At 67.9% G+C, this 54,113-nt stretch carries 59 protein-coding genes and 1 tRNA gene (1 of these 60 running past the window's edge); 29 read left to right on the plus strand and 31 right to left on the minus strand.

Going from position 1 to position 54,113, the window contains the following annotated elements; genetic code table 11:
* Positions 1 to 80 precede the first annotated feature (80 nt).
* From ACZL02_RS19630 to ACZL02_RS19650, 5 genes are all read right to left on the minus strand, one after another.
* Entirely contained in the window at positions 81 to 404 is a 324-nt protein-coding gene (locus ACZL02_RS19630; RefSeq protein WP_472940585.1) for a hypothetical protein, read from the minus strand.
* A gap of 226 nt (positions 405 to 630) precedes the next feature.
* Positions 631 to 816, minus strand: coding sequence for a Trm112 family protein (locus ACZL02_RS19635; RefSeq protein WP_472940586.1), 186 nt, complete (start codon positions 814 to 816; stop codon positions 631 to 633).
* Positions 817 to 1,000: 184 nt separating this feature from the next.
* On the minus strand, positions 1,001 to 1,681 hold the full coding sequence (locus tag ACZL02_RS19640) for an LON peptidase substrate-binding domain-containing protein (RefSeq protein ID WP_472940587.1): 681 nt from the start codon (positions 1,679 to 1,681) through the stop codon (positions 1,001 to 1,003).
* 165 nt (positions 1,682 to 1,846) lie between these two features.
* A complete protein-coding gene (locus ACZL02_RS19645) occupies positions 1,847 to 2,839 on the minus strand; it encodes a tetratricopeptide repeat protein (protein ID WP_472940588.1) in 993 nt (330 codons plus the stop codon).
* 31 nt (positions 2,840 to 2,870) lie between these two features.
* Entirely contained in the window at positions 2,871 to 3,377 is a 507-nt protein-coding gene (locus ACZL02_RS19650) for a prolyl-tRNA synthetase associated domain-containing protein (protein WP_472940589.1), read from the minus strand.
* Between the two features lie 226 nt (positions 3,378 to 3,603).
* Between ACZL02_RS19650 and ACZL02_RS19655 the strand changes: the two genes are divergently transcribed.
* From ACZL02_RS19655 to ACZL02_RS19675, 5 genes are all read left to right on the plus strand, one after another.
* Positions 3,604 to 3,678: transfer RNA gene (locus tag ACZL02_RS19655), tRNA-Gly, on the plus strand.
* 420 nt (positions 3,679 to 4,098) lie between these two features.
* On the plus strand, positions 4,099 to 4,242 hold the full coding sequence (locus ACZL02_RS19660; RefSeq protein ID WP_472940590.1) for a hypothetical protein: 144 nt from the start codon (positions 4,099 to 4,101) through the stop codon (positions 4,240 to 4,242).
* Positions 4,243 to 4,950: 708 nt separating this feature from the next.
* Entirely contained in the window at positions 4,951 to 5,094 is a 144-nt protein-coding gene (locus tag ACZL02_RS19665) for a hypothetical protein (protein WP_472940591.1), read from the plus strand.
* Positions 5,095 to 5,433: 339 nt separating this feature from the next.
* Positions 5,434 to 5,994 carry a hypothetical protein gene (locus ACZL02_RS19670; RefSeq protein ID WP_472940592.1) on the plus strand — a complete coding sequence of 187 codons (561 nt, stop codon included), beginning with the start codon at positions 5,434 to 5,436 and terminating at the stop codon, positions 5,992 to 5,994.
* 198 nt (positions 5,995 to 6,192) lie between these two features.
* A complete protein-coding gene (locus ACZL02_RS19675) occupies positions 6,193 to 6,405 on the plus strand; it encodes a hypothetical protein (protein ID WP_472940593.1) in 213 nt (70 codons plus the stop codon).
* 175 nt (positions 6,406 to 6,580) lie between these two features.
* Here the strand turns inward: ACZL02_RS19675 and ACZL02_RS19680 are convergent, their stop codons facing one another.
* The 3 genes from ACZL02_RS19680 to ACZL02_RS19690 form a co-directional block, all read right to left on the minus strand.
* Positions 6,581 to 7,897, minus strand: coding sequence for a dicarboxylate/amino acid:cation symporter (locus tag ACZL02_RS19680; RefSeq protein WP_472940594.1), 1,317 nt, complete (start codon positions 7,895 to 7,897; stop codon positions 6,581 to 6,583).
* 157 nt (positions 7,898 to 8,054) lie between these two features.
* Complete coding sequence (locus ACZL02_RS19685; RefSeq protein ID WP_472940595.1) at positions 8,055 to 8,840, minus strand: polyphosphate kinase 2 family protein; 786 nt, start codon at positions 8,838 to 8,840, stop codon at positions 8,055 to 8,057.
* 12 nt (positions 8,841 to 8,852) lie between these two features.
* Positions 8,853 to 9,080 (minus strand): hypothetical protein, encoded by a 228-nt coding sequence (locus tag ACZL02_RS19690; RefSeq protein ID WP_472940596.1) that lies wholly within the window; start codon positions 9,078 to 9,080, stop codon positions 8,853 to 8,855.
* 10 nt (positions 9,081 to 9,090) lie between these two features.
* On the opposite strand from ACZL02_RS19690, the gene ACZL02_RS19695 reads away from it, so the two are divergent.
* From ACZL02_RS19695 to ACZL02_RS19715, 5 genes are all read left to right on the plus strand, one after another.
* Positions 9,091 to 9,891, plus strand: a complete 801-nt coding sequence (locus ACZL02_RS19695) for an SH3 domain-containing protein (RefSeq protein ID WP_472940597.1) — start codon at positions 9,091 to 9,093, stop codon at positions 9,889 to 9,891.
* 219 nt (positions 9,892 to 10,110) lie between these two features.
* On the plus strand, positions 10,111 to 11,043 hold the full coding sequence (locus ACZL02_RS19700) for a ring-cleaving dioxygenase (protein ID WP_472940598.1): 933 nt from the start codon (positions 10,111 to 10,113) through the stop codon (positions 11,041 to 11,043).
* Positions 11,044 to 11,140: 97 nt separating this feature from the next.
* Positions 11,141 to 11,779: an alpha/beta hydrolase gene (locus ACZL02_RS19705; protein ID WP_472940599.1), complete on the plus strand. Its 639-nt coding sequence runs from the start codon at positions 11,141 to 11,143 to the stop codon at positions 11,777 to 11,779.
* Entirely contained in the window at positions 11,776 to 12,060 is a 285-nt protein-coding gene (locus ACZL02_RS19710) for a GNAT family N-acetyltransferase (protein ID WP_472940600.1), read from the plus strand. The genes ACZL02_RS19705 and ACZL02_RS19710 overlap by 4 nt, the downstream gene beginning before the upstream one ends.
* A 109-nt stretch (positions 12,061 to 12,169) precedes the next feature.
* Entirely contained in the window at positions 12,170 to 13,123 is a 954-nt protein-coding gene (locus ACZL02_RS19715) for a pirin family protein (RefSeq protein WP_472940601.1), read from the plus strand.
* Positions 13,124 to 13,128: 5 nt separating this feature from the next.
* On the opposite strand, the gene ACZL02_RS19720 is transcribed toward ACZL02_RS19715, so the two are convergent.
* The 3 genes from ACZL02_RS19720 to ACZL02_RS19730 all read right to left on the minus strand — a co-directional run bounded on the left by ACZL02_RS19720 (position 13,129) and on the right by ACZL02_RS19730 (position 19,278).
* Positions 13,129 to 16,650, minus strand: coding sequence for an error-prone DNA polymerase (locus ACZL02_RS19720; RefSeq protein WP_472940602.1), 3,522 nt, complete (start codon positions 16,648 to 16,650; stop codon positions 13,129 to 13,131).
* On the minus strand, positions 16,650 to 18,206 hold the full coding sequence (locus tag ACZL02_RS19725) for a Y-family DNA polymerase (RefSeq protein ID WP_472940799.1): 1,557 nt from the start codon (positions 18,204 to 18,206) through the stop codon (positions 16,650 to 16,652). Before ACZL02_RS19725 ends, ACZL02_RS19720 begins: the two co-directional genes overlap by 1 nt.
* Before the next feature lie 88 nt (positions 18,207 to 18,294).
* Complete coding sequence (locus ACZL02_RS19730; RefSeq protein ID WP_472940603.1) at positions 18,295 to 19,278, minus strand: ImuA family protein; 984 nt, start codon at positions 19,276 to 19,278, stop codon at positions 18,295 to 18,297.
* A 376-nt stretch (positions 19,279 to 19,654) separates the two neighbouring features.
* On the opposite strand from ACZL02_RS19730, the gene ACZL02_RS19735 reads away from it, so the two are divergent.
* A complete protein-coding gene (locus ACZL02_RS19735) occupies positions 19,655 to 20,077 on the plus strand; it encodes a metallopeptidase family protein (RefSeq protein ID WP_472935402.1) in 423 nt (140 codons plus the stop codon).
* A gap of 9 nt (positions 20,078 to 20,086) precedes the next feature.
* Here the strand turns inward: ACZL02_RS19735 and ACZL02_RS19740 are convergent, their stop codons facing one another.
* Genes ACZL02_RS19740 through ACZL02_RS19760 form a run of 5 tightly spaced genes read right to left on the minus strand, consistent with a single transcriptional unit; the run spans position 20,087 to position 22,556 of the window.
* A complete protein-coding gene (locus ACZL02_RS19740) occupies positions 20,087 to 20,386 on the minus strand; it encodes an addiction module antidote protein (protein WP_472940604.1) in 300 nt (99 codons plus the stop codon).
* Position 20,387: 1 nt separating this feature from the next.
* The gene (locus tag ACZL02_RS19745) at positions 20,388 to 20,675 is read right to left on the minus strand and encodes a type II toxin-antitoxin system RelE/ParE family toxin (RefSeq protein ID WP_472940605.1); all 288 of its coding nucleotides are present in this window, start codon (positions 20,673 to 20,675) and stop codon (positions 20,388 to 20,390) included.
* Between the two features lie 45 nt (positions 20,676 to 20,720).
* The gene (locus ACZL02_RS19750) at positions 20,721 to 21,470 is read right to left on the minus strand and encodes a TIGR02117 family protein (protein WP_472940606.1); all 750 of its coding nucleotides are present in this window, start codon (positions 21,468 to 21,470) and stop codon (positions 20,721 to 20,723) included.
* Entirely contained in the window at positions 21,457 to 21,663 is a 207-nt protein-coding gene (locus ACZL02_RS19755) for a DUF1737 domain-containing protein (protein ID WP_472935405.1), read from the minus strand. Before ACZL02_RS19755 ends, ACZL02_RS19750 begins: the two co-directional genes overlap by 14 nt.
* Positions 21,660 to 22,556 carry an HpcH/HpaI aldolase/citrate lyase family protein gene (locus tag ACZL02_RS19760; RefSeq protein ID WP_472940607.1) on the minus strand — a complete coding sequence of 299 codons (897 nt, stop codon included), beginning with the start codon at positions 22,554 to 22,556 and terminating at the stop codon, positions 21,660 to 21,662. Before ACZL02_RS19760 ends, ACZL02_RS19755 begins: the two co-directional genes overlap by 4 nt.
* Before the next feature lie 69 nt (positions 22,557 to 22,625).
* Between ACZL02_RS19760 and leuD the strand changes: the two genes are divergently transcribed.
* A complete protein-coding gene (gene leuD / locus ACZL02_RS19765; protein WP_472940608.1) occupies positions 22,626 to 23,231 on the plus strand; it encodes a 3-isopropylmalate dehydratase small subunit in 606 nt (201 codons plus the stop codon).
* Between the two features lie 91 nt (positions 23,232 to 23,322).
* Here leuD and ACZL02_RS19770 read toward each other — a convergent pair whose 3' ends face one another.
* Positions 23,323 to 23,685, minus strand: a complete 363-nt coding sequence (locus ACZL02_RS19770; RefSeq protein ID WP_472940609.1) for a winged helix-turn-helix transcriptional regulator — start codon at positions 23,683 to 23,685, stop codon at positions 23,323 to 23,325.
* Between the two features lie 97 nt (positions 23,686 to 23,782).
* Here ACZL02_RS19770 and ACZL02_RS19775 point away from each other — a divergent pair, with 97 nt between their 5' ends.
* From ACZL02_RS19775 to ACZL02_RS19795, 5 genes are all read left to right on the plus strand, one after another.
* On the plus strand, positions 23,783 to 24,808 hold the full coding sequence (locus ACZL02_RS19775; protein ID WP_472940610.1) for a zinc-binding alcohol dehydrogenase family protein: 1,026 nt from the start codon (positions 23,783 to 23,785) through the stop codon (positions 24,806 to 24,808).
* Positions 24,809 to 24,961: 153 nt separating this feature from the next.
* Positions 24,962 to 25,282, plus strand: coding sequence for a ribbon-helix-helix domain-containing protein (locus ACZL02_RS19780; protein WP_472940612.1), 321 nt, complete (start codon positions 24,962 to 24,964; stop codon positions 25,280 to 25,282).
* Between the two features lie 287 nt (positions 25,283 to 25,569).
* Positions 25,570 to 25,965: a VOC family protein gene (locus ACZL02_RS19785; RefSeq protein ID WP_472940613.1), complete on the plus strand. Its 396-nt coding sequence runs from the start codon at positions 25,570 to 25,572 to the stop codon at positions 25,963 to 25,965.
* An 84-nt stretch (positions 25,966 to 26,049) separates the two neighbouring features.
* Complete coding sequence (locus ACZL02_RS19790) at positions 26,050 to 26,577, plus strand: gluconate 2-dehydrogenase subunit 3 family protein (protein ID WP_472940614.1); 528 nt, start codon at positions 26,050 to 26,052, stop codon at positions 26,575 to 26,577.
* Between the two features lie 107 nt (positions 26,578 to 26,684).
* Positions 26,685 to 28,256: a GMC family oxidoreductase gene (locus ACZL02_RS19795; RefSeq protein WP_472940615.1), complete on the plus strand. Its 1,572-nt coding sequence runs from the start codon at positions 26,685 to 26,687 to the stop codon at positions 28,254 to 28,256.
* A 53-nt stretch (positions 28,257 to 28,309) separates the two neighbouring features.
* Here the strand turns inward: ACZL02_RS19795 and ACZL02_RS19800 are convergent, their stop codons facing one another.
* From ACZL02_RS19800 to ACZL02_RS19810, 3 genes are all read right to left on the minus strand, one after another.
* Positions 28,310 to 28,957: a DsbA family oxidoreductase gene (locus ACZL02_RS19800; RefSeq protein ID WP_472940616.1), complete on the minus strand. Its 648-nt coding sequence runs from the start codon at positions 28,955 to 28,957 to the stop codon at positions 28,310 to 28,312.
* Positions 28,958 to 29,160: 203 nt separating this feature from the next.
* Positions 29,161 to 29,316, minus strand: a complete 156-nt coding sequence (locus ACZL02_RS19805) for a hypothetical protein (RefSeq protein ID WP_472940617.1) — start codon at positions 29,314 to 29,316, stop codon at positions 29,161 to 29,163.
* Positions 29,317 to 29,381: 65 nt separating this feature from the next.
* Positions 29,382 to 30,281 carry a mechanosensitive ion channel family protein gene (locus ACZL02_RS19810; RefSeq protein WP_472940618.1) on the minus strand — a complete coding sequence of 300 codons (900 nt, stop codon included), beginning with the start codon at positions 30,279 to 30,281 and terminating at the stop codon, positions 29,382 to 29,384.
* Positions 30,282 to 30,573: 292 nt separating this feature from the next.
* On the opposite strand from ACZL02_RS19810, the gene leuB reads away from it, so the two are divergent.
* Complete coding sequence (leuB, locus tag ACZL02_RS19815; RefSeq protein WP_472940619.1) at positions 30,574 to 31,689, plus strand: 3-isopropylmalate dehydrogenase; 1,116 nt, start codon at positions 30,574 to 30,576, stop codon at positions 31,687 to 31,689.
* Positions 31,690 to 31,749: 60 nt separating this feature from the next.
* Complete coding sequence (locus tag ACZL02_RS19820) at positions 31,750 to 32,136, plus strand: hypothetical protein (protein WP_472940620.1); 387 nt, start codon at positions 31,750 to 31,752, stop codon at positions 32,134 to 32,136.
* A 96-nt stretch (positions 32,137 to 32,232) separates the two neighbouring features.
* On the opposite strand, the gene ACZL02_RS19825 is transcribed toward ACZL02_RS19820, so the two are convergent.
* On the minus strand, positions 32,233 to 33,900 hold the full coding sequence (locus tag ACZL02_RS19825; RefSeq protein WP_472940621.1) for an MFS transporter: 1,668 nt from the start codon (positions 33,898 to 33,900) through the stop codon (positions 32,233 to 32,235).
* A gap of 721 nt (positions 33,901 to 34,621) precedes the next feature.
* On the opposite strand from ACZL02_RS19825, the gene ACZL02_RS19830 reads away from it, so the two are divergent.
* Complete coding sequence (locus ACZL02_RS19830; RefSeq protein ID WP_472940622.1) at positions 34,622 to 35,653, plus strand: aspartate-semialdehyde dehydrogenase; 1,032 nt, start codon at positions 34,622 to 34,624, stop codon at positions 35,651 to 35,653.
* A 77-nt stretch (positions 35,654 to 35,730) separates the two neighbouring features.
* On the opposite strand, the gene ACZL02_RS19835 is transcribed toward ACZL02_RS19830, so the two are convergent.
* On the minus strand, positions 35,731 to 36,477 hold the full coding sequence (locus tag ACZL02_RS19835) for a LysR substrate-binding domain-containing protein (protein WP_472940623.1): 747 nt from the start codon (positions 36,475 to 36,477) through the stop codon (positions 35,731 to 35,733).
* A gap of 189 nt (positions 36,478 to 36,666) precedes the next feature.
* Here ACZL02_RS19835 and ACZL02_RS19840 point away from each other — a divergent pair, with 189 nt between their 5' ends.
* From ACZL02_RS19840 to ACZL02_RS19855, 4 genes are all read left to right on the plus strand, one after another.
* A complete protein-coding gene (locus tag ACZL02_RS19840) occupies positions 36,667 to 37,071 on the plus strand; it encodes a tautomerase family protein (RefSeq protein WP_472940624.1) in 405 nt (134 codons plus the stop codon).
* A 203-nt stretch (positions 37,072 to 37,274) separates the two neighbouring features.
* Positions 37,275 to 37,937, plus strand: a complete 663-nt coding sequence (locus ACZL02_RS19845; RefSeq protein ID WP_472940625.1) for a YiaD family glycine zipper/OmpA-like lipoprotein — start codon at positions 37,275 to 37,277, stop codon at positions 37,935 to 37,937.
* Positions 37,938 to 38,012: 75 nt separating this feature from the next.
* Positions 38,013 to 38,267: an AbrB/MazE/SpoVT family DNA-binding domain-containing protein gene (locus tag ACZL02_RS19850; protein ID WP_472940626.1), complete on the plus strand. Its 255-nt coding sequence runs from the start codon at positions 38,013 to 38,015 to the stop codon at positions 38,265 to 38,267.
* A complete protein-coding gene (locus tag ACZL02_RS19855; protein WP_472940627.1) occupies positions 38,261 to 38,581 on the plus strand; it encodes a type II toxin-antitoxin system PemK/MazF family toxin in 321 nt (106 codons plus the stop codon). Before ACZL02_RS19850 ends, ACZL02_RS19855 begins: the two co-directional genes overlap by 7 nt.
* 15 nt (positions 38,582 to 38,596) lie before the next feature.
* Here the strand turns inward: ACZL02_RS19855 and ACZL02_RS19860 are convergent, their stop codons facing one another.
* The 8 genes from ACZL02_RS19860 to ACZL02_RS19895 form a co-directional block, all read right to left on the minus strand.
* A complete protein-coding gene (locus ACZL02_RS19860; protein ID WP_472940628.1) occupies positions 38,597 to 38,734 on the minus strand; it encodes a hypothetical protein in 138 nt (45 codons plus the stop codon).
* Positions 38,731 to 40,374 carry a sulfate adenylyltransferase subunit CysN gene (cysN, locus tag ACZL02_RS19865; protein WP_472940629.1) on the minus strand — a complete coding sequence of 548 codons (1,644 nt, stop codon included), beginning with the start codon at positions 40,372 to 40,374 and terminating at the stop codon, positions 38,731 to 38,733. The genes ACZL02_RS19860 and cysN overlap by 4 nt, the downstream gene beginning before the upstream one ends.
* Position 40,375: 1 nt before the next feature.
* Positions 40,376 to 41,269 (minus strand): sulfate adenylyltransferase subunit CysD, encoded by an 894-nt coding sequence (cysD, locus tag ACZL02_RS19870; protein WP_472940800.1) that lies wholly within the window; start codon positions 41,267 to 41,269, stop codon positions 40,376 to 40,378.
* Between the two features lie 14 nt (positions 41,270 to 41,283).
* Positions 41,284 to 42,111, minus strand: coding sequence for a phosphoadenylyl-sulfate reductase (locus ACZL02_RS19875; protein ID WP_472940630.1), 828 nt, complete (start codon positions 42,109 to 42,111; stop codon positions 41,284 to 41,286).
* A 191-nt stretch (positions 42,112 to 42,302) separates the two neighbouring features.
* Positions 42,303 to 42,818 (minus strand): DUF934 domain-containing protein, encoded by a 516-nt coding sequence (locus ACZL02_RS19880; RefSeq protein WP_472940631.1) that lies wholly within the window; start codon positions 42,816 to 42,818, stop codon positions 42,303 to 42,305.
* Positions 42,815 to 44,509: a nitrite/sulfite reductase gene (locus tag ACZL02_RS19885; RefSeq protein WP_472940632.1), complete on the minus strand. Its 1,695-nt coding sequence runs from the start codon at positions 44,507 to 44,509 to the stop codon at positions 42,815 to 42,817. Before ACZL02_RS19885 ends, ACZL02_RS19880 begins: the two co-directional genes overlap by 4 nt.
* Before the next feature lie 113 nt (positions 44,510 to 44,622).
* Positions 44,623 to 44,991, minus strand: coding sequence for a DUF2849 domain-containing protein (locus ACZL02_RS19890; RefSeq protein WP_472935428.1), 369 nt, complete (start codon positions 44,989 to 44,991; stop codon positions 44,623 to 44,625).
* A gap of 175 nt (positions 44,992 to 45,166) precedes the next feature.
* On the minus strand, positions 45,167 to 46,447 hold the full coding sequence (locus tag ACZL02_RS19895; RefSeq protein ID WP_472940633.1) for a ubiquinone biosynthesis hydroxylase: 1,281 nt from the start codon (positions 46,445 to 46,447) through the stop codon (positions 45,167 to 45,169).
* A 136-nt stretch (positions 46,448 to 46,583) separates the two neighbouring features.
* On the opposite strand from ACZL02_RS19895, the gene tesB reads away from it, so the two are divergent.
* The 5 genes from tesB to ACZL02_RS19920 all read left to right on the plus strand — a co-directional run bounded on the left by tesB (position 46,584) and on the right by ACZL02_RS19920 (position 53,505).
* Positions 46,584 to 47,462 carry an acyl-CoA thioesterase II gene (gene tesB, locus ACZL02_RS19900; protein ID WP_472940634.1) on the plus strand — a complete coding sequence of 293 codons (879 nt, stop codon included), beginning with the start codon at positions 46,584 to 46,586 and terminating at the stop codon, positions 47,460 to 47,462.
* Between the two features lie 243 nt (positions 47,463 to 47,705).
* Positions 47,706 to 48,044, plus strand: a complete 339-nt coding sequence (locus ACZL02_RS19905; RefSeq protein WP_472935431.1) for a P-II family nitrogen regulator — start codon at positions 47,706 to 47,708, stop codon at positions 48,042 to 48,044.
* 17 nt (positions 48,045 to 48,061) lie between these two features.
* Positions 48,062 to 49,426, plus strand: a complete 1,365-nt coding sequence (locus ACZL02_RS19910) for an ammonium transporter (protein WP_472940635.1) — start codon at positions 48,062 to 48,064, stop codon at positions 49,424 to 49,426.
* Between the two features lie 233 nt (positions 49,427 to 49,659).
* Positions 49,660 to 52,689 (plus strand): DNA translocase FtsK, encoded by a 3,030-nt coding sequence (locus tag ACZL02_RS19915; protein ID WP_472940636.1) that lies wholly within the window; start codon positions 49,660 to 49,662, stop codon positions 52,687 to 52,689.
* 162 nt (positions 52,690 to 52,851) lie between these two features.
* On the plus strand, positions 52,852 to 53,505 hold the full coding sequence (locus tag ACZL02_RS19920) for an outer-membrane lipoprotein carrier protein LolA (RefSeq protein WP_472935434.1): 654 nt from the start codon (positions 52,852 to 52,854) through the stop codon (positions 53,503 to 53,505).
* A 166-nt stretch (positions 53,506 to 53,671) separates the two neighbouring features.
* On the opposite strand, the gene ACZL02_RS19925 is transcribed toward ACZL02_RS19920, so the two are convergent.
* On the minus strand, positions 53,672 to 54,113 hold the 3' portion of the coding sequence (locus ACZL02_RS19925) for an alpha/beta fold hydrolase (protein WP_472940637.1). It continues 440 nt past the right edge of the window; only the last 442 of its 882 coding nucleotides appear in the window; its start codon lies off the right edge, out of view — the gene reads right to left on this strand; the stop codon is at positions 53,672 to 53,674.

Genomic DNA, 54,113 nt, shown 5'->3' on the forward strand with positions numbered 1-54,113 from the left:
CAGGCCGAGACAAGGCCGAAGGAACGCCAGCGCAGGGAGTTGTCCGCCCGCCGTCTCGACCGGCTCTGCCCTCGGCGCCGTCACCGGCCCCGCAGCGCACCCCGAACCAAGGACGCGATCCCAGCGTCAATCTCAGCTGACTTCAGCCGACGCTTCGTCTCCGCATCAGGACGAGGGGGAGGGGACTTCGAGGCCTTCGGCGTGGCAGGTGCCACAGGCCGCGGGATCGCCGGCTGGCCCGCCTCGTGCCAGGCCCGGAACACGGCCACGTCGAACAGCCACGGCGCCTTGCCGCTCGGACGCGACGCACCGGGAATCAAACCCGCCTCGGCCTTCTTGGTCCACTCGCGGGATGTGCCGCCGAAGTCGACAGCGATGTTGCGGGCGGTCAGCTGCTTGGCCATGTCTCTCTCTCTCTCAGGCTAATCTGGCCGAAGCCCGGTCCGTCAACTCGCCTCGGTCCAGCCGGAAGTCGATTCCGAGAAGGCATCGGGCTTCCGCTCATTCGTGGTAACGGCGCGAGATACCCTACTGGCTTAGCGCAGCACCATACGGTTCGCCATGCTCCCGGCTTTACGTCACTGCCGCCACAGCAGGCTGTGCCCCGTAAGCGGTCGGCACGACGCCATCTCAATCGAGCGCGCGCGCTTCGGAGGCGAGCATGATCGGGATGCCGTCACGGATGGGATAGGCGAGGCGTGCGGCGCGGGAGACGAGCTCGTTGCGCTCGGCGTCATAGGTCAGCTGCGCCTTCGTCAGGGGGCAGACGAGCAGTTCCAGAAGCTTTGGGTCGGGACGGCGGGCAAGATCACTCATGCCCCTGTCTAGCCCAGCTTGGCGTGCCACAAAAGCGGTTCCGCTTCTGCCTCGCATGAATGAGGAAGACATAGGGAAGCCTATCGTCGCCCACGGCACAACGCTATGGAGCCAAGCGAGGCATTACGATCCAAGGCTCGTCGGCAAAACCTGAGCGCTGCAAGGCGCCCAGGTGATCGCGAGGCTATTGAAGCGTCTGACCGCTGCCGTCTTCGGAGTTCTCGCGGGCGATGGCGATCTCGGTCAGCGCGATCAGCGTCTCGGCGCGGGTCTTCAGATCGGGCGCCTCGAGCAGCGCCTGCTTTTCGGCGGCACCATACGGCGACATCATGCAGAGCGCATTCACGAGCGTTTCGTTGGACGCCTTGGTGACGCTTTCCCAGTCGGCCTCGAGCTGGTTGGCGTCGAGGTAGAGCCGGAACGCTTTCAGCAGCCCGTCGCGGTCGACGTCGCCCGCACCATGGCCGAGGTCGAGGTCACCGATGAACGCGGCCAGCCGGCAGACGCGGTAGGGGACACCCGTCTCCAGTTCCTCGAGCACGCGGAACCGGGCGATGCCGTGCAGGTTGATGATGTAGCGTCCGTCGCCGCTCTCGGTGAGCGAGGTAATGCGGCCGAGACAGCCGACCTTGGCCAGCTCCGGTTCGCCATTGTCCCGGCGCGCGCCGTCGAGGCGCGGCTGGATCATGCCGATGACGCGTTGGTCCTTCAACGCCTCGTCGACCATCGCCAGGTAACGCGGCTCGAAGATGTTGAGCGGCATCTGTCCGCCGGGCAGCAGCAGCGACCCGGTGAGCGGGAAGACCGGCACCACCTCGGGCAGGTCGGATTCGCGGGTGTAGTTGGTATTGCCTGCGTGAACCAAGGGGGCCTCCGTCTCCAACCATCGATCTGGCGCAGGCGGTGGCAAACTCAAGGGACAGGCCGATCACAGATGCTGTAGCGCGTGGCCGTCTTGCGCGGCGTGGGCACGCGCCCGATGCTGCGGCGGCCCGCATGAAGGGGCGCACCGACGCGCGCCCCCGACATCTCAGGCGAACAGCAAGGTCGACAGGCGCTTGCGCGCGTCGCGGGTGGCGGGATCGGCGCCGCCCCAGGCCTCGAAGAATTCGAGCAGCTTCTTGCGTGCGCCATCGTCGGTCCAGGTGCGGTCGCGGCGGACGATTTCGAGCAGCTGGCGCGCCGCCTCCGCGCGCTCGCCCTTCGCCTGCGCGATCAGCGCAAGGTCGAAGCGGGCCTGATGGTCATCTGGATCGGCGGTGAGGGCCGCATCGAGCGCCGCGCTGTCGCCGAGTGCCGAGATTTCCTCCTGCAGCTTCAGCCGGGTGCGCACGGGGGCGAGGATCGCATCGGCGGCCTTGTCGGCCGGGACCTGGTCGAGGACCAGCCGGGCGTGGACGGCATCGCCGGCGGCAAGATAGCATTCCGCAAGGCCAGCAGCCGCCTCGAGGTTGTCGGGCGCGTGCTGCAGGATGGCGGCGAAGATCTGGGCGGCATTGCCGGCGTCGCCAGCCGCCAGCAGCGCCTGGGCTTCGACGAGCGCTGCGGCGAGTGGATCCTCGGCCGGTCCCGCGGGGCCCGCCACGCGGTCGATGAAGGCCGTCACCTCGCTTTCCGGCAACGCCCCCATGAAGCCGTCCACCGGCTGTCCGTCGACGAAGGCGAAGACCGCCGGGATCGACTGCACGCCGAGCTGGCCGGCGATCGAGGGGTGTTCGTCGATGTTCATCTTGACCAGCTTGACGCGGCCGCCCGCGGCGGTGACCGCGCGCTCGAGGATCGGCGTCAGCTGCTTGCAGGGACCGCACCAGGGCGCCCAGAAGTCGACCAGCACCGGCTGCTGGCGAGAGGCGGCGACGACGTCGGCGCCAAAGCCGGCCGTCGTCGTGTCCTTGATCAGCGGTCCGCCGTCGCCGGCGCCGGTCGGGCCGGGCGCGGTCGCGGCAGGCGTCGCCCGCGGGGCTGCCCCGCTGAGGCCGGCGGTCTGCGTGCCATAGCTCGAACCGTAAGGATTTTGGCTCATCTCAGTTTCCTTCGCTTGCCGGTTCGGCCGGTCAGATCGGGGTCTCGTCGAGGGAGACGACCAGCGGCGTATGGCCGGTGGCCGCCAGGAAGGCGAGGAGGTCGTCGCGGGCGATCGTCGTCGTCGCGGTGTTGACCAGCGGATGGCAGTTCAGCCTGTCACGGGCGAGGAGGCCCGCATCGAGCACCACCCGCACCTGTTGGCCGGTATCGTTGACGACGCCGAAAGCGGTGACCGAGCCCGGCGACACGCCCAGCAGCGCCTGCATCTGGTCGGCGCCGGCAAACGACAGCCGCCCTTGCGCGCCGATGGTCTTGTGCAGCGTCTTCAGGTCGACCGTTCGGTCCTCCTCGGCGACGACGAGAAAGATCGTGCCCTTCTTGTCCTTCAGGAAGAGGTTCTTGGTATGGCCGCCAGGGATCGCCCCGCGCAGCGCCTGGCTTTCCTCGACCGTGTGCAAGTCTTCATGCTCCACCGTCGACGTGGCGATGCCGTGGCGGTCGAGGAAGGCGAAGAGGTTCTCGCGGGAGAGGCTCATGGAAACTCGCATCCGGCGCCGCACGGGCAGTGTGATCGAGGTAGCGACAGAGGCGCGGCGGATCAAGGGCAAGGCGGGGCCTCGGACCATGCCCGGCAAGGTGCGCGGGAAAAAAGTGCACGGGCCTTGCGGAAAATCCGACAGAAAGTCGCTCCTCCCTGTTGCATTCGCCCGGTCATTCCGTCATAAAGCGCCAGTCCGCGGCAGAGACCGCCGCGGGGAGCGGGCGGGCGTAGCTCAGGGGTAGAGCACAACCTTGCCAAGGTTGGGGTCGAGGGTTCGAATCCCTTCGCCCGCTCCAATTTTCTTCCAAAATATCTTCGTTACATAGCTTCAGGGCTCGCGCAGGCGGGCCTTTTTGCTGTTCAGCCTGTAGCAGGCAGCTGCAACCTGTAGACTATGCGTATCACTGGCGGCGATCCTGTGATGCTCGATGTTGGCGATGACCGGGCGGAGAAGTCGACAACTCGGCGAGGCGGGCTGTCTGACATACTGAAGCCGACTGGAGCTGGAATAATCCGACCAGGACGGGCGGGCTATGAGAGGCGCGAGTAGCCAGTCATTCTGCCCTCGACGTCATCCTCTCGAAGGGGTGCGGGCTACTGATAGACGGCACTAGCCTCAGCGACGCATCAACGCCAGATGGTCCGAGAGAAGGCTAGTCTGCGGGGGCTGATGCCCCCGAGATGGTCGCGCGCGGAAACACGAAGGATCCCGGCGAATGATCTACCGCATTGCCGAGTATATCGACCGCGTAGAGCGGGAGAGGCCGCAGCTCTACCGTTTCATGACGTCCATCTGGCCGCTGCTGGGCCTCGTGGCCGTCGCGGCTCTGGCGGGCTGGGCCTTTGGGATCATCGGCTAGGCTGTCGGCGTCGGCGCAGTCCGGCACCAGAACGCATTCTCGGATAACGTCGCGCTTACCGCTCCGGGAGGAATGGCGCGCCGACGATCCTGATCCCGCTTTCCGTGCGACGGACAGTCGACTCGGCCTTGGTGTCATCGACGGCTGGTTCCCGGGACGTTGGCTTCGGCGTCCCAGCGCTCTGGCTGTCGGTCCCCGCCACGAGAATGGGCTGCTCCGCAGCACTGAGCCTTGCGGCCTTCGCGTGCTCATGCGCCACAGACGGCATGGCGCTTAGGATTAGGGTGGCAGCGCTCGCCAGAGCTACAGCGATGAAAGGCATCAGATATTCCTGTCCGGGCATGACTCAGTCCGCCAACAAACACGGATCGGTTGCATCCGTTCCGCCCGTTCCGAACTTGCTGGGCTTTTTTGCGAGCGCTGTTGCCAAGCGGCTCCGGCAGAAACCGTCGTCGGCGAAATCCTTCAGCAAAGGCCGTGCCGGGCCTCCGACGGCGTTCCCGTCCCGACTGCCTGCTGCGGGCCTCGGGGCGGGCCCTAGGGCGGGCCTCGGGGCAGGGAGGCGGATTCAGTGTCGGCGTGCCGGGTTTCTGCGGTTTGGGGCTGCGTAAAGCCTGCGAAGCGGCTATGTCCCGTCATGGAGATGTAATCAACCCGGCCGTGCCGTTCCCCTAGCGGGAACCTGCGGCCCGCCGAGGAAAGACCGATATGGCGAGAAAACCGAATTTCGACTTCGAGCGCCAGGAGCGCGACAAGGCCAAGGCCGCCAAGAAGGCCGCCAAGCTCGACGCCCGTACGGCGAAGAAGGAAGAAGGCCAGACCGAAGACGCTCCGGCCGACACCGAAGAATAACGGCGGCAGCGGCCGTGGACGCCTGACGGCGCCGGCCGCTGCCTGTTGAACGAGCCTGGCGCCATCCGGCGCTAGGTCTCGGGCTCGCCAGGAGACGTTCAGGGCCTCGTTCCGGCCTCTGCCGCAGACGGCGAGCGCTCGTTTTACCTCTGGCTATGATGGTCCGTCGATCGCCCCCGAACTTTCCAGAGGTCTGCGACCCGCAAATCCATCCCCACGCAGCCTCGCCATGGCATCTCGGCCACCAAGCGCAGACCGCGCATCGGCGGGAAGGCATCCCGCAGGCTGCAACACGCCGGAGGGCCTGCGTGTCTACAAGACGCCGGAGGGGGATGGACGATGAAGACGACGCCAGACGAATTTCCCGAGGTCATCGCCGATATCGACTACCGCATCGAGCAGACCTGGCTGAAGATCCGGCGCGAGGCGGCCGTCAGGCAGGCCAAGCGCGAGCGGACAGAGGCGGCGGCCGTGGATTTCCGCGAGATCAGCGGCACGTCGGCAGCGATCGTCGACCACATCTGGTCCTACGTCCTCGACATCTGTCGCGCCCGGCAGATCCGCCCGGCCGACCTCGTGCCGCAAGCCGCGACATCGCTGCGCTATCTCTGCCGCGCGCTCGTCGACTATGGCCGCGACCGGCAGGAGGCGGGTGGCGACGCCCGCCAGATCAAGACCGCGGCCAACCGCGCCGCGCACACCATCCAGAAGCACATCGAGGTCACCGCGCGCGAGGCCATGCTCGGCTATGCCGGCGGCAGGCCGGTGTTTCCCCGTGCCGACTGGCCCAACAGCTGGATCAAGGCCAGCACCCGCAAGGCGCTGGCGGCTGGACTGTTCCTGCTCGGCATGCTGGCCGGGGGCGTGGTGACGAAGGCTTTTGGAACCCTTCTTCCCTGAGCATCGCCAGCGGCCTGCAGCAACGCATGGCGCCTGCAGGCTCAAGCACTCGGACCTGCGCCCTCGCAGGGCTAGCCGGCGCGTTGCAAAAGTTCCGTCGCTTCCTATAAAATCCGGCGCCTCGTCGCTCACATTTAGTTGAAGAAACCCGGTCGGCTGTCCCCGCGTACTCTCCTGAATAGCTCAGTGGAGTGCAGCATGAGTTCCTTTCTCGACGAGGTTGCCGTCATCCTCGGCGCACAGGCTGCACTGTCCGATACCGATCGCGAGATCATCGAGGCGATGATCGACATCGGTGCGGAGAAATCCGAGATCGCCGCGACATTCGGCTACGCGCCCGCACAGGTCGAGGCGGTCGCCGAGGAGCAAGCGAAATCCTTCACCGTCAAGGCCGATCGCGACGGTCGATGAATTCTCGCTGCTGATAGCGCGTCGGACTGTCCGATCGTCGCCCGATAGGAAGACCTCTGCGCGGACCGCCGTAAAAACCCTTTTCGCCGAGCAGGCGATGCAACGAAAAAGCTGCGGACATGAAAAAGGGCGCAGCCCGCGCTGCGCCCTTCGATCATCCAACCTCTGATGAAGGCTATTCGGCAGCCTTGACGGCCACCCGGCGCTCGCTGCCGAGCACGGCATGCAGACGATCCTCGTCGAGCTCGCCTTCCCAGCGGGCGACGACCAGCGTCGCCACGGCATTGCCGACGAGGTTGGTGAGGGCGCGGCATTCCGACATGAAGCGGTCGACGCCGAGGATCAGCGCCATGCCGGCGACCGGCACCGAGGGCACGACGGAGAGCGTCGCGGCCAGCGTGATGAAGCCGGCGCCGGTGATGCCGGCAGCGCCCTTCGACGACAGCATGGCGACGAGCAGCAGCAGGACCTGATCCCAGAGCGACAGCTCGATGTTCGTCGCCTGGGCGATGAACAGCGCGGCCAGCGTCATGTAGATGTTGGTGCCGTCGAGGTTGAACGAGTAGCCGGTCGGGATGACCAGGCCGACGACCGACTTCTTGGCGCCGGCATTCTCCATCTTCTCCATGAGGGTCGGCAGCGCCGCCTCGGAAGACGAGGTGCCGAGCACCAGCAGCAGCTCTTCCTTGATGTAGGCGAGCAGCTTGAAGATCGAGAAGCCGTTGTAGCGGCAGACGGCGCCGAGGATCAGCACCACGAACAGCACCGCGGTGAGGTAGAAGGTGCCGACCAGCATGGCGAGGTTGGCGACCGAGCCGATGCCGTATTTGCCGATGGTGAAGGCCATGGCGCCGAAGGCGCCGATCGGGGCGGCCTTCATCAGGATCGCCACCAGGCGGAAGAACGGTGCCGACAGCGCCTGCAGGAAGGAAAGCACCGGAGCGCCCTTCTCGCGGACCATGGCGAGCGAGATGCCGAACAGCACGGCGAAGAACAGCACCTGCAGGATGTCGCCCGTGGCGAACGCCCCGACGATGGTGTTCGGGATGATGTTCATCAGGAAGCCGACGATCGACTGGTCGTGCGCCTTGTTGGAATAGTCGGCGACGGCGCTGGCATCGAGCGAGCCCGGATCGATGTTCAGCCCGGCACCCGGCTGGACGACGTTCGCGACGATGAGGCCGACGATCAGCGCCAGCGTCGAGAAGGTGAGGAAGTAGGCCATAGCCTTGCCGACGACGCGGCCGACCTTCTTCAGGTCGCTCATCGCGGCGATGCCGGTGGTCACCGTCAGGAAGATCACCGGGGCGATGATCATCTTCACCAGCTTGATGAAGGCATCACCCAGCGGCTTCAGGCTCTCGCCGAGCGAAGGATAGAAGTGGCCGAGCAGAATGCCGAGGGCGATCGCAGTCAATACCTGGACATAGAGTTGCCGGTACAAGGGCTTGCGGGCCACCGGCTCGCCGGTCTTGCTCAGATCGATTTCCATGGAACATTTCTCCTCGACAGCGTCGCGGGCAGCCTGCCCCCGCAAGGTCTGCCGCCCGGCCTCCAGCGCGCGATACGCCATGCGTGCCGCCCTGTCGACCCTTTGACCGAAGGGTGAGGGCCTTCCGGCCGTGCCGAAAGGCGGTGGCGCGGCGGCCCTAACGCTCGCCGCGCAACTCCGCCGCTTCCTCCGCGACGCCCGGCTCGAGCGGCCGCGGGCTGAGGTCGACGCCATCGGCGAGGCGGTCGACCACCTCCTGCAGGGCGGTGACGCGGGTGTACTTCTTGTGGTTGCCGGCGATCAGCTTCCAGGGTGCAACATCGGTCGAGGTCTTGTCGAGCATGGTCTCGGCCGCCTCGACATAGGCATCCCACTTCGAGCGGTTGCGAAAATCCTCGACGCTGAGCTTCCAGCGCTTCAACGGATCGTCCATCCGCTTCAGGAAGCGCTGCAGCTGCTCCTCCTTGGTAATGGCGAGGAAGATCTTGACGATGCGGGTGCCGTTGTCGGCGAGCTGCTTCTCGAAGTCGTTGATCTCCGAATAGGCCCGGCGCCATTCCGCTTCCGTGGCGAAGCCCTCGACGCGCTCGACCAGCACGCGGCCGTACCAGGAGCGATCGAAAACCGCGATCTCGCCCTTTCCCGGCAGCCGCTCCCAGAAGCGCTTGAGGTAATGGTGCTTCGCCTCGGACGGGGTCGGGGCGGCGATCGGCCAGACGCGGAAGCCGCGGGGATCGAGGACGTTCGACATGCGGCGGATGGCGCCGCCCTTGCCGGCGGCGTCCCAGCCCTCGAGCACGATCACCGCGCTGCGGCCGGAATGCAGATAGGCCTGCTGGATCCGCACCAAGGTCAGCTGAAGGTCGCTGAGCCTGGTTTCGTAGTGGCCCTTGGCCATGCTGGCGCTCATGTCGAGGTCAGCCAGTCGGTGTTTCTTGGCCATGCGCCGTCTCCTTCAGTTGATGCGATCATCGCCGCAGCCGCCCGCAAGCGCAAGCCGTGCGCCTGCCCGAGCAACCATGTCAAAGCCCGGCGAGGTGCGGTCGTCCGGCGATCGAGGGTGGCGGAAACCGTCCTGTGTGTTCAGCGCGCATTCAGCCGGCGAGGCCCAGATTTCGACGCAGAGTTTCGCCACGTCTTTCGCCCGAAAAGGCATATCCCGCACACCCGTCTGGTCGCTCAAGGATCACAGCATGCGCACCTCCCTCAAGGCCCTCGTCCTCAGCCTCGGGCTCCTGGTTCCCGGCGCCGCGATGGCCGCCTCCAGCGCCGTCGTCACCGGCGATCTCAACGTGCGCACCGGGCCGGGGCCGGGCTACCAGCGCTATGGCACCATCCCGGCCGGCGACGAGGTCACCGTCTATGGCTGCCTCGCCGGCTACAACTGGTGCGACGTCGACTGGGCGGGCGGGCGCGGCTGGGTCTCCGGCAATTACCTGCTGACGCTCGGGCGGCAGTATTACCGGCGGCCGCTCTCCAGCGTCGGCGTCTATGTCGGCGTGCCCGTGCTCGGCTTCGACCCCTACGACTATCACCGCCGCTACTACACCGGCCGGTCCTGGTACCATGACCGCTATCTCGACGGCCCGCGCCGCGGCCCCGACCGGCGCGACTTCCGCGGCCCGCCGCGCGAGGATCGTTACGACGGGCGCTATGACGGGCGAGACGGTGGGCGCTATGACCGCCGAGATGATCGCCGGGATGACCGGTTCGATGCGAGGCGGGACGACCGGCGCGACCGCGGCGACGAGCGGTTCGGGCGGCGCGGCGACGGCTTCGAGCGCGGCGACAATGATGGCCGCCGCGACAACGACCGCCGCGACAATGAACGCTTCGACAATAACCGCTTCGACCCGCGCCGGGGGCCGGACGGTCGCGACGGCGATCGCTTCGGATCCCGGGGCGACGACGGCGACTTCCGCGATGGCCGCCGTGGGCCGGATGGCGACGACCGCCGGGGTCGCCGCGTCCCCATCGAGCAGCAGGATTTCTGAGCGTTCAGCATTTCCGAACGAATTGTCTCCTTCGAGACGAGGGGAAACAGGCAGCCGGGTCGACTAACCCGGCTGCAAATGGACCGAGGGAACGTCGGCCCCGGGGCCATGCTCTCCGATTGTCAACGCAGCGTTGACAACTACCCCCGCGGACCCAGCTTTGTGGGAGCCCGCCGGAGGGCCAGATGGAGAGCACACCAGCCTCGAAGGGATTTCGACATGCTCGACCAGATCAAGGGCCTTCACCACGTCACCTCGATGGCCGCCAATGCCCGCGAGAACAACGCCTTCTTCACCGACACGCTGGGCCTGCGCCGGGTGAAGAAGACGGTGAACTTCGATTCGCCGGACGTCTATCACCTCTATTACGGCGACGAGACCGGCAGCCCGGGCTCGGTGATGACCTATTTCCCGTTCCCGAATGCAGCGCGCGGCACGCCCGGCGCCGGCGAGGTCGCCACCACCGCCTTCGCCGTTCCGAAAGGCGCGCTCGGCCTCTGGGAAAGCCGGCTCTCGTCCGCCGGCGTCGCCGGGCTCTCGCGCGACACCGCCTTCGGCGCCGAGCGGATGCATTTTGCCGGTCCCGACGGCGAGGGCTTCTCGCTGATCGAAAGCGACGACGCGCGCGCGCCCTTCCTCGGCGGCGGCGTCGATGCCGATGCGGCGGTGCGCGGCTTCCATTCCGTCCAGCTGCGGCTGCGCGACGGCGGCGCCACCGAAGAGCTCCTGAAGTTCATGGGCTACGAGGCGGTCGACAAATCCGGCGCGGTCACCCGGCTGCAGGTGCCCGGCGGCATTGCCGGAACCATCGACATCGAGACGCTGCCGGGCGCGCCGGCGGCGCGGCAAGGGGCGGGCTCCGTGCACCACGTCGCCTTCGCCGTCGAGAACCGGGCCGCACAGCTCGCGGTGCGCCAGGCGCTGCTGGACACCGGCTACCAGGTCACCCCGGTGATCGACCGCGACTATTTCTGGGCGATCTACTTCCGCACCCCCGGCGGGGTGCTGTTCGAGGTAGCCACCAACGAGCCGGGCTTCGACCGGGACGAGCCGCTTGCCCATCTTGGCGAGAGACTGATGCTGCCGTCCCGCTACGAGCCCTCGCGTACCGCCATCGAGGCGCACCTGCCGCCGCTCGGCGACGCGGCCTGACCAGAACTTCCCGGCGGGCGACCGCCGGGAAGTTCGCCGGATGCAATGCTGGAGCCCGGACGTTCAGACGCCGGGCGGCGGCCAGAGGAGGTTTTGCATGGACTACCGCCATCACCATCAGCCCGCTGTAACGCCGGGCGCGCCGACCCTCTTCCTGTTCCACGGGACCGGCGGCGACGAGACGCAGTTCCTCGGCCTCGCCCGGCAGATCCTGCCCGAGGCCGGGCTCGTCGCGCCGCGCGGCGACGTGCTGGAGATGGGCGCGGCGCGCTTCTTCCGCCGCCTCGCGGAAGGCCGCTACGACATGGACGACCTCGCCCGCGCGACGGCAAAGATGCGCAGCTTCGTCGCCAGCCGGCGGCCGGCCCCTGCCGGGACCGCACCGGCGCCGAAGACGCTCGGGCTCGGCTATTCCAACGGCGCCAACATCCTGGCCGCCACGCTCTTCGCCGACCCCGCCCTGTTCGATGCCGTGGTGCTGATGCACCCGCTCATTCCGTTCGCGCCGGAGATCGCGCCGGGGATGGCGGGAAGGCGCGTGCTGATCACCGCCGGGCGGCAGGACCCGATCTGTCCGCCGGCGCTGACCGAGCGGCTGGCGGAAAGCCTTGCGGCGGCCGGCGCTCTGGTCGAGACGGTCTGGCACCCTGGCGGCCATGAGATCCGCGATGCCGAGATCCAGACCGCGGCCGCCTTCCTGCGCGGCGCCGGGGAGACGTTGGGCGAACCAGCATGAGCGGGATCGAACGGCAGGACACCGAAACCAAGGGCCGCTATACCCTCGGTGGGCCCAGCGGGGCGGTGGCCACGCTGACCTTCTCCAAGGCCGGCGCGACGATGATCATCCTCGACAGCACCGAGGTCCCCGACGCGTTTCGCGGCCAGGGCGTCGGCGTATCGCTGGTCACCCGTGCGGTCGAGGACGCCCGCGCCGCGGGGCTGAAGATCATCCCGCTCTGCCCGTTCGCCGCGGCACAGTTCAAGCGCCACCCGGAATGGGCCGACGTCCTGAAATAGCCGGCCCCTGGCGCGGGGCCTTTCTTGTCGTCGCCCCACTTGTTGCCGCTGCCTACCCCTGGTCGCCCCAACTTGTCGTCGCCCCCATTTGTCGTGGAACGAGCCCTGCATGAGCTGGAATCCCGTCCTCGAGCCGGCGCTCCGAGACGCCACCGGCGCCGCCCCGATCGAGACGCTGATCGTCCCGCGCGCCCGCGATCTCGGCAGTTTTGCCGTGCGACGGGCCTTGCCGGCGCCGCAGCGCCAGATGGTCGGGCCCTTCATCTTCTTCGATCAGATGGGACCGGTGGAGTTCCTGACCGAACAGGGCATCGACGTTCGTCCCCATCCGCATATCGGGCTGGCGACCGTCACCTACCTCCACCAGGGCGCGTTCCGGCACCGCGATTCGCTCGGCACCGATCAGGTCATCACGCCGGGCGCGGTGAATTGGATGATCGCCGGCAAGGGCGTCACCCATTCCGAACGCACCGGCCCGCGCGCCGCGCCGCACAGCCTGTCCGGCATTCAGACTTGGGTCGCGCTGCCGGAGGCGCACGAGGATATGGATGCGGCCTTCGAGCACCGGGGCGAGGCCGAGCTGCCGGTGCTCGAGGGCGAGGGCAAGACGGTTCGCCTGATCCTCGGCACGGCGTATGGCGCGCGGGCGCCGGTGCGCACTTTTTCGGAGATGTTCTATGCCGACGCCGTGCTGTCGCCCGGCGCCCGCCTGCCGATGCCGGACGGGCACGAGGACCGCGGCGTCTACGTCGTCGAGGGATCGGTCACGGTCGCCGGCGATAGTTTCGAGGCGGGCCGGATGATGGTGTTCCGCCCCGGCGACGCGATCACCCTCACCGCCGGCAGCCGCGGCGCCCGGCTCATGCTGCTCGGCGGCGAGACGCTGAACGGACCGCGCTACATCTGGTGGAATTTCGTCGCGTCCAGCCGCGACCGGATCGAGGCGGCGAAACAGGCCTGGCACGAGGCGGACTCCTCCAAGGGCCGCTTCCATCTGCCGCCCGGCGACGATGCCGAGTTCATCCCGTTGCCGGACCCGGTGCGGATCCGGCCGGGGGCCTGACGCCCTCACTGGAAGTTCCGGCCTCTCGGCAGCACCGCGCGCACCGCCCGGTCGGGGGCGACGTGGGCGTAGTCCGCCGGCAAGGCAGGCTCTCCCGACTCCCGCCATACCGCCTTGCGGAGTTCGTCGAGACGCCGCCGGTGCAGGCGCCCCTCGTCGATCGGCCGGCGGACCTCGTCGGCGCGCGACAGCAGGCCGCCGAGCGTGTTCTCGGGGCTGGGCGGCAGGCTGCCGCCGTCCCGCCGCTTGACCGGGCCGGGCCGCAGCGGACTGCGGACATGGTCGGCCGGCGCCATATGGCTGGCGGTGTCGAGCCCGCCGGTCGCGATGTGCATCAGGAGGCCGGTGAGGTCCTCGATCTCGTCGGCGACGACATGGATGACGCCGCGGTCGGACTGCATCCGGCCGGTAACCTTGACGAAGCGGGCGCCGAGCACGATCGGCCGCAGCCGTTCGAACACTTTCGGCCAGACGATGATGTTGGCCACCCCGGTCTCGTCCTCGATGGTCATGAAGATCACGCCCTTCGCCGAGCCCGGCCGCTGCCGCACCAGGACGAGGCCCGAGACGGTGACGCGCCGCCCCGAGGGCAGCGTTTCCAGCGTCTGGTTGGTCAGCACCCTCTGCCGCCGCAAGGTCTCGCGGACGAAGGAGACGGGGTGCGCCTTCAGCGACAGCGAGATGAAGCGGTAGTCGTTGATCACCTCCTCGCCCATCGGCATCGGCGGCAGCGCAGCGTCCGGCTCCTTCTGCAGGTCCTCGGCCGCGGCGCTCTCGAACAGCGGCAGCCGTTCGGCGGCGCCCTTCGGGTCGAGCGCCTGCGCCGCCCAGAGCGCGTCGCGGCGCGACAGGCCGAGCCCGGCAAAGGCGTCGGCATCGGCCAGCCGCTCCATCGCGCCACGGTCGAGGCCCGAGCGCAGCCAGAGATCGCGGACGGAATCGAAACGCCCGGACGCCGCGCGGATGTCGACCAGCCGTGCCATCTCCGCCTCCGACAGCCCCTTCACCTGCCGGAAGCCGAGCCGCACGGCGCGCGTCGTCTTGATCGCGTCCCGCATTTCAGAATGCCGGCGCTGCAGCCTCGACGCATCGAACGGCGCCTCTTCCAGCGTGCAGTCCCAGTCGGAACGGTTGACGTCCACCGCGCGCACCTCGACGCCGTGATCGCGGACGTCCCGGACGATCTGCGCGGGGGCGTAGAAGCCCATCGGCTGGGCGTTGAGCAAGGAGGCGGCGAACACGTCGGGATAGTGGCACTTCATCCAGCACGAGGCGTAGACCAGCAGCGAGAAGGAGGCGGCGTGGCTTTCCGGAAAGCCGTATTCGCCGAACCCCTCGATCTGCCGGAAGCAGCGCTCGGCGAACTCCCTTGTGTAGTTCCGGCCGACCATGCCGTCGATCATCTTCTCCTTGAAGGTCGAGAGCTTGCCGGAGCGCTTGAACGTCGCCATCGCCCGGCGCAGCTGGTCGGCCTCGCTCGGGGTGAAGCCGGCGGCGACGATGGCGATCTGCATCGCCTGTTCCTGGAACAGCGGCACGCCGAGCGTCCGCTTCAGCACCTCGTAGAGCTGCGGGCTCTCGTAGACCGGCTTCTCCAGCCCCATCCGTCGCTTCAGATAGGGATGCACCATGTCGCCCTGGATCGGGCCGGGCCGGACGATCGCCACCTCGATGACGAGGTCGTAGAAACAGTTCGGCCGAAGCTTCGGCAGCATGGTCATCTGCGCCCGGGATTCGATCTGGAAGACGCCGAGCGTGTCGGCCCGGTGCGTCATCTGCCAGGTCGGCTCGTCCGGCTTCTCCTGCGGCAGGGTCGCCAGCGTGTAGTCCTCGCCGTAATGCAGTCGCAGCATGTCGAAGCCGCGCCGGAGGCAGGAGAGCATGCCGAGCGCCAGGATATCGATCTTGAGGATGTCGAGCTCGTCGAGATCGTCCTTGTCCCATTCGACGATGATCCGCCCTTTATTGCCGGTGTTGAGCACCGGCACCGTCTCGTCGATCCGCCCCCGCGTCAGCACGAAGCCACCGACATGCTGCGACAGGTGGCGTGGAAACCCCATCAGTTCCGACGCGAAGGACAGGACGTTGGCCGTGGTCGGATCGGTGGCGGCAAGGCCCGCGGCGGCGGCCTCGCGCGCGCCGAGATCGCCCGAGGAATAGCCCCAGATCGAGCCGGACAGCGCCGAGACCGCATCGTCCGACAGGCCGAAGGCCTTGCCGACCTCGCGCGCCGCCGAGCGGGCGCGGTAGGTGATCACGGTGGCGGCGATCGCGGCGTTGTCGCGGCCGTACTCCTGGTAGATCCAGTTGATGATCTCGTCGCGCCGCTCGTGCTCGAAGTCGATGTCGATGTCCGGCGGTTCGTCGCGGTCTTCCGAGATGAAGCGCTCGAACAGCAGGCCGGTGATCTCGGGATCGACCTCGGTGATGCCGAGGCAGTAGCAGACGGTCGAGTTCGCCGCCGAGCCACGCCCCTGGCAGAGAATGCCCATCCCGCGCGCCGCCAGCACGATGCGGTGGACGGTGAGGAAATATGGCTCGTATTGCTTCTTCCGGATGATCGCCAATTCATGCGCGATCTGGTCGAGCGCTTTTTGTGGTACGCCCCGGGGATAGCGCCATTTTGCGCCGGCATGGGCCAGCAGGCGCAGCTCTTCCGCCGGGGTGCGGGCGAGCTTCAGCGCCTCGTCGGGATATTCGTATTTCAGGCTCTTCAGGTCGAACTGCAGCTCGCCAAGGAAGCGCAAGCTTTCCGTGACCGCCTGCGGATGGTCGCGGAACAGGTCCGCCATCTCGGCCGCCGACTTGATGTGTCGCTCAGCATTTCTCGCCAGCAGGAACCCGGCTTCGGCCAGCGGCACGTGGCAGCGGATCGCCGTCATCACGTCCTGCATCCGGCGCCGGTCAGGCGCGTGATAATAGACGTCATTGGTGGCGAGAAGCGGCGTTCGGCATGACTTTGCAAGATCCGCGGCGCGGCCGATCCGGCGGGCGTCGGCGCCATCATGGCAAGGCGTCAGAGCCAGCCGCACCGCGCCCGGAAACTTCTGCGCCAGGGGCAGCAGGAGGGCGCGCGTCGCCGCCATCGCCGCTTCCGCGGCGATGGTATCGAGATCGCCAAGGCCTGGAGGCGCGAGGACGGCAAGATTTAGCCCTTCGCCCCATTCCAGGAGGTCCGCGATGTCGAGGTCGCAGCTGCCCTTTTCCGCCCGCAGATTGCCGGTCGTCAGGAGCCGGCAGAGCCTGCCCCAGCCGGCGCGGTCGCGGGGATAGGCCAGGATGTCCGGGGTGCCGTCGCGAAACACCAGCCGCGCGCCGGGCGCGAAGCGGAACCCTGCCTCCCGCGCGGCCTGGTAGCCGCGCACCACGCCGGCGACGGTGTTGCGGTCGGCGAGGCCGATGCCGGCAAGGCCGCGGCCCTGCGCCGCCAGCACCAGTTCCTGCGGCTGCGAGGCGCCGCGCAGGAACGAGAAATTGCTGGCGACGCCGAGCTCGGCAAAGCCGGAAAGGCTCGGCCGGGAGGCCATCACGCGAAGATCCCGTGCAGATACCAGGACGCGACGGGCGGTACGGGGATCGCCTCGTCCACCACCTCGCCGAAGAAACCCTTGCGGAACAGCCAGTAGCGGCGGCCATCGGCATCCTCGATGCGGAAATAGTCGCGCGTCCGCTCGGCCTCGCCGCGCCACCACTCCGGCGCGATCCGCTCCGGCCCCTCGAACTTGCGCACGACGTGCAGCGCCCGGCGCCAGCGAAAATTCAGCGGCACGCCGTCGGGCACGGCAAAGGTCGCCTCCACCGGTTCGGGCACCGGCAGCAGCCGCACCGGCCGCAGCCCGTCGAAGAGGTGCGAGACGATCGCCGTCTCCGGTTGCCGCGGCGGCCGGGTTTCGCTGCGGCTGCCGGTGGGAATCGCCCGGCCTGCGACCGAGACGGGCGTCGCGGCGGGCGCAGTTTTCGAGGCCACCGCAGACGCCGGGGCCGAGATGATCGGGGCGAGGCGCATGGCGCGCTCCGGCCAGTGGCTGTCGACCGGCTCCATGCCGAGCACGGCGCTCTCCCCGAGCCGGGCACCGATGCGGTCGATCAAGCCCTGCAGGTCGCCGGTCGCCGCGCTCGGCGGCGCAAGGTCCGCCTGGCACTCGGCCATCGCCTCGGCTTTTACGACGGAGAGGCGGACGAGATCGTAGCCGAAGCCGATGTCGCGCTCGTCGCCGAACCCCTTCAGCCGCTCGCGGAAGAGGGCGCCGATGCGGGCTGTCGCACGGATCGGCGCCGAGGCCGAGACGGCGAGCCGCTCCACCGCGCCGTCGACCCGGAACAGCGCCAGTTCCAGCTGGCGGGCGCCTTCGCCGCGCTTCTCCAGCATCACCGCCAGCCGGTCGGCAAGGAGCAGGATGATGCGCTGGATGTCCTCGACCTGGCTGATCGGCTCGGCAAAGCGCCGCTCGGCGATCAAAGCGGGAATGGCGAGCCGTGGGCTGATCGGCCGGCGCAAGGTGCCCATGGCGGCATCCAGCCGCTCCAGAAGCTCGGCGCCGAAGCGGCGGGTGAGGCTGGCGCGGGGCAGCGCCGCGATGTCCCCGATGGTCTTCAGGCCGAGCCGCTCCAGCATCGCGGCGAGATCGCTTGCGAGCCGCAGCGTGCGGATCGACAGCGGGGCCAGCGCTTCGGCCTCGCCGCCCGGCTCGATCTGGCTGCCGGGCGCGCCGTCGACCAGTGCCAAGGCCGTGCCGGCCTGCCGGGCGATCGCCGTGGCGCCGGCAAATCCTTGGCGCGTCAGGCGGCCGGCGAGATCGTCGCGCAACGCCGCCTCGCCGCCGAAGAGATGCGCGCAACCGGAAATGTCGAGCAGCAGGCCGCGCGGCGCATCGAGCGCCACCAGCGGCGTGTAGCGGTCGCACCAGTCGGCGATGGCGGCGAGCAGGCGCCGATCGGCGGCGGGGTCGGCGGGCTGGATGTCGAGACCCGGAAACCGGGCGCGCGCTTCGGCAAGGCCAAGTCCCCGTTGCAGGCCGAGTGCCGCCGCCTGTTCGCAGAGCGCCGAGATGCGGTCGGCCTGGGCAAGGCGCTCGTAGAGCACCAGCGGCGCCGGCCCGTCCGCCTTGTCCGTCGGCGTTCCGGCGTTTGGCCGCTCGGGGCTAGCCCGCCGCGGCGCGGGACCGCTGGCCTCAGGAAGCGCGGCGGAGCGCCAGGAGCGTCCCAGCTGGTCGCGCCGGATCCGGTCGGTCGACAGGAAGGGTAGCGCGATCGCGAGAATGCGGCTCGGCGGGTGCTTGAAAACGGCGTTCATGCGGGTTCCATTCCAGGAGCAGGTGGTACGGGCGGCCGTCGCGGGATTTCTCGACGGTGATGGCAAAGACGGGGTGGCCGATGAGTTTCGCGCCGTCGCCGATCCCGGTGACATCCGCGGCGGGTGCGGGCGCGATGCGCAGCCGGAGCGGTGCGGCGGTGGCCTCGGCCCGGCCGCTCTGGCGCAGTAGGAGAAGCGGCGTGCCGGCGTCGCGTGCCCGCACGTGCAGCCGGCGCGTTCCCTCCAGCCCCAGCCGGCCGGGATTGCCGCGGACCTCCAGAATGGTCAGCGCGGCGGCGGCCGAACGGGCGGCCTCCTCGCCGGCCCAGATCGCTTCCTCCAGCCGGCGGGTGCGCACCAGAAGCAGAGCGCCGGCCGTGAGCCCGTGGCCTGAAATGCCGGGGAGATACGGCATCCCGCCCTCGGAAAAGCCGAGATTGGCGCCGATCCACAGCGCCGGCCGGCCGGCCCGCGCGCCGAACAGCACGGCCAGCGCCAGCACGAAACCGGCGCCGCTGCCGCTGCCGCGGGTGTCGTCGACATGGATCTCGGTCAGTCCGGGCTGGCGCAGGCTGGCGGTCAGGCCGGCAAAGCCTAGCCCGGCGGCCTCGTCCGATGCCGCCGGAGCTGCTGGAGCCGCCCCTGGTCCGGCCGGCCGCGCCGACGCCGCCGCGTCGCTGGCCACCGCCGGGCTGGGGACCTGTGCGGGTGGCCCGGTGCGCAGCCCGTCCGGCCGCGCCGGCCCCGTCGCCGGCACCAGCCGGTGCAACGGGCGTCCCTCGATCCGGGCAATGCGCTCCTGCAGGTCGGCCAGCGTCGCGGCCGTGGCGGTCCGGCCGGGAAGAAGCGGGGTTTTCGGCATGACAATCTCCCTCGGCCAGACGCATGCCTGGTCGTTCCCGCTCTCTCCCGGAGAGCATCCGTTCCCTCACAAGGGACGTTGTTCCCTGTATGTTCCTATGGATTCCAGAGGGGCCCTTGAGAGTCAAGCGGAGTCTTTTTGTGGACTATCTTCCTTGATGTGATTCAGTCTGCGCCACAAACTGTTGGATATCCTGAATATTAAGGATATTCGTCCTATAGGCGGGTTGGCTGGCCGAAGGCTCGTGGAAGGGCTCCGGAGCCCGGAAATTAGCCCTTCCGCCTGTCAATCCTGCCGCCGGGCGGCCGCATCGCGAAAACCCTCGCACACCACCGGAACGTGACCTATCTCTGCCGGGACAGGCAGGGGAATCGGAATGGCCAAGCTGGATCAGACGGGCGACTGGGGACGGCGGATGGCGCCGAGTCTCGACGAGATCGAGGCGCTGGCGCTGGAGGCCTATGCCAACCTGCCGGCCGAGTTCCGCAAGCTATCGGGCGAGATCCAGTTCTACGTCGCCGATTTTCCCGAGGACGCGGTGGTGGAGGAGATGGGGCTGGAAAGCGCCTTCGACATTCTCGGCCTGTTCGAGGGGCGGCCGGTCGCCGATTTCGACCTCGGCGGCACCGGCATGATGCCGAACCGCATCCTGCTCTACCGCCGGCCGATTCTCGACTACTGGTCGGAGCACGAAGAAAGCCTCGGCACCCTCGTCGCGCACGTGCTGATCCACGAGATCGGCCACCATTTCGGCCTGTCCGACGACGACATGGAGAGCCTGGAGGCGAAGGCGGGGTAGCGACTGTAGCTACTGCGGCTGCACTGTCAGCTTCAGGCCCATGGCCCTGACGAGTTTCGTCACGGTCGAGAAGGCCGGGTTTCCTTGATCACTGAGGGCGACGTAGAGGCTTTGGCGGTTCATGGCAGTCGCCTCTGCCAAGCCTGTCATGCCGCGCGCGCGCGCGATGGCGCCCAAAGCGCGGCGGATTTCCGCATCGTCGCCGTCTTCCAAGGCTTGCGACAGATAGTCCGCCTGCCGCTTCGGCGTCGTCAGATAGTCGGCCGCATCGAAGCGTGGCAGGGCGCTGAGGTCGATCTTATCGGTCATGTCAGAGCCTCTCTGCCAGCGCATGCGCCTTGCGAATGTCCGTTGCCTGGCTCGATTTGTCACCACCACAGAGCAGAACCACCAGCACGTCGCCCCTTTGGACATAATACAGGCGATAGCCGGGGCCATGGGAGATCCGAAGCTCCAAGACGCCACGTCCTATGTATTTGTGATCACCCGGGTTGCCGTGTTGAAGACGGTCCAGTCGCTGGATGATCCGGATGACAGCGGTATCATCCTGAAGTCCGGCAAGCCATTTGTCGAACTCGGGAAGACGCAAAATCTCCATCCCGGATTGTCGCCCATCGACGACAAGGGGTCAAGCATTTCACGCTCACCCGTGCAGGTCCAGCGACCAGGCCAGCGTCTGCGGCAGCGGGGTCCAGAGGCCGGTGGTGATGCCGGCGGCGCGCAAGGCGCGGGCGGTCCAGGCGTTGCAGCCGGCAAAGGCGGTGAAGCGGCCTTCCGCCTCGAAGAAGCGGTCGAAGGCGCCGTAGGCGGTGCCGGGAATGGCGATCGGCCGGCCGGCGTCATCGCGGCGAAAACTCGCCTCGATGTAGTCCAGCATCCGCTCGAAGGCCGCGTCGCCGAGCGTGTAGGCGCGCACGCCTTCAGTGCCGGGGCCGATCGGTCCGGCAAGCTCGAGGTGCAGCACCGAGGCATCGCCGGTGAAGGAGCGCAGCACGGGGCCGGGCTTCAGGTCCGCCCAGGTCGGCGTCGCGGTATAGAAGCTGCGGCCGCCCCAGCCGACGACGATGCTGCCGACATCGGCGCGCTCCAGCGGCAGGCCGGCATCGGCGGGAAAATCGGGGTCGGGCGGCCCGAGCGGCTCGGCGAGGAAGCCGAAGCGCTGGCGGACCGCGGGCTCGGCGGGCAACGCGATGTCGGTGTGGATGGGGTTCGACAGGACCAGCACGGTGTGGCGGCCGCCTACTCCTGCGGCGCCCGCTCCAGGCGTTCCCACGACGGGCACGAGCACGCCGAGGGCGAGCGCCAGCACGCCGGCACCGGTGAGCGTCAGCAGGCCGCCGGCCCCGAAGGCCGCGGCCCGCCGCAGGAGGTTTGCCGGCTTAGTGGTCGCCAAGCTTCATCGCGGGATCATAGCTCTGGCCGTAGAGTTCCTTCACCACCGCCTGGCCGCAGCGCATGCCATTTGCGGCCTGGTCGAAGGCGTAGCTCGGGCTCCCGTGCAGCTCCCAGCCCTTGTCGAGCGCGGCGGAGACCTTATGGCAGAAGCTGGCATCGTCGGGGCCGGTCAGCAGGCGGTAGAGTTTCATGAAAATTTCCTTGCGATCGCATCGCGGTGTGCCAGCAGCCGCTCGGCCGCGTGGAGGTGGAGACGTTCGACCATCCGCCCGTCGAGGCGGATGACGCCGGCGCCCGCATGGTCGGGGCTGGCGAAGGCGGCGACGATCGCCTCCGCTTCCCGGATATCGTCGGCCGAGGGGCCGAAAGCAAGGTCGGCCGCAGTGATCTGGGCGGGATGGATCAGCGTCTTGCCGTCGAAGCCCATGGCGCGGCCGGCGGCGCACTCGGCCGCCAGCCCGGCCTCGTCGGCGATGTCGTTGTAGACGCCGTCGAGGGCGGCAAGGCCGTGCGCCCGTGCCGCCAGGAGGATCATGGCGAGATAGGGCCTAAGTTCCGGGCGGCCGGGCGACAGCCTTATGCCGGTCGCCGCGACGATGTCGTTCGGCCCGGCGACGAGCGCCTGCAGCCGGCCGCCGGCGGCCGCGATACGCCCGGCCTCGAGCAGCCCGCGCGGCGTCTCGATCATCGCCCAGAGCCGCAGGCTTTCCGGGGCGTCGGTGGCGTCGAGGATCTCGGCGACAGCGGCGATCTCGGCGGGATCCTCGACCTTCGGCAGGAGGATCGCGTCGACCGCCGGGCGCCCGCCCGCCCGCACCCAGGCGCCGCGCGCCATGAACAGGTCCTCGGCGCCCTCCGGCGTCTCCAGCCGGTTGATCCGCACCACGATCTCGGGCTGGCCGGGCTCGGTGCCGAGCGCTGCCAGATGCTCCCGCAGCCGCTCCCGCGACGCCGCCCGCTCCTGCGGCGCGACGGAATCCTCGAGGTCGAAGATCAGCGTGTCGACGGCAAGGCCAGCGGATTTTGCCAGGGCCCGCGGATTGGCGGCGGGAACGAAGAGGAGGGAGCGTCGCGGTTGCTGCATGCCCCTTGCATGCCAGTTTGAAAGGCCCGGCGAAAGTGATAACCAAGGCGCAACTTGAAGGAGCCGGCCATGCAGAAATTCGACAAACTGACGGGCGTCGCCGCGCCGATGGCGATCGTCAACATCGACACCGACATGATCATCCCGAAGGATTATCTGAAGACGATCCAGCGCACCGGGCTCGGCAAGGGCCTGTTCGCCGACCTTCGCTACCACCGCGACGGCAGCGAGAACCCCGATTTCGTCCTGAACAAGCCGGCCTACCGGCAAGCCGAGATCCTCGTCGCCGGCGACAATTTCGGCTGCGGATCGAGCCGAGAGCATGCCCCCTGGGCGCTGCTCGACTTCGGCATTCGCTGCGTGATCTCGACCGCCTTCGGCGACATCTTCTACAACAACTGCTTCAAGAACGGCGTGCTGCCGATCCGCGTCACCCCCGAGCAGCTGGAGCTGCTGCTCGACGATGCCGAGCGAGGCGCCAATGCCCGCGTCTCCATCGACCTCGAGGCGCAGGAAATCCGCGGTCCCGACGGTGGCACCATCCACTTCGACATCGACCCGTTCCGCAAGCACTGCCTCCTGAACGGCCTCGACGACATCGGGCTGACCATGGAGAAGGAAGCCAGCATTACCGGCTTCGAGGCCCGCAACGCCGAGGCGCGGCCCTGGGCCTAAAGCCTCGGGCGGCGGCCGGCGGGCGGCGGCAGGATCGGCGCGGCGTGAGCCTCGGCTCATGCCGCCCCCCTCGCGCCTTTGCGCCTCGGGGTCAGGCCGCCTCGTCGGCCTTCACCGCAAACAGGTCGATGTGCGCGTCGCCCCAGTGTTTCAGCGCACCGAGCACCGGGGACAGGCTTCGGCCGAGCGGCGACAGGCTGTATTCGACCTTCGGCGGCACCTCGGCATAGATCTTCCGGTGGACGAGCCCGTCGGCTTCCAGCTCGCGCAGCTGGTTGGTCAGCATGCGTTGGGTGACGCCGGGGATCCGCCGCCGGATCTCGTTGAAGCGCAGCGTGCCCTCTTCGAGATGAAACAGGATCACGCATTTCCACTTGCCGTCGATGAGGCTGATGGCGGCCTCGACCGAGCAGCCGGGGTTGCAGTCGAAGCGCGAATGCCGTGACTTGGCCATGCGGTATCCTTTTGGGTACTATGGGCGGTGCTTGTGCGTACTGTCTATCTAATATGGGGTGACTATCTCCAGGCTTCGATCCACAGGAGCCTTCCCCATGCGTGCCATCGGATACCAGCAAGCCGGCGCCCTCGACCGCGCCGATTCCCTCGTCGACATCGACCTGCCGGTTCCGGCGGCGACGGGACGTGACCTTCTCGTCGAGGTGAGGGCGGTCTCGGTCAACCCGATCGACATCAAGATGCGCAAGTCGAGCCAGCCGGCCGACGGTGACTGGAAGGTGCTGGGCTGGGATGCAAGCGGCACCGTCACGGCCGTCGGGCCCGACGTGACCGCCTTCAAGCCGGGCGATGCGGTCTACTATGCCGGCGCGCTCGGCCGGCCGGGCACCAACGCCGCCTTCCATCTCGTCGACGAGCGGATCGTCGGCCGCAAGCCCGAGACGCTCGACTGGGCCGAAGCCGCCGCGTTGCCACTGACCGCGATCACCGCCTGGGAGACGCTGTTCGAGCGGCTCGACGTCCGCCGTCCGGTGCCGGGCGCGGCGCCGGCCATCCTCATCATCGGCGGTGGCGGCGGGGTGGCCTCGATCGCCATCCAGATCGCCCGGGCGCTGACCGGCCTCACCGTCATCGCCACCGCCTCGCGGCCGGAGACGGAAGCATGGGTGCGCGAAATGGGCGCCCACCACGTCGTCGACCACAGCCGGCCGCTGGCCGAACAGGTCGCAGCCCTCGGCATCGGCGCGCCGGCCTTCGTGTTCTCGACCACCCATACCGACCAGCATATTGCCGAGATCGCCGAGCTGATCGCCCCACAGGGACGCCTTGCCTTGATCGACGATCCGAAGGTGCTCGACATCGGTGGCTTCAAGTTTAAGTCGGTCTCGGTGCACTGGGAGCTGATGTACACCCGCTCGATCTACGAGACCGCCGACATGGCCGAGCAAGGCGTGCTGCTGAACGAGGTGGCGGGGATGGTCGATGCGGGAAAGCTCCGCACCACGCTGACCGAGCGATTCTCGCCCATCGATGCAGCGACCCTTCGCCGCGTGCACGCGATGATCGAGGCCGGCAGCGCCCGCGGCAAGCTGGTAATCGAAGGGTTCTCACCGGCCGGTTGATCGCCCTCGCGGTCCAGAGAACCGGGCCCGCCTGACGGGCCCGGTCACGGCTGCTGCCAGCTGTATCGCTTCCTTGCAGGCGAGCGCGCTTCGCGCTTTATTGGAACGATTCGAAGGTAGCCGTCGTAGGGCTGTCGGGGGAGGAATGCGGGCATGTGCAGGATGTTTGCCGGAATACCGCCGGAAAACTACGAGGGCGAGACCCGCTCGCTGCGGCTGGGCGGACACGCCTCGTCGATCCGGCTGGAAGTGGCCTTCTGGCATCTTCTGGAGGAGCTCGCCGAAGCCGAGAAGATGCCGCTCGCCCGCTTCCTGACCAAGCTCTACGGCGAAGTGCTCGACCTTCACGGCGAAGTGCGCAACTTCGCCTCGTTGCTGCGCTGTGCCTGCTTGCTGCACCTCGAGCGCGTCGTCGCCGGAACGCCCCGCCCGGAGCCGCGCCGAGCCGCCCCGCAGCTCAGCCTCGTGCGCTAGCCGCAACCTGCGCTTCGCCCGAGCCGAAGAGCCCGGTCCGGCGATCTGAGCCCCGCCCGACCGCCGGCGAGATTTTTCCTGTCGTATCAGGATACTACCAGAGCCTCCCGCAGCCCCTCTAGTCTCCTCCCCAAGAACGGCGCCGCCCTCGCGGCGAGCGCTGCGGGAGGAGCCTCAGGCCGGCACCCATCAACGCGGATGCCGGTATCGGCTGAGGTGTGGCTGAGTTGCGTGCCCTCTTCCCGGATTGATCCGGCCGCTGCGGCGGTCCTGACAGAGGGAAAGACGTGGCCAAAGCCATCCACAGCATGATCCGGGTGCTCGACGAACAGCGTTCGCTCGATTTCTACCACCGCGCCTTCGGGCTCGAGATCGCCGACCGGCTGGATTTCGAGACCTTCACCCTCGTCTATCTCAGCAATGCCGAGACCGGCTTCGAGCTGGAGCTGACCGTCAACAAGGACCGCACCGCGCCCTACGACCTCGGCGACGGCTATGGCCATCTCGCCTTCTCGGTCGACGATCTCGATGCCGAGCACGCGCGCTTCCAGGCGGCAGGGCTTGGCCCGAAGGACCTCAAGGATTTCGCACCGGGCGGCACGGTGATCGCCCGCTTCTTCTTCGTCGAGGATCCCGACGGCTACAAGATCGAGGTGCTGCAGCGGCACGGCCGATACCAGTAACCAGCAACGCGCCGACGGCACGCGCAGATGCCAGACGGCCCGCCAGGCGCCAGAGAGCGCCGGCGGGGATCACGGGAGGAAACCATGAACGAGATCTCGATGCCGCAGATGTCGCGGCGCAACTTCCTGAAGGTCGGCGGCGCCGGGCTGCTCGCCTTGCAGATCCTTCCCGGCGGCAGCCTCGTCGGCAAGGCGTGGGCGGCGACGCCGACGGCGCTGAAGCCCGAGAGCTTCGCCACCCTCGTGCAGATGTCGCGCGATACCTATCCGCACGCCCAAATCGAGGACAAGTACTACGCCGCCGCGGTCGAGATCCTCGACAAGGCCGCTGCCGGTGATGCCGAGGTGCTGGCGAGCCTCGAGAAGGGCGTCGCCACCCTCGACAAATCGGCCGGCGCCGGGGGCTACGCTGCCCTGAAGGACGAGGCGGCCCGCACGAAACTGCTCGAGGCGATACAGGCCGGTCCGTTCTTCCAGAAGGTGCGCGGCAACCTCGTGGTCGGCCTCTACAACCAGAAGGAGCTCTGGCCGATCTTCGGCTACGAGGGCGAGGTCGCCTCGCGCGGCGGCTACATCGAGCACGGCTTCAACGACATCGACTGGCTCGCTTGAGGCGCAACCGCCAGCGCCGGACGACCGGCACCGCCATCGACGAAACATCAGAACAATGATGCGCGGACCTGCCGGGAACGGCGGGATCCGGCACACGGGAGGATAGCATGGCAGCACCCTACAGGCTCGACGACAGCAGCGTCTTCGTCATCGTCGGCTCTGGCGCCGGCGGCGGGACGCTTGGCACCCAGCTCGCGCTGAAAGGCATCGACACCGTCATTCTCGAGGCCGGCGGGCGGCACGAGACCTGGGACTTCATCCAGGACGAATGGCCGAGCTTCTCGCAGCTGGCCTGGACCGACAAGCGGATGACCACCGGCGACTGGCGTGTCGCGAAGGACTTTCCGAACCTGCCGGCCTGGATCGTCAAGGCGGTCGGCGGCTCGACGACGCACTGGGCCGGCGCCTCGCTGCGCTTCCAGGACCATGAGTTCCGCACCAAGACCCATTATGGCGAGGTCGAGGGCGCCAACCTCCTGGACTGGCCGGTGACGCTGGCGGAGATGGAGCCCTGGTACGCCATGGCCGAGGATCGGATGGGGGTGACCACGACCAACGGCATTCCCGGCCTTCCCGGCAACAACAACTACAAGGTGCTGGAGGCCGGCGCCAAGAAGATCGGCTACAAGGAGGTCTCGACGGGCCGCATGGCCATCAACTCCGAGCCGCGCGACGAGCGGGCGTCCTGCCTGCAGATGGGCTTCTGCTTCCAGGGCTGCAAATCCGGCGCGAAATGGTCGACGCTGGTCGCCGAGATCCCGAAAGGCGAGGCGACCGGCAAGCTCGAGGTGCGGCCGGACTGCCAGGTCCTGCGCATCGAGCACGATGCGTCGGGCAAGGTCACCGGCGTCGTCTATGCCGACAAGGAGGGCCGCGAGCAGCGCCAGAAGGCACGCGGCGTCGCCGTCGCCGGCAATTCCATCGAGAGCCCGCGTCTCCTCCTCAACTCGCACTCGGCGCAGTTTCCGGACGGCCTCGCCAATTCGTCCGGCCAGGTCGGCCGCAACTACATGCGCCACACCACCGGCTCGGTCTACGCGATCTTCGACAAGCCGGTGCACATGTACCGCGGCACCACCATGGCCGGCATCGTCCGCGACGAGGCGCGGCACGACACGTCGCGCGGCTTCGTCGGCGGCTACGAGTTCGAGACGCTGTCGCTCGGCATCCCGTTCATGGCCGCCTTCCTCGATCCCGGCGGCTGGGGCAAGCAGTTCGCCGGCGACATGGACGAGTACAAGAACATGGCTGGCCTCTGGATCGTCGGCGAGGACATGCCGCGCGAAGAGAACCGCATCACCCTCGACGGCAAGGAGAAGGACAAGTTCGGCATGCCGGTCGCGAGCGTCCATTTCGACGACCACGCGAACGATACGGCAATGCGCAACCACGCCTATCAGCAAGGCCGGGCGATCTACGACGCGGTCGGCGCCAAGCGCGTGGTGGAGACCCCGCCCTATCCCTCGACCCATAATATGGGGACCAACCGGATGAGCGAGAAGGCCAAGGATGGCGTCGTCAACCGCTGGGGCCAGACGCACGACATCCCGAACCTCTTCGTCTCCGACGGTTCGCAGTTCACCACCGGCGCTGCCGAGAACCCGACGCTGACGATCGTCGCCCTGGCGCTGCGCCAGGCCGACCACATCGCCGGCCGGATGGCGAGGGGCGAGCTGTAACGAGTATCGGAGGGTGCCGGCGGCGCCCTCCGATACCAGAGCTTTGGATGCCCTCAGGCTTCCGCGGCGATGGTCCGGATCGCCTGCTCGAAAGCCTCCGGCGGCTGTCCGCCGGAGATCAGATAGCGGTCGTTGACGATCACCGCGGGCACCGAGGTGATGCCCTTCGCCTGCCAGTCGCGTTCGGCGGCCCGCACCTCGTCGGCATAGGTGCCGTCGGCAAGGATCTTCTCGGCTTCGGCCCGGTCGAGCCCGGCCTTGCCGGCGGCGTCGATCAACACGGCTGCATTGCCGGGGTCCTGTCCGTCGGTGAAATAGGCGGTGAAGAGCTGGTGCTTCAGCTCTTGCTGGCGGCCTTCGAGCCCGGCCCAGTGCAGCAGGCGGTGCGCGTCGAAGGTGTTGTAGATCCGGGCACCTTGCCGCGACGCCATGGTGAAGCCGACGCCGGCCGCCCGCTCCCGGATCATCTCGCCGTTCGCCGCCGACTGCTCGGGCGTCGAGCCGTATTTTTCCGTGAGATGCTCAGCCATGTCCTGGCCGCCTTCCGGCATCGCGGGATTGAGCTCGAACGGCTGGAAGTGGATCTCGGGCGCCACGAGATCGCCGACCCGCTCCAGCGCCGTCTCCAGCCCTCTCAGGCCGATGATGCACCAGGGGCAGGAGACGTCGGAGACGAAATCGATCTTCATCGGCTTGGACATGGCACTTTCCCTTTCGAACGGCGACCGAGGTCGGCGCAGACGCTCCGCTACGCGCGGGCGCCCTTTGCCACTCCAGCTATGCTGCCGAAAGAACCGTGCAAGGGCATGGCTTCACGCGCGACCAGCGGGCAGCCCCCTGCCGTCGGCGCAAAGCCCCGTCGTCATCGCCCGGATCCGTGCCGCCGCTCCAAGCGGCGAATATCTCAGAGGCCGGCGCGGCGCGCGGTCTTCGAAGGCTGCCGGACGTCGGCAAGGCGCGTGCCACCGATCTGGCGGAGGACGGAGGTGGCGGGATCGACGCGGACGGGATCGAAGCGGGCGATGCCGGAAGGGCGGCGGTCGGTGGAGCGGGTCGGCATGGTCAAGGTCCTGGGTCGGCTGAACGGGGAGGGAAGGGCGCTGGTCGGCGGTTAAGGCAGGTCGCTCAGGCGGCGTTGGTGCGGGGCTCGCGCAGCTTGCGGGCGAGATCGCTCCAGCCGTCGGTGACCTTTGACTTGGCCGGCTGCTGGTCGCCGACGCTGGCGAGATCGGTGAGGAAGCCGATGGTGACGTCCTGCTGCAGGGCGCGCGCATCCTTGGCGAGGCAGTAGAGCATCACGTGAAACTGCAGCTTGCCGATGTCGGAGGTGGCGAGCGTCACCTCGAAGCCGGGGCCGGCGATCTCGACGCCGGTCTTGGCGACGCTGAGGCGGTGGAAGCGGCTGGCGCGCTCCCGGTCCTCGGCGAGCGCCGTCTCGGCGGCCGCTTCCAGCCGCGCCAGGGCGAAGGCGATCGGCGCCGGGTGCTCCAGGGTCACGGTGAAACGGTGCGGCGCGAACTGGCGCGGCTGCGCCTCGACGCGGACCGGGCAGGCGAGAAACAGGCTGTTCGGCAAGGTCAGGCGGCGGCCGGTGCCGGCATGGCCGAGCCCGTTCGGCGGCGTCTCCATGATCGTCGTCGAGAACAGGCCGTGGTCGATGACCTCGCCGTGGATGCCGTTCATCTCGATGCGGTCGCCGACCTTGAACAGATGCCCGCCGAAGCGCAGCAGCGCCCCGGCGACGCACATCAGCAGCTCCTTGGTCGCGATGACCAGGGCGACCATGACGGCCGCGAGCGAGAAGACGAGGTTCTGGATCTCCGACAGCCAGACGCCGAGCAGGCAGACGGCGAGCAGCATGTTGGTCACCGCGCGCACCGTGAAGCGGCGCTGCCGGGCGGCGATGCCGTCGGTCGTGCGGGTGATCCAGAACTCGGCCGCCCAGCGGCAGGCAAGGATGGCGAGGAGGATGCAAAGGCTGATCGCGAGGTTGTCCGCGGCCTTCTGGCTGATGAAATCGGGCATGTCGTCTCTTCCCAACGGCATAGCGCGGCCACCGCCCGGGATGCTCTCCCGCTAGGCGTGCCGTTCGAGCCGCACTGGCTTGTCGTTCGTATGGCTTGGTTATCCGCCAGCAGGGTTAAGCGAAGGTTGAGAAATTGCGGTCGATTCAGGGCGATGTAGAGGCGTTTTGCCTTTGAAGTGAATTGGTTAACTCCAGTCGCTGGAAGCCTTGCAGGGCCGCGCGACTGCCGATCCCTTGCGGCGTCACGCCCGCGGCGCTAGCAGAGACGGGAAATCGAAGGAGGAAAAGCCCATGACCACCCGCACGCTCCTGTTGCTGCCCGGCGACGGCATCGGCCCCGAGGCCATGGCCGAGGTCGAGAAGCTGATCGGCTTTATGAACGAGGCGACGGGCGCGGGCTTCGTCACTGAGACGGGACTCGTCGGAGGCGTCGCCTATGATGCCTGCGGCGCGGCGGTCAGCGACGGGACCATGGCGAAGGCGCTTGCCGCCGACGCCGTGCTGTTCGGCGCCGTCGGCGGCCCGAAATGGGATGCCGTGCCCTACGACGTGCGCCCCGAGGCTGGCCTCCTGCGCCTGCGCAAGGACCTGAAGCTCTTCGCCAACCTCCGCCCGGCGATCTGCTATCCCGCGCTCGCGGACGCTTCCTCACTGAAGCCGGAGATCATCGAGGGTCTCGACATCCTGATCCTGCGCGAGCTGACCGGCGGCGTCTATTTCGGCGAGCCGAAGGAGATCATCGACCTCGGCAACGGCCAGAAGCGCGGCATCGACACGCAGGTCTACGACACCTACGAGATCGAGCGCATCGCCCGCGCCGCCTTCGTGCTGGCCCGCACCCGCCGCGGCAAGGTGACGTCGATGGAAAAGCGCAACGTCATGAAGTCGGGCGTCCTGTGGAACGAGGTCGTCACCCGCGTCCACCGCGAGGAGTTCGCCGACATGCAGCTCGAGCACATGCTGGCGGACGCCGGCGGCATGCAGCTGGTGCGGGCGCCGAAGCAGTTCGACGTGATCGTCACCGACAACCTCTTCGGCGACATGCTGTCGGACATCGCGGCCATGCTCACCGGCTCGCTCGGCATGCTGCCCTCGGCCTCGCTCGGCGCCGAGGACCCGGTCACCGGCAAGCGCAAGGCGCTCTACGAGCCGGTGCACGGCTCGGCCCCGGACATCGCCGGCACCGGCGCGGCCAACCCGATCGCGATGATCGCCTCGTTCGCGATGTGCCTGCGCTATTCCTTCCAGATGATCGCGGAGGCCGACGCGCTGGAGGCGGCGATCGCCGACGTCCTCGGCCGCGGCATCCGCACCGCCGACATCATGGCGGTCGGCGCGACGAAGGTCGGGACGGCGGCCATGGGCGATGCGATCCTGGCGGCGTTCCGGGACAAGCTGGCCGCCTAAAGGGAGCCGGCCGGCACGCATGCCGGCTCGGCTTCCCCTTGGCTGCTTTCGGAGCGTCTCATGGTCGTCAACGGGCTCGGTAGATCGTTCAGCGCGCTGATCCTTAGCGCGCTGGCACTTCCGTCACTATCGGTCGCAGCCGGGGCATGTGACGTCGCCATCCACTTTAGAAGTTACTGTTGCGGCACCGACTTCCAGAGCCATGAACGTATCGTCGGGTATCTCCAGCACAGCCCAGATGTTCAGGAGTTCACCGAGCGTCCATCGCCCCAGGCGCGCGAAGGTGAGATCGATCTCTGCATCACGGCGAATGGTCCGGTTGAGGCGCGGAGAGTCTTCGATCGGGCTGTGAGCATGATCCCGCTGGAGAGCAGTGAGGCATGGACGGAAGTTACGCTTTCAGGCGGCGAACAATTCCGCACACGATTGCCAGCCACATCCCGTTAGGTGACGGCCCAGCATGAACTCGATCGCGGTAACCGCGTATCAACGAAAAAGGCCCCAGCATCGCTGCCGGGGCCTTTCTTGTTTCACGTGAGACGTTCAGCCGACGTCGCGGATGTCGACGTTCTTCGGTTCGCGCAGGAACAAGACGCCGATGATTACCGTCAGCACGGCAAAGCCGATCGGGTACCAGAGGCCGGCATAGATGTCGCCGGTGGCCGCCACGATGGCGATGGCGCTGGCCGGCAGGAAGCCGCCGAACCAGCCATTGGCGATGTGGTAGGGCAGCGACATCGAGGTGTAGCGGATGCGGGTCGGGAACATCTCGACGAGCAGCGCCGCGATCGGGCCGTAGACCATCGTCACGTAGAGGACGAGGATGAACAGGAGGCCGATCACCGCCGGCGCATTGATGCGCGCGGGATCCGCCTTGGGGGCGTAGCCGGCGGCCGTCAGCGTATCGCCCAGCGTCTTGTCGAAGGCCGTCTTCTGCGCGGCGGCATCCGGGGTGGCGCCGTCATAGGCGGCGATCGCCGTCGTGCCGACATTCACGGTCGCCGCGCCCGCCGGGCCCGGAACCTTGGTGTAGGGCACGCCGCGGGCGGTGAGGGCGGCGGTGGCGACGTCGCAAGGGTTGGTGAACTTGATGACGCCGGCGCCGAACGGGTTGAACTGGATCGAGCAGTCGGCGGGATCGGCGGCCACCGTGACGGGGGACGAGGCCTGCGCCTCGAACAGCGCCGGATTGCCCGCATGGGTGAGGGCGCTGAAGATCGGGAAGTAGGTCGCCGCCGCCAGCACGCAGCCGCCGAGGATGATCACCTTGCGGCCGATCTTGTCCGACAGCCAGCCGAAGAACAGGAAGAACGGCGTGGCGAGGGCGAGCGCCACGGCGACGTAGATCTCCGCCGTCATGCCGTCGATGCGCAGCGTGTTCTTGAGGAAGAGCAGCGCGTAGAACTGCCCCGCATACCAGACCACGGCCTGGCCGATGGCGACGCCGAAGAGCGCCAGCAGCACGATCTTCAGGTTGCCCCATTCGCCGAAGGACTCGCGCAGCGGCGACTTCGACGTCTTGCCCTCGTTCTTCATCTGCTGGAACAGCGGCGATTCGTGCAGCTGGAGGCGGATCCAGACGGACACGCCGAGCAGCACGATCGACAGCAGGAACGGCAGGCGCCAGCCCCAGGCGGTGAACTCTTCCGGCGTCATCAACTGGCGAACGCCGAGGATGACGAGCAGCGACAGGAACAGGCCGAGCGTCGCCGTGGTCTGGATGAAGCTGGTGTAGAAGCCGCGACGGCCGTTCGGCGCGTGTTCGGCGACATAGGTGGCCGCGCCGCCGTACTCGCCGCCGAGTGCCAGGCCCTGCAGGATGCGCAGGAAGACGAAGAGGATCGGCGCCCAGATGCCGATGGTGGCATAGCCGGGCAGCAGGCCGACCAGGAAGGTCGAGACGCCCATGATCAGGATGGTGACGAGGAAGGTGTATTTGCGGCCGGCGATATCGCCGAGCCGGCCGAAGACGATCGCCCCGAACGGACGGACCGCAAAGCCGACGGCGAAGATCAGCAGCGTGAAGATCAGCGACGCCGTCGCGTTGACGCCGCCGAGAAAGTTCTTGCCGATCTCGATCGCCAGCGAGCCGGCGAGATAGAAGTCGTACCATTCGAAGACGGTGCCGAGCGAAGAGGCGAAGATCACCTTCTTCTCTTCCTTGCTCATCGGCCTTCCGGCCGCTTCCAGATCGTCCGTTGTGGTCGCCATGTCTTCCCTCCCCAAGGGGGTCGCGGCCGGTAGCGGCGACCTGTTCCCGAACTTCAATCCGGTGTCTTGTCGGCGAGGGGTCGACACCCCGGCCCGCACCGTTCCTGTCCACCGCCCGGATCCCTGCCCGTTCACGCGATGTTCATCCTGATTGGTAGCGTGAAAGTCCGGCGAGGAAAATTGCGTCCTTAGTCTAAAGAAGCCTTGCGGCGGAAGGCGTGAGGCCGTCGTCGCTGCTCCCTGTTTCACGTGAGTCAGCCGCGGCGGCGCACGCCGTCGTGAAACCTGCCGCAACCGATGAGCCCCCGGCGCATTGACCGTTTTTGCAATCATCAAGGACGCTGAAATGATCAAGGGTATTCTGAAGACCGTAATTCTCGCCTGGATCGCCAAGCGCATGTCTCGCAGCAGCGCGGCGCCGCAGCGCCGTCCGGACTAAGGTCCTTGGTATTCCCTGCAGGACCCCTTTGGGTCTGACCAAAACTGGCGTCGCGGCGGGATCTGTCCCGCCGCTTTTTTGTGCCCGGCCTTATCTGTTCGCAAGCGGCCACTGCCGGCGGCGATGCCCTCCCGATTGACTTTCCCCCGTCTGCCGCGCATATCGCGCGGCATGATCGCGCGCACCACCAAAACCCGGATTATCTGACGCCTGCCTCCCCGCGCTCTCCCCCGGGGGGATCGGGGGCGCGCAAGATTTCACCGGGGAGAGTGGGAGAGACCGATGGGTTTCAAGCTGGCAATCGTGGGCGCCACCGGCAATGTCGGGCGCGAAATCCTCAACATCCTGGACGAGCGCGGCTTTCCCGCCGACGAGGTCGTGGCGCTGGCCTCGCGCCGCAGCCAAGGCACTGGGGTGACCTATGGCGACAAGATCCTCAAGACGCAGTTCCTCGATACCTATGATTTCTCCGACACCGACATCTGCCTGATGTCGGCCGGCGGCGAGGTGTCGAAGCAGTGGTCGCCGAAGATCGGCGCCGCCGGCTGCGTCGTCATCGATAACTCCTCGGCCTTCCGCTACGACCAGGACGTGCCGCTGGTGGTGCCGGAGGTGAACGCCGACGCGGTGGCGATGTTCTCGCGCAAGAACATCATCGCCAATCCCAACTGCTCGACTGCCCAGCTCGTCGTCGCGCTGAAGCCGCTGCACGACTTCGCCAAGATCAAGCGCATCGTCGTCTCGACCTACCAGTCGGTTTCCGGCGCCGGCAAGGCCGGCATGGACGAGCTGTTCAAGCAGAGCCGCGCGGTCTTCGTCGCCGATGGCGTCGAGGTGAACACCTTCACCAAGCGCATCGCCTTCAACGTCATCCCGCACATCGACGTCTTCATGGAGGACGGCTCGACCAAGGAAGAGTGGAAGGTGATGGCCGAGACCAAGAAGATCCTCGACCCGAAGATCAAGGTCACCTGCACGGCCGTGCGCGTGCCGGTGTTCATCGGCCATTCCGAGGCGGTGAACATCGAGTTCGAGAACCCGATCACCGCCGTCGAGGCGCGGGCGATCCTGCGCGAGGCGCCGGGCTGCCTCGTCATCGACAAGCAGGAGAACGGTGGCTACATCACCCCCTACGAGGCGACCGGCGAGGACGCGACCTACATCAGCCGCATCCGCGAGGACCAGACGCTGGAGAACGGCCTGAACATCTGGGTCGTCGCCGACAATCTGCGCAAGGGCGCCGCCCTCAACGCGGTGCAGATCGCCGAGCTGCTGGTCAACCGCGGCCTGATCAAGGCGAAGAAGGCGGCGTAAGCCGACTTACCTCCACGCTTCCAACATGACATCCGCCGCCGGCACCCGTGCCGGCGGCGTTTTCGTGCCCCGTCTATTCAGGCGAGGCTGGACCGGACGGCGCCGGCCAGCGCCCGCAGCGCCGACGCGAGCGCCGGCGAACCCGCGCGCGCGAACAGCACGATGTCCGAGGCGGGGAGAGAAGGAAGCTGCAGCATCGGCCCGAGGTCGACGGCATGGCCGGAGGCCGCCCGGCCCATCGGCGCAATGCCGAGGCCGGCCCGCACGCCGGCGAGAAGCGCTGCGCAGCTGCCGCCGACGAAACTCTCCCGCCAGGGGATCTCGGCGCCATCGAGCGCCCGCAGCGCGACGGCCCGGACGCCGCAAGGCGAGGGCAAGGTCGCCAGCGGGATCGGCATGCCGGCCGGCAAGGTCCAGCCCTCGGCCGCCCGCCAGCCCAGCGGATCCCGGCCGAGCACCTCGCCCTCGGTGCCGCCGCCTTCGCGGCGGACCACCGCGGCATCCAGCCGTCCTTCGTCGAACAGCTGGCGCATGTCCTGCGACATGCCGCTGCGGACCTTCAACGTCGCGCCGGCCGGCAGCGCCGCCCGCACCGTGCGCAGGACGGCCTCGAGGCCGAGACCCAGCGCGTGGTCGCTGATCCCGATGGCACAGCGGACGGCGGGCGCATCGGCGAAGAGGATGGCGTCGTCATGGGCGGCGAGAAGGGCGCGGGCCCGTTCGAGAAAAGCCACGCCATCCGCGGTCGGCCGGACGAAGCGGGGCGTTCGCTCCAGCAGCTTGCGCCCGAGCGTCAGCTCCAGCGCCCGCAACCGCTGGCTCACCACCGGCTGTACCGTTCCCGCCGCCCGGCCGCACGCGTCAGGCTGCCGAACTCGGCGGCATGGACGAACAGGCGAACCGACTTCAGATCGAGCATGATCGTAATCCACTATGATGAGGCGTTCCAATCATAGCGTTCTGCTTTCCTCCCGGCTGCGTCAAGGTAGCTCTTCAGCAAAGGGAGAGAAGACATGCCTATGATCACCGTTCGCTATGTGACGCCGCGGCCAGGGCCGGACCTCTGCCGCCAGATCGCCGCGGCCGCCGCCCGGCTGGCGGCAGCCCACCTTGGCAAGGATCCGGGTGTCACCGCGGTGCTGGTCGAGGAGGCCGCGCCCGACAGCTGGTTCATCGCCGGCAGCCATCCCACGGATGCGGGGCTCGCCGCCTTCTGGCTGGACGTCAAGATCACCGCCGGGACGAATGTGAAGGCGGAGACGACGGCCTTCGTGGCGGCGGCCTTCGCCGACATGGGCGATCTCCTCGGGCCGCTGCATGCCGAGAGCTACGTCCTCGTCCATGCCGCCGATGGCGATGCCTATGGCTATGGCGGTCGGACGCAGAATGGCCGTTGGGCCGCGGCCCATCCGGGCTGACGTCAGGGAGCTGAGCCAGGGAGCCGAGATGGGCGCGCGCGGGGCTGTGACCTCGGCGCCTCACTCTACGGCTTTCGGCGATCGTTGACGATTTAACTAAAAATCAACCGGATTTAGCCATTTTTCAGCAAGATATCCGTCGATGTAACAACACGGACGCGGTGTCCGTTTGCGCGTCCCTGCGCCGTCCGACGAGGTTCCCCATGAAGCCCATCATCGCCTTCGCCTGCGCCACGATCGTGCTGACCGGCTGCACCACCGATCCCTATACCGGCGAGCAGAAGCTCTCGAATACCGTCGGTGGCGCCGGCATCGGCGCCGGCGTCGGCGCGCTCGGCGGCTTCCTCGTCGGCAAGGCGACCGGCACCAATTCCGGCAATGCGGCGCTGATCGGTGCCGGCATCGGCGCCATCGGCGGCGGCGGCATCGGCGCCTACATGGACAACCAGGAGGCGGACCTCCGCCGTCAGCTGCAAGGCACCGGCGTCTCCGTCACCCGCCAGGGCGACCGCATCATCCTCAACATGCCGTCCAACATCACCTTCCCGTCGGACGGCGACTCCATCCGCTCGGAATTCTACCCCGTGCTGAACTCGGTCGCGATCGTCCTCGCCAAGTACGACCGCTCGGACGTCGACGTCGACGGCCATACCGACAGCCAGGGCTCCGACAGCTACAACCTCGACCTGTCGCGCCGCCGCGCTACGAGCGTCGCCGACTACCTCGCCAGCCAGCGCGTCAACGCCCGCCGCCTCAACGTGCAAGGCTTTGGCGAGAGCCGCCCGGTCGCCCCGAACGACACTGATTACGGCCGCGCACAGAACCGCCGCGTGGAAGTGTCGATCTCGCCGTATTCGCGGGGGTAGTCTCGTCCGCGACGGCTGTGCTGTTTCGGAAGTGGCGCATCTGCTATTCTCTCCTCGACCGCCGAGGAGAGACCGATGCGTGCCGTTGTCAGAAAGTTCGGCAATTCGACCGCCTTGGTTCTGCCGGAGCCTTTGCTCGCCGCGCTGGAAGCAAGGGCGGGGGACGAGCTGACGGTGTCGGTTGAAACCGGCCGGATCGTCATCGAACGCGCCGGCTTCGATCCGCGGGCGGGCTGGGCCGAGGACGCGGCGCGCCTCGCGGCGGAAGGCGACGATGGTCTGGTTTGGCCGGAGTTCGCCAATGACGGTGACGCCGATTTGAAATGGTAAGGCGCGGCGAGGTCTGGCTGGCCAGCCTCGATCCTACCATCGGTTCGGAGATCCAAAAGACCCGACCTTGCCTGATCATTTCGCCGGACACGCTGAACGACCATCTGTCCACCGTAACGATCGCGCCCATGACGTCGGGCAGTCGACCAGCACGCTTTCGGGTGGAAACGACGTTCGAAGGCGTAAGTGGTTTCGTGCTGCCCGAGCAGAGCAGGGCCGTCGACAAAAGACGGTTGATCCGGCGTCTGGGCGTGCTCGACGATACTGCCCTACGGCAGGTTCTCGACATCCTTGTGAAATTCTACACCGAATAGCGCGTCGGCACGTGCCTACCCGACCAGCCCCGCGGTCAGCGCGAAGCACGCGCCGACGGAGAGGACCAGGAGCACGGCCTCGACGATCGGGAACTGGCGCCAGAGCGGGTTGCGCGTCGCCGGCCGTTCGCGTCCGCCGGGGATGACCTTCAAATGCCGGCTCCGTCGACGACCGTCGTCGGGTCGATCCGGGCCGGCTTGCGCTCGGTGCGGTCGACGAGGCCGCGCAGGAACGGGCGGATCAGGAAGTCGGCGAGCCCCAGCACCACGGCGGCAAGGAGATGCAGGCCGAGCAGCAGCGACAGCAGCGCGACGGCGACGGCCGCCAGCGCGCGGAAGCGGATGGCGCCCTTGCGCCGCGACGGGTGCAAGGCGACGTCGGCGCCGAGCCAGGCGCGCTGCGCCTTCTCCAGCGGGGTGAGGGCGACTGCGACCGGCAGCGCGGCGCCTTCGGGGGCGGGCGCATTGGCGCCGACCTCGCGCACCAGGCCGAGCGCCACGGTCTCGTTGGTCAGCTGGTCGATGAGGATGAAGGCGCCGAGGTCGCGGCTCTCGCCATAGGGCACCGTTACCGGCGGCCGGTCGAAGGCGATGGTGACGCGGCCGATCTCGTTCATCAATAGCGCGTTGGCGTCGCGCGGCTGGTAGGTGTGGATGTCGATCGACTTGTCGAGGCTGCGCACGCTCGCGGGCGTCTGCGCCGAGCCGATGCGCGCGATGAAGCGCCCGCCGGAGACCAGCGGACGCTCGACCATCCAGAGGATCTCGGCCTTGACCGTCTTGTGCGCGGCGATGCTGTCGCCACGGCGCACCAGCACATCGCCGCGCGACAGATCCACCTCGTCGGCGAGCGTCAGCGTCACCGCCTCGCCGGCGCCGGCGCTTTCGACCTCGCCGGAGGGGCCGTAGATCGCCTTGATGCGGGTGGTGCCGTTGTTCGGCAACGCCACCACCTCGTCGCCGCGCGAGACGCGGCCGCCGGCGATGGTGCCGCAATAACCGCGGAAGTCGAGGTTCGGGCGGTTGACCCACTGCACCGGCATGCGGAACGGCGCGCCTTCCTCCTCGAAGGTCTCGGGCGCGGCCGTCTCGAGGCGCTCGAGCAATGTCTCGCCGGTGTACCAGGGCAGGTTCGGCGAGCGGGCGGTGATGTTGTCGCCGTTCTTTGCCGAGAGCGGGATATAGGCGATGTCGGTGAAGCCGAGGGAGGGGAGGATCTCCTTGTAGCCCGCGACGATGGCGTCGAAGACGCCCTGGTCGTAGCCGACGAGGTCCATCTTGTTGACGGCGATGATGACGCTCTTCACGCCGAGCATCGAGGTGATGAAGGAGTGGCGGCGGGTCTGCGGCAGGATGCCCTTGCGCGCATCCACCAGGATCACGGCGAGCTCGGCCGAGCTCGCACCGGTCGCCATGTTGCGGGTGTACTGCTCGTGGCCCGGCGTGTCGGCGATGATGAACGCGCGCTTCGACGTCGAGAAATAGCGGTAGGCGACGTCGATGGTGATGCCTTGCTCGCGCTCGGCCGAGAGGCCGTCGACGAGGAGGGCGAAGTCGAGGTCGTCGCCGGTGGTGCCGAACTTCTTGGAGTCGCGCTTCAGCGCTTCCAGCTGGTCGTCGAAGACCGCCTTGGAATCGTAGAGCAGGCGGCCGATCAGCGTCGACTTGCCGTCGTCGACGGAGCCGCAGGTGATGAAGCGCAGCAGCGAGGGAGCGTGGGCGGGAACGGCGGTGATGTCGGCGGCAGGGCCGGCGAACTCGGCGTCCGGGATGCGGGCGTTGACGGAGCTCATATCAGAAATAGCCTTCCTGCTTCTTCTCTTCCATCGAGGCGCCGCCGTCCTTGTCGATCATCCGGCCCTCGCGCTCGGAGGAACGGCTTCCGCGCATTTCGGCGATGATCTCGGGAAGCGTCGCCGCGGACGATTCGACCGCGCCGGTCAAAGGATAGTCGCCGAGCGTCCGGAACCGGACCACGCGCTCCTCGACCACTTCGCCGGGCAGCAGCTGCATCCGCTCGTCGTCGCGCATGATCAGCATGCCGTCGCGCTCGACCACCGGCCGCGGCTTTGCGAAGTAGAGCGGGACGACGTCGATGTTCTCGAGCGCGATGTAGTCCCAGACATCGGCCTCGGTCCAATTCGACAGCGGGAACACGCGAAAACTCTCGCCGGTCCGCTTGCGGGTGTTGAACAGGCGCCAGGGCTCGGGGCGCTGGTTCTTGGCGTCCCAGCGGTGCTCGGCCGAGCGCAGCGAGAAGATGCGCTCCTTGGCGCGGCTCTTCTCCTCGTCGCGCCGCGCGCCGCCGAAGGCCGCGTCGAACTTGTGGATGTCGAGCGCCTGCTTCAGCGCCTCGGTCTTCATCACGTCGGTATGGACTCTGGAGCCGGAGGCGAAGGGGTTGATGCCGGCCTCGACGCCCGCCTGGTTGGTGTAGACGATAAGGTTCAGCCCCAGCCGCTCGGCGAGGCGATCGCGAAACTCGATCATCTCGCGGAACTTCCACTTGGTGTCGACATGCATCAGAGGAAACGGCAGCTCGCCCGGCGCGAAGGCCTTCAGCGCCAGATGCAGCATCACGGCCGAATCCTTGCCGATGGAATAGAGCATCACCGGGTTCTCCGCGGTGGCGGCAACCTCGCGGATGATGAAGATCGACTCGGCTTCGAGCCGCTGCAGGTGGGTCATGCGTGTCGTCTGGGTCAAGCGGCAGGTCCTTTTGCAATCGTGTCGTCGGCGCCGAGCCGCTCGAAGGCGGCGTCGCCATGCTGGTGGCCGGGGACGAGATCCTTGGTCCGCACGACCCGGCCGTCGGCCTCGATGTGCAGGCCGCATTCGCGCATCGTCTCCTCCTCCCACCACCAGCGGCCGGCGCGTTCCGGCTCGCCGGGCTCCAGCGCCCGGGTGCAAGGCGCGCAGCCGATGGAGAGGAAGCTTTTCGCGTGCAGCGGATTGACCGGCACGCCCTCGGCTTCGGTGAAGAGCCTGATGCGCTCGCGCGTCCAGTCGAACAGCGGGTTGGCCTTGATCAGGTCGCGGGCGCCGTCGTAGCCGACGAACCCCATGCTCTCTCGGTTCAGCGATTGGTCGCGGCGAAGGCCGGTGATCCAGCCGGCAGCCCCGGCCAGCGCCCGGCCGAGCGGCTCGACCTTGCGCACGCCGCAGCAGGCCTTGCGGAACTCCGGCGCGTAGTAGAAGCCGTCGATGCCCTGGTCGTTGACGAGTTCTTCCAGCGGTCCGGCCTGCGGGTACATCGCCTTGATCCGGCGCCCGTACTTCTCCTCGGTGGTGCGCCAGAGCGTGTAGCTCTCGGGGAAGAGCCGGCCGGTATCCAGTGTCTTCACGTCGATCTTCAGCGCGTTCTGGAAGATCAGGTGCGTCAGCATCTGGTCCTCGATTCCGAGGCTGGTGGTGAAGACGGGACGGCCCGGCACCCGCTCGACGAGAAGCTGCAGACGCTCCAGCGGGCTCAGCGCCGGGAAGGCCGCGTTCAGCTCGGCTGCCAGTGTTTCACGTGAATCAGTGCTCATCATGAGCCTCGAAGGTTGGGGGCGGGGCACGCGGCAATCTTCCATCCCCCCGTCTGCCGGCGTCTTCCGGCATGGAAGAGCATCCGGCGGCCGGAGGTGGGGCCGATCTCCCTCGGGGTTCAGGCCGGGGAGACCGCTGGCAGGCTGAAGCGTCGCACGCCGTACTCGCGGGCGTGCCTGTCGTGGTTCGTTCAGTCCGCCGCGCGGCGGGCGGCGAGGCGCTTCTGCAAGATGCTTTCGCCCTCGCCATAGCCGCTCTGGTAGTGGTTCACGACGATGCCCTTGGCGTGCATCCACTGCTGCAGCGGCTGGCGCGCGGCCATCGCGTCGGGCAGCTTCACCTCGTCGAAGCCGCAGGCCAGCGCCTCGGCGAACTGGTCGGCGATCAGCGGGCCGGAAGCGCGCAGCGTACCGGTGAAGCCGGCGCGGCGGAGCTTCTTGGCGAGCGACAGACCCCGGCCGTCCGAGAAGGACGGGAAGACGACGCTGATGAGGTCGAGCGCGCCGAGATAGGGCTCGACCGCCGAGATCTCGGCATCATTGGCGATCACGAGGCCGAGGCGCTGGTTGCGCCGGTCCTCGATGGCGGTGTCGATGACCTCCAGCGGGACCAGGATCGGGCCCTGGGCCAGCGACAGCTCGGCGACCTCGTTCACCTCGGTGAACTCTTCGGCGCGCTCGCCGTCATTGCCGACGAGCAAGGTCATGCGAGTTCCTCGACGGTCGCGCCGGTCTTCTCGGCGACATAGGCGGTGAAGCCGGCCTTGAACGGATCGAGACCCGCGCGGCGGACGGTGGCGATGAACTCCTCTCCAGCCGTGCGCTCTTTCAGGTAGACCGCGACGATCGCCTCGATGGCGCCGGGCACGTGGTCGCCGTCGATGCCGGGGCCGAGGCGCTCGCCGAGCGCAGCGTGCTCCGAGGCGTCGCCGCCGAGGGTGATCTGGTAGTTTTCCTTGCCGGACTTCTCGAGCCCGAGAATGCCGATATGGCCGACATGGTGATGGCCGCAGGCATTGATGCAGCCGGAGATCTTGATCTGCAGCGGGCCGATGTCCTGGGCGCGGATGTCGTCGCGGAAGACCTCGGCGATATCCTGCGCGATCGGGATCGAACGCGCGGTGGCGAGCGCGCAGTAGTCCAGGCCGGGGCAGGCGATGATGTCGGTGACGAGGCCGGCATTGGCGGTGGCGAGCCCCGCCGCCTTCAGCGCGGCGTAGACCTCCGGCACGTCTTCCTGGCGCACGCTCGGCAGAACGAGGTTCTGCGAGTGGGTGACGCGCAGCTCGTCGAAGGAGTAGCGCTCGGCGATATCGGCGAAGGCGCGCATCTGCTGGTGCGACATGTCGCCGGGCACCCCGCCGATCGGCTTCAGCGAGACGGTAAGGGCGATGTAGCCGGGCGCGCGGTGCGGAAAGCCGTTCTGGGCGACGAAGCGGTCGAGGCCGCTATCGATCTGACGCGCGGCGGCGAGCAGCGCCGATGTCTCGGGCAGCGTCTCGAACTCCGGATTGGCGAAGTAGGCGGCGATCCGCTCGACTTCCTCGGCCGGGGCATTGATCGTCGGGCCGTTCAGATGAGCGTACTCCGCCTCGACCTGGCGGATGAACTCCTCCGGGCCGGTCTCGTGCACCAGGATCTTGACCCGCGCCTTGTACTTGTTGTCGCGGCGGCCTTCGGAATTGTAGACGCGCATCACCGCCTCGAGATAGGCGAGGAGCTCGCCCTTCGGCAGGAATTCGCGGATCACCTTGCCGATCATCGGGGTGCGGCCGAGGCCGCCGCCGACGATGACCTGGTAGCCGATCTCGTTGGTTTCGGCATGGCGCAGGATGCGCAGGCCGATGTCGTGCACCTTGATCGCCGCGCGGTCGTGCTCGGCGCCGGTGACGGCGATCTTGAACTTGCGCGGCAGCCAGGCGAATTCGGGGTGGAGGCTCGACCACTGCCGGATCAGCTCGCCGGTCGGGCGGGGATCCTCGACCTCGTCCTTGCCGATGCCGGCGAACTGGTCGGCGGTGACGTTGCGGATGCAGTTGCCGGAGGTCTGGATACAGTGCATCTCGACGTCGGCAAGAAGGTCCATGATCTCCGGCACGTCCTTCAGCGCCGGCCAGTTGAACTGGATGTTCTGGCGCGTGGTGAAGTGGCCGTAGCCCTTGTCGAACTTCTCGGCGATGTGGGCGAGCTGGCGCAGCTGCTTCGAGCTGATCGTGCCGTAGGGGACGGCGACGCGCAGCATGTAGGCGTGCAGCTGGAGATAGAGGCCGTTCTTCAGCCGCAACGGCTTGAACTCGTCGTCCGACAGCGAGCCGTCGAGCCGCCGCGCCACCTGGTCGCGGAACTGGGCGACGCGGTCGCGCACGAAGCGCTCGTCGAATTCGTCATAGCGGTACATCGCGGCTTCCTTTCGGACGGGACGGTGACGGAGCAATCTCCACCGGGGCGGAGCAGTCTCCACCGAGGCGGAGCAGTCTCCACCGGGAGAAGTCTCCGCGGCGGGGCTGAGCGTCAGCCGGCGTAGGTGTTGCGGAAGGCGGCTTCCTTGCCGAAGTCCGGATGCGTCGACGGGCCCTTCTGGCGGATCAGCTCGCGGAAATGGCGGGCGACCGGCATGCCGCCGGCGTCGATCACCACCGGCACCAGATAGGGATCGACGACCAGGTTGGCCTTCACCGCGGCGGCGGCGCGGGCCTGCATGTCGTCGGCAGCAGCCGTGTCGTTGGCGACCTCGGCCTCGGCCGGATTGCGCGTCCAGCCGCCGGGGACGAGGAAGACGACGTCGCCCTCCAGGAGATTGTTGGCGCTGAGGACGACGGGAAGCTGCGGCCCCTTCGACTTCGGGGAGGCCTTCGGTCCGGCCTTCGCTTCATTCGCCATCGAGATGCCTTTCGTTCGCCGCCATGCCGCCCCGCCGGCGAGAGGCGGCGTTTGTCATGGTTCTAACTACGCGTTCTCTGCCGAAACTGCGGCGGCGGCAATTCCCTAAACGCTGCGGTAAGCGGAAGAATTTACTGCCGGGCGCCGAGAATCCGGCCGGATGGTTCAGGCGGGCCTAAATCGCCTCGCCCTGCAGCAGTTTCGGGCTGGCGCGGCTGCCGGTGCCGGCGGCCTGGGCGATGAAGGCGCGCTTCACCGCCGGCGCGCGGTCGACCAGCGAGAGGCCGAAGCTCCGGGCGGCGCGCAGGAGCGGATTATCGTTCGAGAACAGCCGGTTGAGCACGTCGGTGGTGACGCCCATCTGGACCGTGTCGAAACGGCGCCAGCGCTGATAGGTCTCGAGCACGTCGAGCGCGCCGATGTCGAGGCCGAGGCGGCTCGCGTCGACCACGACTTCGGCGAGGGCCGCCGCATCCTTGAAGCCGAGGTTGAGGCCCTGGCCGGCGATCGGGTGGATGCCGTGCGCGGCGTCTCCCGCGAGTGCCACACGCGGCTTGACGAAGTCGCGGGCGATGGTGAGGCCGAGCGGGAAGGCGCGCTTGCCGCCCTCGACGCTGATCCGCCCGAGCTTATGGCCGAAACGCTGCTCGAGCTCGAGCTCGAACACCAGATCGTCGCCGGACACCAGGCGCTCGGCCTCGCGCGTCGGCTCGGTCCAGACCAGCGAGGAGCGGTTGCCCTTCAGCGGCAGGATCGCGAACGGGCCCGATGGCAGGAAGTGCTCCTCGGCGCGGCCGTGATGAGGCCGCTCGTGCGCCACGGTGCAGACGATGCCGGACTGGCCGTAGTCGGTGTGCACGGTGCGGATGCCCGCCATGTCGCGGATCTTCGAGCGCACGCCGTCGCAGGCGATGAGGAGGCGGGCCTCGACGGTCTCGCCGCCGGCCAGATGCCCGCCGCCATTCCCGGCAAGATGCCCGCCGCCGCCAGAGGCAAGATGAATATCGATCGAGGCGGGGCCCTCGTCGTAGCCGGTGACGGTCGTGCCGCCTCGGATCGCGACGCCGAGGGCTTCGGCGCGGGCCCGCAAGGCGCCGTTCAGCGCGCCGTTCGGCATCATGTGGGCGAAAGGCTCGCCCGGCGAGGCTTCGCCGCCGAAGGTCAGGAACACCGGGCGGACGACGTCGGCGGTCTTGGAGTCGGTGACGATCATCTCGGTGATCGGCTGGGCCTCGTCGGCGATGCCGTCCCAGACGCCGAGGCGGTCCAGCATGCGGATCGCGGCGGCGGCGATCGCCGAGGCGCGGCCATCGCGGCGCCAGGCGCCGTCGGGCGCCGCGTCGACCACCAGCAGCCGGAGGCCCGGGGCGGCGTCGGCGATGGCGACGGCGGTGGCGAGGCCGACATAGCCGGCACCGGCCACGACGATGTCATAGCGCTCGGGGGTCTCAGACATCACGGCTCCTCGGCTAGGCTGTTCTCCCTGATCTAGTGGGTTCGCCGGGATCGGACAACCGATGCCGTGGGGCCGCAGCCTTTTGTCTCGCCAAGGGTTGCGCCATACCGGGAAGACGGGAGCAAGGGGGACCAGGATGGACGAGGGTGTGCGGAAACTGCTGGAGACGCTGGATCTCGAGCGGATCGAGGAGAATCTCTACCGCGGGGTCTCGCCGGAAGGCGGCTGGCAGCGGGTCTTCGGCGGCCAGGTGATCGCGCAGGCGCTGGTCGCTGCACAGCGCACCGTCCCCTCCGACCGGCCGGTGCACTCGCTGCACGGCTATTTCATGCGGCCGGGCGATCCGAAGGTGCCGATCGTCTACGACGTCAATCGGATCCGCGACGGCGGCTCGTTCGCCACGCGGCTGGTCTCGGCGATCCAGCATGGTCAGGCGATCTTCACGCTCGCCGCCTCGTTCCAGCGGCACGAGGCGGGGCTGGAACACCAGGCGGCCATGCCGCTGGTGCCGGGGCCGGACGAACTGCCGCATGGCGACGCGCTGAAGACGCTTCTGCTCGAGCGCGCGCCCGAGCCGGTGCAGCGCTACTGGCGCCGGCGGCGCCCGATCGAGTTCCGGCCGGTCTCCTTCGACCACTACCTGACGACCGAGAAGCTCGAGCCGGTGCAGCAGATCTGGGTCCGGGCGATCTCCGATGTCGGCGACGACCCGGCGCTCAACGCGGCGGTGCTCGCCTATCTCTCCGACATGACCCTCCTCGACACCTCGCTGTTCGCGCATGGCAGCTCGGTGTTCGATCCCGGCATCCAGGCGGCGAGCCTCGACCATTCCATGTGGTTCCACCGTCCCGTGAGGGTGTCCGACTGGATGCTCTATTCGCAGGACAGCCCGAGCTCGTCCGGCGGCCGCGGGCTGACCCGGGGCGCACTGTTCGGCCAGGACGGAACGCTCATCGCCTCGGTGGCGCAGGAGGGGCTCATCCGACCACGACGGAGTACCCCCGCCGCCTCCTAAAGCATCACATGCTTACCATTCAGGCAAATGCGCGAGTTTTGAGCGCATCCAAATGATGCATTGCAGCGACGGCGTGTGCGGCTGCGGTGGGAAAATGCGGCCAAATCGCGGCATGTCCGGCAATTGGCACGCGGCTTGAATGGCGGAGACCAGTCACCCTCGCGGACATGCGGTCCGGAGGGCAGTGGCTCGGCTCTCGCGGACGATTTCCGTTTCGCCGCCGCTCCAGTTTTCGAGGTGCACATGAAGATCGTGATGGCCATCATCAAGCCGTTCAAGCTGGACGAGGTGCGCGAAGCGCTGACAGCTGTCGGTATCCAGGGTCTCACCGTCACGGAAGTGAAGGGTTACGGCCGGCAGAAGGGCCATACGGAAATCTACCGCGGCACCGAATACGCCGTGAGCTTCCTGCCCAAGCTCAAGATCGAGGTCGCCGTGGCGTCCGACATGGTCGAGCGCGCGGTCGAGGCGATCACTACGGCCGCCAAGACCGGCCAGATCGGCGACGGCAAGATTTTCGTCTTCGGCATCGATTCCGCCGTGCGCATCCGCACCGGCGAAGTCGATTCCAACGCGCTCTGAGAAAGGAACTCCTTCATATGCGTTTCGGTAGAACCCTCCTTTCCGCCGCGGTCCTCGCCGGCCTAGCCGCGACCGCGGCCTTCGCCCAGGACGCGGCCGCGCCTGCGGTGGACGCCGCCGCCGCCGTCACTCCTCCCGTCGCCGACGTCATGGACAAGGGCGACACCGCCTGGATGATGACCTCGTCGCTGCTGGTGCTGTTCATGGCGGTTCCGGGCCTCGCTTTGTTCTACGGTGGCCTCGTTCGCGCCAAGAACATGCTCTCGGTCCTCATGCAGTGCACGATGATCGTCGCGGTCGTGATGATCGTCTGGGTCGTCTACGGCTACTCCTTCGCCTTCGGCGGCTCGACCAGCCCGTATTGGGGCGGCCTCGCCAAGGTCTTCCTCGCCGGCGTCACCAAGGAAACCACCGCAGCCACCTTCACCAAGGGCGTGGTCCTGCCGGAATACGTGTTCATCTGCTTCCAGATGACCTTTGCCGCCATCACCCCGGCGCTGATCGTCGGCGCCTTCGCCGAGCGCATCAAGTTCTCGGCGGTGATCCTGTTCACCGTGCTCTGGGTCACCTTCATCTACTTCCCCATCGCGCACATGGTGTGGGATGCCAACGGCATGATCTTCGGCTGGGGCGCGATCGACTTCGCCGGCGGCACGGTCGTTCACATCAATGCCGGTATCGCCGCCCTCGTCGGCTGCATCTTCGTCGGCAAGCGGACGGGTCTCGGCAAGGACATGATGGCCCCGCATTCGATGACGCTGACCATGGTCGGCGCCTCGATGCTCTGGGTCGGCTGGTTCGGCTTCAACGCCGGCTCCAACCTCGAGGCCAATGGCGGTGCGGCGCTCGCCATGATGAACACCTTCGTCGCCACGGCCGGCGCCATCGTCGCCTGGTCGCTGGTCGAGACCTTCGCCCGCGGCAAGGCCTCGATGCTGGGTGCGGCGTCCGGCATGGTCGCCGGTCTCGTCGCCATTACTCCGGCCTGCGGCACCATCGGCCCGGTCGGCGCCATCGCGCTCGGCGCCTTTGCGTCGGTCGTCTGCTACTTCTTCGTCTCGGTGGTGAAGAACAAGTTCGGCTATGACGACAGCCTGGACGTCTTCGGCGTGCACGGCGTCGGCGGCATCATCGGCGCCGTCGGCACCGGCATCTTCACCTCGACCTCGCTCGGCGGCACCGGCTATGCTGCCGGCGTCACCATGGGCGGCCAGACGATGACGCAGATCTACGCGGTCCTCGTCACCCTCGTCTGGTCCGGCATCGGCTCGGCGATCCTCTACAAGATCGTCGACCTGATCGTCGGCCTGCGGCCGACCGTCGAGGCCGAGCGCGAAGGCCTCGACCTCAGCTATCACGGCGAGGCGGCCTACCACTCCTGAGAACGGCGCCGGCGCTCCGCCGGCCCTTTCGACCAACAGCCAAAACCGAAGGGGCGCGCCGCAAGGCGGGCCCCTTTTTCGTGCCGGCGCCCATCCCCGTGAGCCCGGCGTTGCAGGAAAATTGCAAACACTCTCTTAGGGTTAAAGAGGCATTAACCAGACCGTCCTACTCTCGCCGAAACGATGCCCGGGGTCGATCGCGCCGGGTACGACCAGACAGACGGGCGGCAGACATGGCATCGACGACAGTGGGAACCCGGCCCGACGCGCGGGCGCGGGCGACAGCAGCGGCACCGGCCGAGCCGGTGAGCTTCTTCAAGCGGCAGGCGGAGATCGCCGGCGGCATCGGCCTGATCGGGCTGGCGGGCTTCCTCAGCCTGGCGCTCGCCAGCTGGACCGTCACCGATCCCTCGTTCAGCCAGTCCAACCACAATGCCGTCGTCAACTATGCCGGCGCGACGGGCGCCGTCGTCTCCGACATCGCCATGCAGATCTTCGGTCTCGGCGCCGTGCTGCTGGCCGTGCTGCCGGCGATCTGGGGCGTCATCCTTGCCGCTGGAAAGCCGGTCGACCGGATCTGGCGCCGCGCCTGGTTCGCGCTGGCCGGCATCGTGCTCGCCTCCGCCGCGCTCGGCTGCCTGTCGGCGCCCGCCGGCTGGCCGCTGCCGATCGGCCTTGGCGGCGTCGCCGGCGACCTCGTCCTCAAATTCCCGGCGCTGGCCACCGGCGCCTATCCCGAGGGCACGCTCGCCATGGTGCTGGCGGCGATGATCGCGCTGCCGGCTGGCTGGCTGTTCCTCAACGGCGCCGCGGTGATCGACCGGGCGACGCCCGACCCGATGGATACCCGCCGCCCTGTCGCCGCCGCCGCCGTTCGCCAAGATGCCCGCGGCCGTCCGGTCAAGGCCGAGGAGCGCGACGAGGACGAGGAGGAGAGCGAGGGCCGCTTCGCGCTGCTGTTCGGCGCGCTTGCCCATACCGCCTACTCCGCCAAGGCAGCCTTCGACCGCCGCCGCAGCGAACGCCAGGAGGCCCGCCAGGAGCCCGGCGAGTTCGCCGACCGATTCGACACCTGGGAGACCGAGGACGGCGACTACGTGGAGCCGGCGCCGCGTGAAGCCGCCCCGCGCGAGGTCGCCCCGCGGCAGATCCGCGTCACCGCGCCCTATGAGAGCGGCGGCTACATCGACCCGATGGACGACGAGGACGTCGGCGTGCCGCGCAAGGACAATCCCGAGCCCTTCCAGTTCGACGTCGACGCCGCCGCCGAGGCACGGCGCCGGAACGCACCGGTCGTCGCCGAGGCGGAATTCAACGAGGACGCGTACGAAGACGAGGCCGGATACGGCGACCAGGACGGCCATCACCGCGAGTTCGCCCCGGTCGACCTCGACGAGGAGGGCGGCTGGGAGCCGCCGTTGGAAGACGACGTCCGCATTGCCCCGGCCGAGCCGCTGATCGAGCGTCCGGTCGTCGCCGAGGAGCCGAGCGGCTGGCGCGGCATCGCCGCCAACATCGTCGCCTTCCCCGGCAAGCGCCGCAAGCCCGACGCCGCCAACGAGAGCGAGCGCCGCGACCCGCCGGCCTCGCGCCCCGAGCCGCGTGGCATCGCCGCACCCCGCGCGCCGGAGGCCCCCGCCGCCCGCGTCGTCGCCGCCGCACCGGCGCCAGTGCCGGCCCGCGGCCGTCCGCAGCGGGGCGGGGCGCTCGCCGCCCAGCGCAACGCCATCGCGCTGCCGTTCGAGCTGCCGCCGGTCGAGCTCTTGTCGCCGCCGAAGCCGCGGAGCCGCGACTCCATGCTGTCGCCTGAAATCCTGCAGGAGAACGCCCGGCTGCTGGAAGGCGTGCTCGACGATTTCGGCGTCAAGGGCGAGATCATCGAGGTCCGGCCCGGCCCGGTCGTGACGCTCTACGAGCTGGAGCCGGCACCCGGCATCAAGTCCTCCCGCGTCATCGGCCTTGCCGACGACATCGCCCGCTCGATGTCGGCGATCGCCGCCCGCGTCGCCGTCATTCCCGGCAAGAACGCCATCGGCATCGAGCTGCCGAACCAGCGCCGCGAGACCGTCTACTTCCGCGAGATGATCGCGTCGGAAACCTTCCTGCAGAGCAAGAGCAAGCTCGCGCTGGCGCTCGGCAAGACCATCGGCGGCGAGCCGGTGATCGCCGATCTCGCCAAGATGCCGCATCTTCTCGTCGCCGGCACCACCGGCTCGGGCAAGTCGGTGTCGATCAACACCATGATCCTGTCGCTGCTGTTCCGGATGACCCCGGCCGAGTGCCGGATGATCATGATCGACCCGAAGATGCTGGAACTGTCGATCTACGACGGCATCCCGCATCTTCTCTCCCCGGTCGTGACCGATCCGAAGAAGGCGGTCGTCGCCTTGAAGTGGACGGTCCGCGAGATGGAGGACCGCTACCGCAAGATGTCGAAGGTCGGCGTGCGCAACATCGACGGCTTCAACGCCCGCGTCGCCTCCGCGATCGAGAAGGGCGAGTCGATCTCGCGCACCGTGCAGACCGGCTTCGACCGCGAGACCGGCGAGCCGATCTTCGAGTCCGAGGAATTCGACCTCCAGCCGCTGCCCTACATCGTCGTCATCATCGACGAGATGGCCGACCTAATGATGGTCGCCGGCAAGGACATCGAAGGCACCGTCCAGCGCCTGGCGCAGATGGCGCGTGCCGCCGGCATCCACGTCATCATGGCGACGCAGCGGCCCTCGGTCGACGTCATCACCGGCACGATCAAGGCGAACTTCCCGACCCGCATCTCCTTCCAGGTGACCTCGAAGATCGACAGCCGCACCATTCTGCAGGAGCAAGGTGCCGAGCAGTTGCTGGGCATGGGCGACATGCTGTTCATGGCCGGCGGCGGCCGCATCCAGCGTGTGCACGGGCCGTTCGTCGACGACGCCGAGGTCGAGGACATCGTCAAGCACCTGAAGGCGCAAGGCACGCCGGACTATCTCGATGCCATCCTCGAGGAAGAGGACGACGGCGCCGAGGAGACGGGCAAGGGCGGCAAGGGCGGCGGCGAAGAGGGCAGCACGGACGAATCCGCCGACCTCTACGACCAGGCGGTGGCCGTGGTGCTGCGAGACGGCAAGGCCTCGACCTCCTACGTCCAGCGGCGGCTGCAGATCGGCTACAACCGGGCGGCGTCGATCATCGAGCGGATGGAGCGCGAGGGCATTGTCGGCCCCGCCAACCATGCCGGCAAGCGCGAGATCCTGGTGCCGACGGACGACGAACGGTAGGGCATCACAATTGCCGGAAGACCGCCGGCGACAGCGCCTCCGCCCTATTGAAGCCGCAGCGCCGTGGCATCAGATGCCAGCGCGAGACTGCTTCCGCCGGCAGGGCGGAAAGGATGGCGCGCCGCCCCCGGCGGCGTGACCGAAAGACACAGAAGGATGACGATGTTCGATCGAGGCAATACCCGCGGCGCCTTCTCCCGGCTGCTGCGCCGCGCGCTGATGGGCGTGGCGCTGGTCCTGCCGCTCGGTCTGTCGGCGATGCCTGCAAAGGCGCAGGCGAGCGCTGCGGCACAGGCCGTCGCGGATCACTTCTCCAGCGTCGGCGCGATGACCGGCGACTTCATGCAGTTCGATCCGAACGGCAAGCAGAGCGAGGGGAAGTTCTACATCGAGCGGCCGGGCAAGCTGCGCTTCGACTACAGCGGTACGCCGCTGCGGGTGATCGCCGACGGCGAGCAGGTGGCGATCAACAACCGCAAGCTCAACACCTGGGATCTCTACCCCTTGTCGAAGACGCCGCTGAAGCTGCTGCTCAACCAGCGCATCGACCTGTCGGCGGCCAACATCCAGGCGGTCAAGGAAGAGCCGGACCTCACCACCATCGTGATGGGCGACAAGTCGGTGTTCGGCAGCAGCCGGATCACCATGATGTTCGACCCCGCCAATTTCGATCTCCGCCAGTGGACCATCCGCGACAACCAGGGCAAGGACACCACGGTGATGGTCTACAACGTCCGCAGCGGCGTGAAGCTCGACCAGACGATGTTCAAGATCCCCTACACCGCGATCTCGACCGGCCAGACCGGCAACAAGTAGCCCCTCTGGCTGGCCAAACCGGCAACAAGTAGCCGCGGTCGGCCGACTATGAGAGCGCCGTGCGTCCGATGGGATGCGCGGCGTTTTTTCTTTTGATGCCCGGTGTATCGGTCGTTGCCCGACCGGCTCTTTCCGGCCCGGAGAGCTTTGGCGGCCGGCGGCCGCGCTATCGCCTAAAGAAGCCGAGCAGCGCGGCGAGCGTCTCGGCGGGGGCCTCCTCGACGAGGAAATGGCCGCCGTCGATCGGCCGGCCCTCGACGCTGGCGCACCAGCGCTTCCAGACATCGAGCGGCGTCTCGCCGGCGGCGGGAATGCCGTGGCTGCCCCAGAGGGCGAGCGTCGGCGCTTGGATCCGCTGCCCGGCGGCCCGGTCCTCGGCGTCGTGCAGCCGGTCGATCGCCCAGCCTGCCCGATAGTCCTCGCAGGCCGCGTGGGTGCGGGCCGGCTGGCGAAACGAGGCGCGGTACGCGTCGAGCGCTCTGGGCCTGAACGCCTCCAGCGTCCCCGAGGCCGTCCAGCTCGCCATGGTGTGGCCGAGATAGGCATTGGGATCTGCGGCGATCAGGGTTTCCGGCATTGGGTAGGGCTGCGCGAGGAAGGGCCAGTGA

The sequence above is a fragment of the Mesocryomonas fontinalis genome (assembly GCF_055730125.2).

Coding starts and splice junctions, on each gene's coding strand:
- ACZL02_RS19630 (WP_472940585.1), bottom strand. CDS start 404: ATGGCCAAGCAGCTGACCGCCCGCAACATCGCTGTCGACTTCGGCGGC.
- ACZL02_RS19635 (WP_472940586.1), bottom strand. CDS start 816: ATGAGTGATCTTGCCCGCCGTCCCGACCCAAAGCTTCTGGAACTGCTC.
- ACZL02_RS19645 (WP_472940588.1), bottom strand. CDS start 2,839: ATGAGCCAAAATCCTTACGGTTCGAGCTATGGCACGCAGACCGCCGGC.
- ACZL02_RS19650 (WP_472940589.1), bottom strand. CDS start 3,377: ATGAGCCTCTCCCGCGAGAACCTCTTCGCCTTCCTCGACCGCCACGGC.
- ACZL02_RS19660 (WP_472940590.1), top strand. CDS start 4,099: ATGATCTACCGCATTGCCGAGTATATCGACCGCGTAGAGCGGGAGAGG.
- ACZL02_RS19665 (WP_472940591.1), top strand. CDS start 4,951: ATGGCGAGAAAACCGAATTTCGACTTCGAGCGCCAGGAGCGCGACAAG.
- ACZL02_RS19670 (WP_472940592.1), top strand. CDS start 5,434: ATGAAGACGACGCCAGACGAATTTCCCGAGGTCATCGCCGATATCGAC.
- ACZL02_RS19675 (WP_472940593.1), top strand. CDS start 6,193: ATGAGTTCCTTTCTCGACGAGGTTGCCGTCATCCTCGGCGCACAGGCT.
- ACZL02_RS19680 (WP_472940594.1), bottom strand. CDS start 7,897: ATGGAAATCGATCTGAGCAAGACCGGCGAGCCGGTGGCCCGCAAGCCC.
- ACZL02_RS19685 (WP_472940595.1), bottom strand. CDS start 8,840: ATGGCCAAGAAACACCGACTGGCTGACCTCGACATGAGCGCCAGCATG.
- ACZL02_RS19695 (WP_472940597.1), top strand. CDS start 9,091: ATGCGCACCTCCCTCAAGGCCCTCGTCCTCAGCCTCGGGCTCCTGGTT.
- ACZL02_RS19700 (WP_472940598.1), top strand. CDS start 10,111: ATGCTCGACCAGATCAAGGGCCTTCACCACGTCACCTCGATGGCCGCC.
- ACZL02_RS19705 (WP_472940599.1), top strand. CDS start 11,141: ATGGACTACCGCCATCACCATCAGCCCGCTGTAACGCCGGGCGCGCCG.
- ACZL02_RS19710 (WP_472940600.1), top strand. CDS start 11,776: ATGAGCGGGATCGAACGGCAGGACACCGAAACCAAGGGCCGCTATACC.
- ACZL02_RS19715 (WP_472940601.1), top strand. CDS start 12,170: ATGAGCTGGAATCCCGTCCTCGAGCCGGCGCTCCGAGACGCCACCGGC.
- ACZL02_RS19720 (WP_472940602.1), bottom strand. CDS start 16,650: ATGGCCTCCCGGCCGAGCCTTTCCGGCTTTGCCGAGCTCGGCGTCGCC.
- ACZL02_RS19730 (WP_472940603.1), bottom strand. CDS start 19,278: ATGCCGAAAACCCCGCTTCTTCCCGGCCGGACCGCCACGGCCGCGACG.
- ACZL02_RS19735 (WP_472935402.1), top strand. CDS start 19,655: ATGGCCAAGCTGGATCAGACGGGCGACTGGGGACGGCGGATGGCGCCG.
- ACZL02_RS19740 (WP_472940604.1), bottom strand. CDS start 20,386: ATGACCGATAAGATCGACCTCAGCGCCCTGCCACGCTTCGATGCGGCC.
- ACZL02_RS19745 (WP_472940605.1), bottom strand. CDS start 20,675: ATGGAGATTTTGCGTCTTCCCGAGTTCGACAAATGGCTTGCCGGACTT.
- ACZL02_RS19755 (WP_472935405.1), bottom strand. CDS start 21,663: ATGAAACTCTACCGCCTGCTGACCGGCCCCGACGATGCCAGCTTCTGC.
- ACZL02_RS19760 (WP_472940607.1), bottom strand. CDS start 22,556: ATGCAGCAACCGCGACGCTCCCTCCTCTTCGTTCCCGCCGCCAATCCG.
- leuD (WP_472940608.1), top strand. CDS start 22,626: ATGCAGAAATTCGACAAACTGACGGGCGTCGCCGCGCCGATGGCGATC.
- ACZL02_RS19770 (WP_472940609.1), bottom strand. CDS start 23,685: ATGGCCAAGTCACGGCATTCGCGCTTCGACTGCAACCCCGGCTGCTCG.
- ACZL02_RS19775 (WP_472940610.1), top strand. CDS start 23,783: ATGCGTGCCATCGGATACCAGCAAGCCGGCGCCCTCGACCGCGCCGAT.
- ACZL02_RS19780 (WP_472940612.1), top strand. CDS start 24,962: ATGTGCAGGATGTTTGCCGGAATACCGCCGGAAAACTACGAGGGCGAG.
- ACZL02_RS19790 (WP_472940614.1), top strand. CDS start 26,050: ATGAACGAGATCTCGATGCCGCAGATGTCGCGGCGCAACTTCCTGAAG.
- ACZL02_RS19795 (WP_472940615.1), top strand. CDS start 26,685: ATGGCAGCACCCTACAGGCTCGACGACAGCAGCGTCTTCGTCATCGTC.
- ACZL02_RS19800 (WP_472940616.1), bottom strand. CDS start 28,957: ATGTCCAAGCCGATGAAGATCGATTTCGTCTCCGACGTCTCCTGCCCC.
- ACZL02_RS19805 (WP_472940617.1), bottom strand. CDS start 29,316: ATGCCGACCCGCTCCACCGACCGCCGCCCTTCCGGCATCGCCCGCTTC.
- ACZL02_RS19810 (WP_472940618.1), bottom strand. CDS start 30,281: ATGCCCGATTTCATCAGCCAGAAGGCCGCGGACAACCTCGCGATCAGC.
- leuB (WP_472940619.1), top strand. CDS start 30,574: ATGACCACCCGCACGCTCCTGTTGCTGCCCGGCGACGGCATCGGCCCC.
- ACZL02_RS19820 (WP_472940620.1), top strand. CDS start 31,750: ATGGTCGTCAACGGGCTCGGTAGATCGTTCAGCGCGCTGATCCTTAGC.
- ACZL02_RS19825 (WP_472940621.1), bottom strand. CDS start 33,900: ATGGCGACCACAACGGACGATCTGGAAGCGGCCGGAAGGCCGATGAGC.
- ACZL02_RS19830 (WP_472940622.1), top strand. CDS start 34,622: ATGGGTTTCAAGCTGGCAATCGTGGGCGCCACCGGCAATGTCGGGCGC.
- ACZL02_RS19840 (WP_472940624.1), top strand. CDS start 36,667: ATGCCTATGATCACCGTTCGCTATGTGACGCCGCGGCCAGGGCCGGAC.
- ACZL02_RS19845 (WP_472940625.1), top strand. CDS start 37,275: ATGAAGCCCATCATCGCCTTCGCCTGCGCCACGATCGTGCTGACCGGC.
- ACZL02_RS19850 (WP_472940626.1), top strand. CDS start 38,013: ATGCGTGCCGTTGTCAGAAAGTTCGGCAATTCGACCGCCTTGGTTCTG.
- ACZL02_RS19855 (WP_472940627.1), top strand. CDS start 38,261: ATGGTAAGGCGCGGCGAGGTCTGGCTGGCCAGCCTCGATCCTACCATC.
- cysN (WP_472940629.1), bottom strand. CDS start 40,374: ATGAGCTCCGTCAACGCCCGCATCCCGGACGCCGAGTTCGCCGGCCCT.
- cysD (WP_472940800.1), bottom strand. CDS start 41,269: ATGACCCACCTGCAGCGGCTCGAAGCCGAGTCGATCTTCATCATCCGC.
- ACZL02_RS19875 (WP_472940630.1), bottom strand. CDS start 42,111: ATGAGCACTGATTCACGTGAAACACTGGCAGCCGAGCTGAACGCGGCC.
- ACZL02_RS19880 (WP_472940631.1), bottom strand. CDS start 42,818: ATGACCTTGCTCGTCGGCAATGACGGCGAGCGCGCCGAAGAGTTCACC.
- ACZL02_RS19885 (WP_472940632.1), bottom strand. CDS start 44,509: ATGTACCGCTATGACGAATTCGACGAGCGCTTCGTGCGCGACCGCGTC.
- ACZL02_RS19890 (WP_472935428.1), bottom strand. CDS start 44,991: ATGGCGAATGAAGCGAAGGCCGGACCGAAGGCCTCCCCGAAGTCGAAG.
- ACZL02_RS19895 (WP_472940633.1), bottom strand. CDS start 46,447: ATGTCTGAGACCCCCGAGCGCTATGACATCGTCGTGGCCGGTGCCGGC.
- tesB (WP_472940634.1), top strand. CDS start 46,584: ATGGACGAGGGTGTGCGGAAACTGCTGGAGACGCTGGATCTCGAGCGG.
- ACZL02_RS19905 (WP_472935431.1), top strand. CDS start 47,706: ATGAAGATCGTGATGGCCATCATCAAGCCGTTCAAGCTGGACGAGGTG.
- ACZL02_RS19910 (WP_472940635.1), top strand. CDS start 48,062: ATGCGTTTCGGTAGAACCCTCCTTTCCGCCGCGGTCCTCGCCGGCCTA.
- ACZL02_RS19915 (WP_472940636.1), top strand. CDS start 49,660: ATGGCATCGACGACAGTGGGAACCCGGCCCGACGCGCGGGCGCGGGCG.
- ACZL02_RS19920 (WP_472935434.1), top strand. CDS start 52,852: ATGTTCGATCGAGGCAATACCCGCGGCGCCTTCTCCCGGCTGCTGCGC.